Here is a 57,671-nt window from a genome sequence, read left to right as displayed (position 1 = left end):
CTTCTTGCAGGCCGTGGCCGGGGTGACGAGGTTGGGCTTGATGTCCTCGTCGACGTAACGCGAGGCCTTGACGTGGATGCGGTACTCGGCGTTCGGCTTCCAGGCCTCGGTGAAGGTGATGGTGGTGCCTTCGCGCGAGCCCTTCACCTCCTGCTCGCCGATCTTCTTCACGTCGGCGCCGTTGTTCTCGAGGTACACGGTGACCGTCGCCGGGATGCCGGCGGGGTCCACGTCGGTGACGGTGATGACGCCCTTGTCGCCGTCGCACTTCGCCTCGGCGGAGAACTCGCTGATGTTGCAGGCGAGCGCGTTGCCCGCGGTGCCGAGCGCGAGCGCGGCCGAGGCGGAGACGACACCGAGGACGCGCACGGCACGTGCGCGGCGGGATACGGACAGAACTGCCACGTTTGTCCTTTACGGGATTGCTCAAGCGGGGGGTGGAGGCGGTGTTGACCGAACATCAGCACCACCGGGAGGCTCACAGGTCTATAAGCGCTGCATAAGTAGTGTCAACGCAGATGCTGCGTGCAAGCACTTGCTTTGCCTTCTTATTAACCGCCGAGACGTTTCAACGCCTCCGGCGCCTGATCGATCCGCTCCACGAGCGCGATGCGCGCCTCCATCGAACGCCCCTGGGCCAGGGACCGCAGCAGCGGCCACGCGGGCAGCTTCTCCGTCCAGTGCGCGCGATTCACGAGCACCATCGGCGTCGGTTCGCCGCGCGATTCATAGTAGTTGGGCGTCGCGTTGTCGAAGATCTCCTGTACGGTCCCGGCGGCGCCCGGCAGGAACACCACACCCGCGTTGGACCGGGCCAGCAGGCCGTCCTCGCGGGTGGCGTTGGCGAAGTACTTGGCGATGTGCGAGGCGAAGGCGTTCGGCGGTTCGTGGCCGTAGAACCAGGTCGGGATGCCCACCGAGCGGCCACCGCGCGGCCAGCGGGCGCGTATCTCGAAGGCGGCCGAGGCCCACTGGGTGATCGACGGAGTGAAACGCGGTGCCTTGCCGAGGAGTTCGAGCGACTCGGTGAGCATCTCGTCGCCGAACGGGGCCGCGTACGCGCCGAGGTTCGCCGCCTCCATCGCGCCCGGGCCGCCGCCGGTGGCGATGGTGAAGCCGGCGCGGGCCAGTTCCCGGCCGAGCCGTGCGGCGCCCGCGTACTCCTCGGTGCCGCGGGCCATCGCGTGCCCGCCCATCACACCCACCACCCGGGCGCCGGACAGGAGTTCGTCGAGCGCGTCCGAGACGGAGTCGTCGTGGACCGCGCGCAGCATGGACGCGTGGATGTCGCGGTCCGCCTTCGTGCGCTGGAACCAGGCGTAGGCGAGGGCGTCGGGCGTGGCCTCGTAGCCGTCGGCCAGGGACGCGAAGAGTTCGTCCGGGGAGTAGACCGAGCCCCGGTACGGATCGAAGGGCAGACCGGGCACCGGAGGGAAGACCAGGGCGCCGTCGGCGCGGATCTTCGCCGCCGCCTCCTCGCGCATCGCGCAGCCGAGGAAGACGGCGCCCGCGGTGTCGGTGCCGAGCAGTTCGCGCGTACGGTCCGTCAGGTCGACGGCCTGGACCCGGTATCCGGCGAGTGTGCCGCGGGCCGAGACGGTCGCGTCGAACTCCTCGAGGGTCTCTATCTCACGGTCGTCGTGGTGGGCCGCATGGGCGGGCATCGTCTGCACGCGCCCATGCTGGCACAGCGCGCCTCAGCCCTGGACGGCCGCGGGGTCCATCCACACGACCTCGAAGGTGTGGCCGTCCACGTCGTCGAAGGCACGGCCGTACATGAAGCCGTGGTCCTGGGTCTCGCCCGAGACGGAACCCCCCGCGGCGACCGCCTTCTCGACCAGTTCGTCGACCTTCTCGCGGCTCTCGGCGCTCAGCGCGAGCAGCACCTCACTGGTCGTCGTCGAGTCCGCGACCCGCTTCTTCGTGAACTGGAGGTACTTGTCCTCGGTGTGCACCATCACCACGATGGTGTCGCTGATCACGACCGAGGCGGTCGTGTCGTCACTGAACTGCTCGTTGATCGCGAAGCCCAGCTGCGTGAAGAACTTCTTCGAGGCGTCCAGGTCGCGGGTGCACAGGTTCACGAAGATCATCTGCTGGTACATGCGTGGTCTCTCCCATCACGTCCGTGTCGTTACGGGGGGATAGACGGGGCCCCGGCCCGGAACTCATCGGCACCCACGAACTTTTTTCGTACGAGTTTCCGGAGCCTGCCGGGCTCAGCGCGCCAGGGGCAGGGCCGCCAGCTCCGCGACCGTCAGCGTGAGCGGGCCGAACAGGGCGAGCAGCGCGCCCGCGCGGAGGACGGCGGCGCTGCGCAGCATCGTGGCCGGGGCGCCGAGGCGCAGCAGCGCGGCGGTGGTGCCGGCGCGGGCCTGCCGGGCCTCCACGGCGGCCGTGAGCAGCGTCGCCACGGTGCAGCCGGCCACGAGGAGCACGCCGAGGGTGGTCAGCGGGCCGAGCGAGAGTCCGTCCGGCGCGTGCAGCAGCGCCATGGCCCACGCGGCGGAGGCGACCGCGCAGACGACGCCCAGGGGACGTCCGATGCGCAGGGCCTCGGCCATGAGGATGCGGCCGGCCAGCAGCCGCAGGGCGCCGGGGCGGGCCGACTGGAGCAGCCGCCCGCACAGGTGGGTCAGGCCCGGACCGGCCAGGGCCAGACCGACCGCGGCCAGCGCCCAGCCCGCCATCACGCCGGGGGAGGCGCCGGAGAAGGTGAGGTCGGGCGGTGTGGCGGCGGTGCGGCTGGTGTAGCTCTCCACGGCCAGCCCGGCGGCCAGCACGGTGATGCCCCAGGGGAGACCGGAGGGGGCGGCGGTGCTGTCCGGCAGGGCCGGCCCGGGGGCCGCGGGGGCGTCGGCGGTGTCGGGTGCCTCGGCGTCCGGGCCGGGATGCCTGTCCAGGGCTCCGGCGGGGCTGATGGCGCCGGCCGCGTCGGGCGCCGCCGCGCGCGGGTTGAGCCGCTGGGCGGGATCGTCCGGCAGGCCCCTCACGCCCGCCGCCTGTGGGGTGCCGGGCGCAGTGACGTCCACGGCCGCGTCCCCGGTGCCCGGGTGCGCCGCGGGGGGCCGAGCGGCATCCACGACCGCGCTCACCGTCCCGGCCGCACCCGTGGCCGCAGCCGGAGCCGACCCGCTCGTGCGGGCCGCCGGCGGAGCGCTCTTGACTGCTCCGGCGGGAGCGCCGAGCGCCGGGCGGGCGAACTGCCGGCCGAACCGGCCGTACGCCCCGAAGGTCTCGCGGGTGCTGGTGCGCCGGTAGGCGCCGAAGCGGCCGTACGTCCGGGCCGCCCCGGACCCGGCCGGCACCGCCTCGCGGGGCCGCAGGGTCAGGGCCACCGCCACGGACGCCCCCACGGGCAGCAGCGCCAGCAGGGTCAGGGCCCCCGGCAGCGGCAGGGGTTGGTCCGCCGCGAGCCACTCGGCGGCGGCGCCGTCGAAGGGCATGCCCGTCAGGTCGCCCCGCAGGTGCAGGAAGACGAGCAGGGCCAGCATCGAACCGAGCGTGCAGGACAGGGCCGTCGTCGTCGCCGAGACCGCCATCATGCGCACCGGCCCGAGGCCGATCGCCGAGAGCCCCGGGCGGGGCCTGGTGCCGGGGTCGGTACGGGCCACCGCGACCGCGAAGTACACCGTGGCGGCCAGGGGCGCGGCGCACCAGGCCAGCCGCAGCAGGGCGGAGCCGGGGGAGCCGGGGTGGCCCAGCGCGTAGCCGAGGGCGCACAGCAGGAGGAAACCCGTGCCCGCCGAGGCCGCGGCGACCAGGAGACGGCGCAGCTGGACGGCCGGGTGGGCGCCGCGGGTCAGACGGAGAGCGAGCACGCTGCCCGGCCTTCCGGCTCGGCGTTCTCGCTGACCGGGGGCAGGTGCACCGTCTGCACGCGCCGCCCGTCGAGGAGGGACACCGTGCGGTCGGCGAGGGCCGCGGTCTCCGCGTCGTGGGTGGCCAGCACGACGGTGATGCGGTGGGAGCGGGCCGCGGTGGTGAGGGTGCGCAGCACATGGGCCCGGTCGGCCCGGTGCAGGGGCGCGGTGGGCTCGTCGGCGAAGAGGACCGACGGCGCGGGGGCCAGGGCGCGGGCGATGCAGACCCGCTGCCGCTCGGCCTGCACCAGCTGGTGCGGGCGTTTGCGGGCGCTGTCGCCGATGTCGAGGCGCTCCAGCCACTCCAGGGCGGCGGTCTTGGCACGGCGCCGGCTGGTGCCGCGCAGCATCAGCGGCAGGGCGGTGTTCTCCCAGGCGTTGAGCTCCGGTACCAGGGAGGGGGCCGGGTCGATCCAGCCGAAGCGGTCGCGGCGCAGCCGTTCGCGGGTGAGGGGGCCCATGGTGTGGACGGGCATGCTGTTGAACCAGACCTCGCCGCGCCGCACGGGCACCAGGCCGGACAGGCACCGCAGCAGGGTCGTCTTGCCGCTGCCGCGCGGGCCGCTGATGGCGAGGATCTCGCCCTCCCGCACGCCGAGCGAGACACCGCAGAGCGCGGGCGAGCCGTCGTCGTGCTGGAAGTGCAGGGCGCGTGCCCAGAGCACGTCGTTGTCCGGCGGGGCCTCCATGCGCGTACACCTCGGTTCAGATCCGTAGTTCCCGTGTCCATCCCCCGTGCGGGGGAACGAAGGCAGGGCCGATCGGTCACTGGGCACGCTAGGCAGAAGGCGGCTCGGCACCGGACAGCACGCGGCCCCGGGCCGCCGTTTCTCACTCGAACGGGCGGTACCGGGGCCGGTGTTGATCATCCATGCAGACGATCGGAGCGCCGGGCGTCAGAGCTTCGTCCACGCCTCCGTGAGGGTGGCGCGCAGGATCTGCTCGATCTCGTCGAACGTCGACTGGTCGGAGATCAGCGGCGGGGCGAGCTGGACGACCGGGTCTCCGCGGTCGTCGGCGCGGCAGTACAGGCCGTTGTCGTACAGCGCCTTGGAGAGGAAGCCGTACAGGACGCGCTCGGTCTCCTCGTCGTTGAAGGACTCCTTGGTGTGCTTGTCCTTCACCAGCTCGATGCCGTAGAAGAAGCCGTTGCCGCGGACGTCGCCGACGATCGGCAGGTCGTGGAGCTTCTCCAGGGTGGCGCGGAAGTTGCCCTCGTTGTCCAGGACGTGCTGGTTGAGGTTCTCGCGCTCGAACAGGTCGAGGTTGGCCAGGCCCACGGCCGCGGAGACCGGGTGGCCGCCGAAGGTGTAGCCGTGCAGGAAGGTGTTGTCGCCCTTGTAGAACGGCTCGGCCAGGCGGTCGGAGATGATGCAGGCGCCGATCGGGGAGTAGCCCGAGGTCATGCCCTTGGCGCAGGTGATCATGTCCGGCACGTAGTCGAACTTGTCGCAGGCGAAGTAGGTGCCCAGGCGGCCGAAGGCGCAGATGACCTCGTCGGAGACGAGCAGCACGTCGTACCGGTCGCAGATCTCGCGGACCCGCTGGAAGTAGCCGGGCGGGGGCGGGAAGCAGCCGCCCGCGTTCTGCACCGGCTCCAGGAAGACCGCGGCGACGGTGTCCGGGCCCTCGAAGAGGATCTGCTGCTCGATCTGGTCGGCGGCCCAGCGGCCGTAGGCCTCGGGGTCGTCGCCGTGGATCGGGGCGCGGTAGATGTTGGTGTTCGGGACCTTGTGGGCGCCCGGGACCAGAGGCTCGAAGGGGGCCTTCAGGGCCGGCAGGCCGGTGATGGACAGGGCGCCCTGCGGGGTGCCGTGGTAGGCGACCGCGCGGGAGATCACCTTGTGCTTGGTGGGCTTGCCGACCAGCTTGAAGTACTGCTTGGCGAGCTTCCAGGCGGTCTCGACGGCCTCACCGCCGCCGGTGGTGAAGAAGACCTTGTTCAGGTCGCCCGGGGCGTGGTGCGCGAGGCGCTCGGCCAGCTCGACGGCCTTGGGGTGGGCGTAGGACCACACGGGGAAGAACGCGAGCTCCTGCGCCTGCTTGAAGGCGGTCTCGGCGAGCTCCACGCGGCCGTGCCCGGCCTGCACCACGAACAGCCCGGCGAGGCCGTCCAGGTAGCGCTTGCCCTGGTCGTCGTAGATGTACGTGCCCTCGCCCCGGACGATCGTGGGGACGGGGGCCTTCTCGTACGACGACATGCGCGTGAAGTGCATCCACAGGTGGTCGTACGCGGTCTGGGAGAGGTCCTTGCTCACGGCTATCGGGTCCTCACGATTATCGGGTTCCCCACATGTAGGTCTGCTTCTTGAGCTTGAGGTAGACGAAGCTCTCGGTGGAGCGCACTCCGGGCACGGCCCGGATGCGCTTGTTGATGACCTCCAGCAGGTGGTCGTCGTCCTCGCAGACGATCTCCACCATCAGGTCGAAGGACCCCGCGGTCATCACCACGTACTCGCACTCGGACATGGCCGACAGCGCGTCCGCGACCGCCTCCACGTCGCCCTCGACGTTGACGCCGACCATCGCCTGTCTGCGGAAGCCCACGGTGAGCGGGTCCGTGACGGCGACGATCTGCATCACGCCCTGGTCGAGCAGCTTCTGGACGCGCTGGCGCACGGCCGCCTCCGACAGGCCCACGGCCTTGCCGATGGCGGCGTACGGCCGGCGGCCGTCCTCCTGGAGCTGCTCGATGATGGCGAGGGAGACGGCGTCCAGCTGGGGCGAGCTGCCGTTCCTGGACTCGCGGGAGGGCTCGCGGTGCTCCCGCGACCCCTTCTGGTCTGCGCTTCGACTGGCCACGGGGTCACTGTGCACGAGGTATCGACACTTCCGCAAGCCTGGATCGATGAAATCCGTTGTTTCAGTCCCTCAGTACTGCGGATTCCGCATGAGTGGAGGGAGCGGGGGTGTTGAAAACGTGGATCCGCCGACTAGGGTGGTGTCTCAAGTAATGGACATCCGAACTGGAGGGCCGGCAGTGAGCACCGAGCTGCGTCGTCTGCGCAACTACATCGGCGGTGAGTTCCGGGACGCCGCCGACGGACGGACCACCGAGGTGGTCAATCCCGCGACGGGCGAGGCGTACGCGACCGCTCCGCTGTCCGGGCAGGCGGACGTGGACGCCGCCATGGCGGCGGCCGCCGAGGCCTTTCCCGGCTGGCGTGACACCACGCCCGCCGAGCGCCAGAAGGCCCTGCTGAAGATCGCGGACGCCTTCGAGGAGCGCGCCGAGGAACTGATCGCGGCCGAGGTGGAGAACACGGGCAAGCCGGTCGGGCTGACCCGCTCCGAGGAGATCCCGCCGATGGTGGACCAGATCCGCTTCTTCGCGGGTGCGGCGCGGATGCTCGAGGGCCGCTCGGCCGGTGAGTACATGGAGGGCCTGACCTCCATCGTGCGCCGTGAGCCGGTCGGCGTCTGCGCGCAGGTCGCGCCGTGGAACTACCCGATGATGATGGCCGTGTGGAAGTTCGCCCCGGCGATCGCCGCGGGCAACACGGTCGTGCTCAAGCCGTCCGACACCACCCCGGCCTCCACGGTCCTGATCGCGGAGATCCTCGGCGGGATCCTGCCGAAGGGCGTCTTCAACGTCATCTGCGGCGACCGCGAGACCGGCCGCATGATGGTCGAGCACGAGACCCCGGCGATGGCCTCCATCACCGGTTCGGTGCGCGCCGGCATGCAGGTCGCCGAGTCCGCCGCCAAGGACGTCAAGCGCGTCCACCTGGAGCTGGGCGGCAAGGCGCCGGTCGTGGTCTTCGAGGACACCGACATCGCCAAGGCCGTCGAGGACATCTCGGTCGCGGGGTACTTCAACGCCGGCCAGGACTGCACCGCCGCCACGCGCGTCCTCGTCCACGAGTCCATCCACGACGAGTTCGTCTCCGCGCTGGCCAAGACCGCGTCCGAGACGAAGACCGGGCAGCCGGACGACGAGGACGTGCTGTTCGGCCCGCTCAACAACCCCAACCAGCTCAAGCAGGTCGAGGGCTTCATCGACCGGCTGCCCGCGCACGCGCGCGTGGAGGCCGGCGGCAAGCGCGTCGGCGACAAGGGCTATTTCTACGCCCCGACCGTCGTCTCGGGCCTGAAGCAGGACGACGAGATCATCCAGAACGAGGTCTTCGGTCCCGTCATCACCGTGCAGTCCTTCTCCGACGAGGAGCAGGCGGTCCAGTGGGCCAACGGCGTGGAGTACGCGCTCGCCTCCTCGGTGTGGACCAAGGACCACGGCCGGGCGATGCGCATGTCGAAGAAGCTGGACTTCGGCTGCGTGTGGATCAACACCCACATCCCGCTGGTCGCCGAGATGCCGCACGGCGGCTTCAAGAAGTCCGGCTACGGCAAGGACCTCTCGGGCTACGGCTTCGACGACTACACGCGGATCAAGCACGTGATGACGTCGCTGGACGCGTAGGCACACGGTTCGGTCGGAACGGCCCCGGGCACACGGCGCCCGGGGCCGTTCCGCTGCCCGCGACCCCGTTTTTGAACATGTTCAAGACAGGCGTAGAGTGCGTCCATGAACGACAGAGCCGCCCTGGTGAAGGGCATCCGCGCCTGGTTGCTGTTCTTCGTCGTGTGCCTGGTGCTGAGCGGCGCCACGGCCTTCCCCCTGGTACACGAACTGCGCTGGACCGAAGACCTGTTGCACGCGCTGTCCGTCGGCGAGTACCTGCCCGGGCTGACGGAGTGGATCGAGCGCGTCCGGGCGGGCCTGGACCGGGCCGACGCCGAATACCCCTTCCTGCTCTACGGCACGGACTGGCTCGCCTTCGCGCACCTGGTGATCGCGGTCGCCTTCTACGGGCCCTACCGCGACCCGGTCCGCAACATCTGGGTCGTCGAGTTCGGGATGATCGCCTGCGCGGGCATCGTCCCGCTCGCCCTGATCTGCGGACCGCTGCGCGGGATCCCCGTGTGGTGGTCGGTGATCGACATGGCCTTCGGCGTGTTCGGGGTCATCCCGCTGTACGTCGTACGCCGGCGCATCAAGCGGCTGGAGGAGCTGACCGCGCCGGTGGCCGTCCCGGTGCCCGCCAATTGAGAAAAACCGTTATCCCGCGCCCCTTCACGCCGTCTCCCCGTATGTGATCCCGCGCATAGCCAAGACCCCCGTGCCGCCTGAGAGGGTGCGAGCCGAGAAGTACCGATCCCAGCCGGCGAGGGGCCCCATGGACCGTCAGCACTGGCCCGCCCTCGTCACGGCGGCGCAGGCCGGTGACCGGCGGGCGCTGGACGAGCTGGTCGAGGGCTGGCTGCCGCTGGTCTACAACATCGTGGGCCGGGCCCTGAACGGGCACGCCGACGTCGACGACGTCGTCCAGGAGACCATGCTGCGCGCGGTCGGCAACCTCGGCTCGCTGCGCGACCCGGACAGCTTCCGGTCCTGGCTGGTGGCGATCGCCATGCGGCAGATCCGCGACCGGGCCCGGCGCAAGACCCCGGACCGGCTGGAGGAGGCGGTGGCCGCCGACTTCGCCGAAGTGACCGTGCTGCGGCTCCAGTTGGAGGGACAGCGCCGCGAGGTCGCCGAGGCGGTGCGCTGGCTCGACGGCGAGGACCGGCAGCTGCTGTCGCTGTGGTGGCTGGAGGTCGCGGGCGAACTGACCCGGCGTGAACTGGCCGCCGCCGTGGGCATCACGCGCCGGCACGCCGCCGTGCGCGTCCAGCGGATGAAGGAGCGCCTGGAGACCTCGCGCGGCATCGTCCGCGCCCTGGACGGCGCCTGCCCCGAGCTGCGGAACCTCACCGGCCGCTGGGACGGCCGGCCCGACTCGGTGTGGCGCAAACGCCTGGCCCGGCACATCCGCGGCTGCGGCTACTGCGGCGCCGCCCGCGAAACCGTCGTCCCGGCCGAACGCCTCCTGGCCGGGATCGCCCTCGTCCCGCTGCCCGTCGGCTTCACCCTGTCGCTCGCCCTCGGCGGCAAGACCGCGGTGGCCGCCACCTCGGCCGGCTGGTCCGCCAAGCTGCTCGGCGCGCTCACCAAGCCGGCCGTCGTGGTGACCGCGGGCGCGACGATCGCGGCGGGCGGCGCCTACGTCGTCAGCCGGCCGCCGGACGCCCCGCCGCCCCGGGCCGCGATCACCGCCACGCCCACGGTCACGGCCACCTCCGCATCGCCGGGACCCTCCGCGCGGCCCTCCCCGGCCCCCACGTCGTCGGCGGCGGCGAAGAGTGCCGACCTGTACGGCAGCGTCGTCGACGCCGTCGACCGCGCCCCGGACCCGGACGCCCGGCCCGCCGCCCTGCCGCGCCGACCCGAGTCCGGCATCACCAGCACCGGCGGCCCGAAGGCGGTCATGCAGCACCGCGGCGACCGTGTCACGCTCACCGGCCGGGGTTACGTCCTGGTCCGCTGGCAGATCTCACCCGGGTCGCGGCCCGGCGCGCTGGTCATGCCGTCCTGGACCGGTCTGAAGGGCAGGCTGTTCCACGTGGCGTCCGGCGGCTCGCGGCGGATGGACGACCCGCTGCCCGGCGCCCCGAACGGCTACGCCACCGGCATGGGCGGCCCGGACATCGGCTACGCCGTCCTCCCGCCCGGCACCCAGCAGATGTGGCAGAACGAGTACTTCTACGTCGACGGCACCGTCACCCTCACCCAGAACGAACGGGGCTGCGACTACGGCCTGACCGTCTTCCCGTCGACCTGGGAGGCCGTGGACAAGGACGTCAACGAGGGGCCCGGCCAGGGCGCCCTGCGCTACGGCCTCGTCCGCGACACCGGCACGGACAGCGCGCCGGTGCCGCAGTACGTCACACGTGCGACCCCGGCCGATCCGGCGACGGTGCCGCAGCGCTCGCGCGTGTAGCGCACAGCAGGTCGACGCGGTTCGTCGTGATCGAGTCCACGCCCGCCCGCAGCAGCCGTCGCATGGAGCGGCGGGTGTCGGGGGTCCAGACGGAGAGCAGGTAACCGTCGCGGTGCACGCGCTCGGCGAGCGGGCGGTCCACCAGCGGGAAGCGGTAGTTGAGCCAGCGTGGGCGGATCGCCTCCAGCAGGACGGGCCGCGGCGGGGCCAGCGTCGTCCAGGTCAGGGCGATCTCGGCGGCCGGGTCCGCGGCGCGCACGGCGAGCATGGCGTCGGCGCCCGCGCAGTAGTAGACGCGGTCCGCGGCCCCGGCCTCCGTCACGACGCCCATGATCCGGCGCACGGCCGACACGTCGGGCGAGCCGGGCAGGTCGATCATCAGCCGGTGCCCGCCGGTCGCGGCCAGCGCCTCGGCCAGGGTGGGCACCCCGCCGCCGGTCAGGCCGCGCACCTCCTCACAGGACAGCGCGGCCACCGGCCGCCGGTGCTCCCAGAGCCGTTCGAGGGTGGCGTCGTGCAGCAGCACCGGGACGCCGTCCCGGGTGAGCCGTACGTCGATCTCCACCGCGTCGGCACCCCGGCGCAGCGCGGAACGCAGCGAGGCGACGGTGTTCTCGCGGACGCGGTAGGGGTCGCCCCGGTGGGCCACGGCGACCGGGGCGGGCGTCACCGGGAGAGCCACTGCGTGGTGTACGAGTCGATCTCGTCGGCGATCCGGGCCTTGCCGGCCGCGTCCAGGAAGGACGCCTCGACGGCGTTCTTGGCCAGTTCGGCCAGGCCCCGCTCGTCGAGGTCCAGCAGCCGGGCGGCGACCGCGTACTCGTTGTCGAGGTCGGTGCCGAACATCGGCGGGTCGTCGGAGTTGACGGTGACCAGGATCCCGGCCTGCACGAACTCCTTGATCGGGTGCTCGTCGAGGGTGCGGACGGCGCGGGTGGCGATGTTCGAGGTGGGGCAGACCTCCAGCGGGATCCGGTGCTCGGCGAGGTGCGCGAGCAGCTTCGGGTCCTGCGCGGAGCTGGTGCCGTGGCCGATGCGCTCGGCCCGCAGGTGGGTCAGCGCGTCCCACACCGTCCCGGGGCCGGTGGTCTCGCCGGCGTGCGGCACGGAGTGCAGGCCGGCCGCGATCGCCCGGTCGAAGTACGGCTTGAACTGCGGCCGTTCCACGCCGATCTCGGGCCCTCCGAGACCGAAGGAGACCAGGCCCTCCGGGCGCAGCCGGTCGTCGGTGGCGAGCCGGGTCGTCTCTTCGGCGGCTTCGAGTCCCGCCTCGCCGGGGATGTCGAAGCACCAGCGCAGCACGGTCCCGAAGTCGGCCTCGGCCGCCTTGCGGGCGTCCTCGATCGCGTCCATGAAGGCACGCTCGTCGATGCCGCGCCGGGTGGAGGAGAAGGGGGTGACGGTCAGCTCGGCGTACCGCACCTGCTGCCGGGCCATGTCCCGGGCCACCTCGTACGTCAGCAGCCGGACGTCCTCCGGGGTGCGGATCAGGTCGACGACCGACAGATAGACGTCGATGAAGTGCGCGAAGTCGGTGAACGTGAAGTAGTCGGCCAGCGCCTCGGGGTCGGTCGGCACCTTCGAGTCGGGGTGCCGCGCGGCCAGTTCGGAGACGATCCGGGGGGAGGCGGAGCCCACGTGGTGCACATGCAGTTCGGCCTTGGGCAGTCCGGCGATGAACGCCGTGAGGTCGCGCGGGGCGTGGGGGTCGACGAGATGCTGGGTCAAGGTTCCTCCCCGGAACGGCGCCCCGGCCGGCACAGGGCGGGCGGGCGCGGGTGATCGGCTGATCGATGACTCGGAAGCATCGTATGCGGTGGGACGCCGCTTCCCGCGGGCGCGGGGCTGCGGCGGTCCCGGGCGGGCGGGGGAGGAGCCGTGCTCCCGCGGGGCCCTGCGCCGGGGGCGGGCCGCTCAGGGGGCGACCGGCCCTCTGGACCCCCGCCACCGAGTACGCGACCGCCCTCCCACCCGCCCTGTGGCCAGGACCGGGCGGCCCCGTAGCATGGCGGGACGATCGACCCAGGGGGGATGCACGATGACGGACGCGACGCAGCCAGACGGCGGTCATGACCCGTGGGCGCCGCCGGAGAGCACGCCCTCGCTCGACAAGAACCCGGCGCCGCAGCCACCGTCCGTGCACGACCAGGCCACGGTCACGTCCATGCCGGGGTTCACGCCGCCCACCGGTACGCCGCAGTACGACCCCGCCGGCACCGGAGCCGTCCCGCCCCCGCCCATGGCGCCCACCGGGCCGGGAGCGCCCGGCGGCTACGGCTACCCCGCCTACCCCCAGTCCGGCTACGGCTGGCCCGGTATGCCCATGGCGCCCCAGAACGGCCTGGGCATCGCCGCGATGGTGCTCGGCATCGTCTCCTGTGCCCTCTTCTGCCTCTACGGCGTGGTCTCCCTGGTCACCGGCATCCTCGCCGTGATCTTCGGCATCAAGGGCCGCAAGCGCGCCGAGGCCGGAGTGGCCACCAACCACGGTCAGGCCCAGGCCGGTCTGATCATGGGCATCATCGGGATCATCCTCGGCATCACCGTGATCGTCCTGATCGCCGTCGGCATCACGGCGGCGATCAACAGCGACAGCCGCGACGACGACCCGTACTACGGCACCCTCGGCCCGGTGGCCACCGCCGTGTCCCCCCGCTGAACCAGGGCCTCGCAGGGCCGACTTGGCCACTACGATGCCCTGGTCTGACAACGGAGGGGAGAGCGTCCATGTCCAACACCAACCCGCCCCCGGGTGGTTTCGGCCCGCCGGCCCAGCCGCCGCAGCAGCCGGCCCCCGGATACGGCTATCCGCAGCAGCCCGGCCCGGGCTACGGCTACCCCCAGGGCGGCCCCGGCTACCCCGCCGCGCCGCCCGTGGGCTACCCGCAGGCGCCCGGCTACGGGATGCCCGCGCAGCCGAGCAACGGCATGGGCACCACGGGACTGGTGCTGGGCATCATCGGCGTGGTGTGCAGCGTGACGTTCATCATGTGGTTCTTCGGCGTGATCCTGGGCATTCTCGCGATCATCTTCGGCGCCATCGGCCGCGGCAGGGCCACCCGTGGTGAGGCCACCAACAAGGGCGCGGCGACCGCGGGCCTGGTCTGCGGCATCATCGCCACGGTGATCCTTCCGCTGCTGGGCTTCCTGCTGTTCGCCAGCATCATGGGCGGGCTCGGCGCGGCTTCCTGAGCGGAGCTCCCGGAGCCGCTCGGCGCGGCTTCCCGAAGGAGCTCCCGGAGCGCAGGAGGGGCCGGTCCACGGGACCGGCCCCTCGCTCATGCTCCGGTCGCCCGCAGCCGCTCCCGCGCCTCCATCAGCGCGAACCCCAGCAGATTCGGCCCCCGCCACCGCTGCGGATCGGACGCCGCCTCGTCGTCCGCGGCCAGTCCGATGCCCCACACCCGGTCCACGGGGCTGGCTTCGACCAGCACCCGCTCGCCCGTGCCCAGCAGATACCCCAGCAGCTCGGGATGCGCGCCGAACTTGTGGACGCTGCCCTCCACCACGATCCGGAACCGCTCCCGCTGCCAGAGGGTCTCGTCGAACCCGCGCACCAGCCGTCCGGCCTTCTTGGCCTCGGCGGGATGCCGGGCGGACAGCACGGCCCGCTCGGCCGCCGCGTCCTCGAAGAGCCGGGCCTTGCCGGCCATCATCCAGTGCTCGGCCGTCGCGTAGGCCACGCCGTCGACCGTGAAGGGGGCCGGCCACCACTGGCTCAGACAGCTCGCCCCGATCCGCCCGTCCGGCCGCGGCCGGTGCCCCCAGAAATGCAGATACCTGATCCTCGCCCCCGCGCGGACCGCCCTGATCAGGGCCTCCCGCGAGCCCACCGCCCCCGTGATCTCATCCATGCACGCGAGTCTGGCACCCACCACGGACACAGCGTCCTGCCTTTTCGCGGCGCACTCGACATCTGGTCGACAGATTCCGTCGCGTAACCAAAAATCAACAACGGAATCACTTGTTGGAGTGGCATAGCTCTGTCAGGATCGGCACTCAAATCGAGCCTGAGCCACGCCGGCCCCATCAGGGGACACGGAGGAGAGCGACATGCACAACCCGGGCATTGCCACCCCGGACCGATTTCCGGCCGAGGAGCGCTTCGCAATGGGCGCGCAGTACATCGCGGGGCGCCTGAGCAGGGGCACCTCCGGCCGCACGCACGCGGTCGTCGACCCGGCGTCGGGCGAGGAGGTCCTCACCTACGAGCTGGCGGGCCCGGCCGACGTCGACCGGGCCGTCGCCGCGGCCAGGGCCGCCTTCCCGGGCTGGGCGGGAGCCACCCCCGGCGAGCGGTCCGACGCCCTGCACCGGTTCGCCGCGGTCCTGGCCGACCGGGCCGAGGACTTCGCCCGCGCCGAGTCGCTCCAGTGCGGCAAGCCGCTGAAACTCACCCGCGAGTTCGACGTTCCCGGCACGATCGACAACACGTCCTTCTTCGCCGGGGCCGCACGGCACCTCCAGGGGCAGTCCGCCGGCGAGTACTCCGGGGACCACACCTCCTACGTCCGGCGTGAGCCCATCGGCGTCGTCGGGTCGATCGCCCCCTGGAACTACCCCCTCCAGATGGCCGCCTGGAAGATCCTCCCGGCGATCGCCGCGGGCAACACCATCGTCCTGAAGCCGGCCGAGCTCACCCCGCTGACCTCGCTGCTCTTCGCGCAGGCGGCCACGGACGCCGGGATCCCCGACGGAGTGATCAACATCGTCACCGGCACCGGACGGGAGGCCGGAGAGCACCTCGTCGGCCACCCGGACGTGGCCATGACCTCCTTCACGGGCTCCACCGCCGTCGGCAAGCGCGTCGCCGAGGTCGCCACCGCCACCGTCAAGCGCCTGCACCTGGAGCTCGGCGGCAAGGCGCCCTTCGTCGTCTTCGACGACGCCGACCTGGAGGCCGCCGCCCACGGCGCGGTCGCGGGCTCCCTCATCAACACCGGGCAGGACTGCACGGCCGCCACGCGCGCGTATGTGCAGCGACCGCTGTACGAGGCCTTCGTGGAGCGGACGGCGGCGCTGATGGAGACCGTCCGGCTCGGCGACCCGTTCGCCGCCGGGACCGACCTGGGACCGCTGATCTCGCACGTCCAGCGCGACCGGGTCGCCGGCTTCGTCGACCGGGCGCGCGGCTACGCGCGCGTGGTGACCGGCGGCGAGGCACCCGGGGGCGAGCTCGCCGAGGGCGCCTACTACCGGCCCACCCTGATCGCCGACGCCGCCCAGGACAGCGAGGTCGTCCAGTCGGAGATCTTCGGGCCCGTCCTGGTCGTGCTGCCGTTCGACACCGACGACGAAGGCCTCGCGCTCGCCAACGACACCCCGTACGGTCTTGCCGCCTCCGCCTGGAGCCGGGACGTGTACCGGGCCAACCGGGCGACACGTGAGATCAAGGCCGGCTGCGTCTGGATCAACGACCACATCCCGATCATCAGCGAGATGCCGCACGGCGGCTACAAGTCCTCCGGCTACGGAAAGGACATGTCCGCGTACTCGTTCGAGGAGTACACCCAGATCAAGCACGTCATGTTCGACAACACGGCGGTGGCCGCCAAGGACTGGCACCGCACCGTGTTCGGGGATCGATAGCCGTATGCAGGCCGCCTGACCAACGGCCGTCCACCCTCCGAAAGGGCACCACGCGCATGGAGCAGTACGAGCCCGACCGCCTGTCCGCGGCCCAAGTGGCCGCGATGCGGCGCAGTTTCAGGAACGGCAGGGCCGCCCTCACCCGGCGGTCCCTGCTGCGCGCCTCCGCGGGCGGGGCGCTCGCGGCCGGCGGACTCGGGACGCTGAGCGCCTGCGGCATCCCGGCGGCCGGCCAGTCGCAGGGCGGCGTCTCGGCCGAGGACCACTCGGCCAAGGAGAAGACGGTGAACTTCTCCAACTGGACCGAGTACATGGACGTCGACGACAGCGGCAAACGCCACCCGACCCTGGACCGGTTCGCCGAGCGCACCGGCATCAAGGTCAAGTACACCGAGGACATCAACGACAACAACGAGTTCTTCGGCAAGATCAAGCCGCAGCTCGCCGCCGGCCAGGACACCGGCCGCGACCTGATCGTCCTCACCGACTGGCTGGCCGCCCGCCTCATCCGCCTCGGCTGGGTGCAAAAGCTCGACCCGTCCAACCTGCCGCACGCCTACGCCAACCTGTCGGCCCAGTTCCGCAGCCCCGACTGGGACCCGGGCCGCGCCTACTCCTACGTCTGGCAGGGCATCTCCACCGTCATCGCGTACAACAAGAAGGCCCTCGACGGCGTCGAGGTGACGTCGATCTCCGACCTGCTCGACAACCCCAGGCTCAAGGGGCGCGTCGGCTTCCTGTCGGAGATGCGCGACAGCATCGGCATGACCCTGCTCGACATGGGCAAGGACCCCGCGGACTTCACCGCCGACGACTACGACGCGGCCATCGCCCGTCTCCAGAAGGCCGTCGACAAGGGCCAGATCCGCCGCTTCACCGGCAACGACTACACCTCGGACCTGACCAGCGGAGACTTCGCGGCCTGTGTCGCCTGGGCCGGGGACGTCGTCCAGCTCAAGGCGGACAGCCCCGACATCGACTTCCTCATCCCGGACAGCGGCTATGTGACCTCCACGGACAACCTGCTGATCCCCAACAAGGCCCGCCACAAGACCAACGCCGAGCGGCTCATCGACTTCTACTACGAGCCGAAGGCGGCCGCCGAACTCGCCGCGTACATCAACTACGTGTGTCCCGTCGACGGAGTGAAGGCCGAACTCGCGAAGATCGACGAGGACGCGGCGAACAACCCGCTGATCATTCCCGACAAGGCCATGGCCGCCAAGTCCCATGCCTTCCGCTCCCTGAGCTCGAAGGAAGAGACCGAGTTCGAAGCGAAGTTCGCGAAGCTGACGGGGGCGTGACCATCATGACGAACAAGACCGGCCCCACCGGCGACGTCCGCCTCACCGGCATCGCCAAGACCTACGGCTCCTTCACCGCCGTGCACCCGCTCGACCTGACCGTCCCGCAGGGCTCCTTCTTCGCCCTGCTCGGCGCGTCCGGCTGCGGCAAGACCACCACCCTGCGCATGATCGCCGGCCTGGAGGAACCCTCCGCCGGAACCGTCTTCCTGGGCGACCAGGACGTGACCGCGCTGCCGCCGTACAAGCGGCCGGTGAACACGGTCTTCCAGTCGTACGCCCTCTTCCCGCACCTCGACATCTTCGAGAACGTCGCCTTCGGCCTGCGCCGGCGCGGCCTGAAGTCGGTGAAGAAGCAGGTCGAGGACATGCTCGACCTCGTACAGCTCGGCGAGCAGGCCCGCAAGAAGCCGCACCAGCTCTCCGGCGGCCAGCAGCAGCGCGTCGCGGTCGCCCGCGCGCTGATCAACCACCCGCAGGTGCTGCTCCTCGACGAACCGCTCGGCGCCCTCGACCTCAAGCTGCGCCGCCAGATGCAGCTGGAGCTCAAGCGCATCCAGACCGAGGTCGGCATCACCTTCATCCACGTCACGCACGACCAGGAGGAGGCCATGACCATGGCCGACACGGTCGCCGTGATGAACGGCGGCCGCGTCGAGCAACTCGGCTCCCCGGCCGACCTGTACGAGAACCCGCGCACCACGTTCGTCGCCAACTTCCTCGGCACCTCCAACTTCATCGAGGCCGAGGTCGACGCGAAGAACGGCGAGGAGATCGTGCTGAAGGCGGGCGGCGGCAAGCTCGTCCTGCCCGGGGCACGCTGCTCCGCGCCCACGGCCACCGGCGGCAAGGTGCTGGTCGGCGTCCGCCCGGAGAAGATCTCCCTCACCCACGCCGACGACGCCGGTGAGATCCCCGAGGGCCGCAACCGCATCACGGGCCGCATCGCCGACTCCAGCTTCATCGGCGTCTCCACGCAGTACGTCGTCGACAGCCCCGTCTGCTCCGACTTCGAGGTCTACGCCCAGAACATCGACCGCGACCCCCGCCTGCTGCCCGGCGCCGAGGTCGTCCTGCACTGGAACCCGGCCCACACCTTCGGCCTGGACGCCGCCCAGGACGCCGACGCCGGAGTGGAAGAGGCGGTCTGATGAGCACACTCACCGAGGCGCCACCGCCCCTGGCCCCCCGGCCGCCCGAGCCGAAGCCCCCGAAGCGCAGAGGCCGCCTCACGCCGTACTGGCTGCTGCTGCCCGGCATCCTCTGGCTGGTCGTCTTCTTCGCGCTGCCGATGATCTACCAGGCCTCCACGTCCGTGCAGACGGGCTCCCTGGAGCAGGGCTACAAGGTCACCTGGCACTTCGCCACGTACTGGGACGCCCTGTCCGCGTACTGGCCGCAGTTCGTCCGCTCGGTGCTCTACGCGGGCACGGCGACGATCCTGTGCCTGCTGCTCGGCTACCCGCTGGCGTATCTCATCGCCTTCCGGGCCGGCCGCTGGCGGAACCTGATCATGGTCCTGGTGATCGCGCCGTTCTTCACCAGCTTCCTGATCCGCACCCTCGCCTGGAAGACGATCCTCGCCGACGGCGGCCCGGTCGTCGGCGCGCTCAACACGCTGCACGTCCTGGACGTCACCACCTGGCTGGGCATGACCGCCGGCGACCGTGTCCTGGCCACGCCGCTGGCGGTGGTGTGCGGTCTGACGTACAACTTCCTGCCGTTCATGATCCTGCCGCTCTACACCTCCCTGGAGCGCATCGACGGACGGCTCCACGAGGCGGCGGGGGACCTGTACGCCCGGCCCTCGACGACGTTCCGCAAGGTCACCTTCCCGCTGTCCATGCCCGGAGTCGTCTCGGGCACGCTGCTGACCTTCATTCCGGCGGCCGGTGACTACGTGAACGCCGATCTGCTCGGCTCCACCGACACCCGCATGGTCGGAAACGTCATCCAGACGCAGTTCCTGAGAGTGCTCGACTATCCGACGGCCGCGGCGCTCTCCTTCATCCTCATGGCGGCCATCTTGCTCATGGTCACCCTCTACATCCGCAGGTCCGGGACGGAGGATCTGGTCTAAATGCCCTTCGTCAACTGGCTCAAGAGAAATCTCGTCGTGCTGGCGGGACTGCTGACCCTCGGCTATCTGCTCCTGCCGAACATCGTCGTGACGGTGTTCTCCTTCAACAAACCGAAGGGGCGCTTCAACTACGCATGGCAGGAGTTCTCCCTCGACGCCTGGAAGGACCCCTGCGGAGTCTCCGGGCTGTGCGGGTCCCTGTCCCTCAGCCTCCAGATCGCGGTGTGGGCGACACTCGGCGCCACCCTCCTCGGCACCCTGATCGCCTTCGCCCTGGTCCGCTACCGGTTCCGCGCCCGGGGCGCCGTGAACTCGCTGATCTTCCTGCCGATGGCGATGCCCGAGGTCGTCATGGCCGCCTCGCTGCTCACCCTGTTCCTCAACATGGGCGCGCAGCTGGGCTTCTGGACGATCCTCATCGCGCACATCATGTTCTGCCTGAGTTTCGTGGTCACGGCCGTGAAAGCCCGGGTGATGTCGATGGACCCGAAACTGGAGGAGGCGGCGCGGGACCTGTACGCGGGCCCGTTCCAGACCTTCGTCCGGGTCACCCTGCCGATCGCGGCACCGGGCATCGCGGCGGGCGCGCTGCTCGCCTTCGCGCTGTCCTTCGACGATTTCATCATCACCAATTTCAACGCCGGTTCGACCGTCACCTTCCCCATGTTCGTGTGGGGCTCGGCCCAGCGCGGAACGCCCGTACAGATCAATGTGATCGGCACGACGATGTTCATCGTCGCCGTACTGTTCGTCCTCATTTCCATGGCCGTCGGAAATCGGCGCAACAGGCACACGGCATAACCGTAGGGAGTTGAAATCATGGCCCCTGGTGCCATGAATCAGTGGACTCGTTCGCTCTCCGACGCCCAGCCGGTCCCGTACTGGCTGGACGACCCCGGCCGGCCCCGCCCCGAACCCGCCCTCACCACCTCCGAGACCTGCGACCTGCTGGTCGTCGGCGGCGGCTACAGCGGGTTGTGGACGGCGCTGATCGCCAAGGAGCGCGACCCGCGGCGGGACGTGGTGCTGGTGGAGGGCCGCGAGGTGGGCTGGGCCGCCTCCGGCCGCAACGGCGGATTCTGCGCCGCCTCCCTCACCCACGGCCTGCCCAACGGCCTGGCCCGCTGGCCCCACGAGATCCACACCCTCCAGGAGATGGGCGCCCGCAACCTCGACGAGATCGAGGCGGCGGTCGCCCGTTACGGCCTCGACTGCGACTTCGAACGCACCGGCGAGATCGACGTCGCCACCGAGCCGTACCAGGCGCGGGAACTGCGCGCGTGGCACGAGGAGACCGTCCGCCGGGGCCTGGCCGGCGACGTCGAGTACCTGGACGCCGACGCCGTACGGGAGCAGGTGAACTCGCCCACCTTCCGGGCGGGCCTGTGGGACCGCAGGGGCGTCGCCATGCTGAACCCGGCCAGGCTCGCCTGGGGCCTGAAGCGGGCGTGCGTGGAACTGGGCGTCCGCGTCTACGAGCACACCCCCGCCCTGACCCTGAAGCCGTACGGCCCCGGCATGGCCGTACGCACCCCCTACGGCCGGGTCCGCGCCCGCCGGGTCGCCCTCGGCACCAACGTCTTCCCGAACCTGGTCAGACGCGTCCGCTCCTACACCGTCCCGGTGTACGACTACGCCCTGATGACCGAGCCGCTCACGGCCGGGCAGCTCGACTCCATCGGCTGGAAGAACCGTCAGGGCCTCGGCGACAGCGCCAACCAGTTCCACTACTTCCGGCTGTCCGCCGACAGCCGGATCCTGTGGGGCGGCTACGACGCGGTCTACCCCTACGGCGGCCGCGTCCGCGCCGAGTACGACGACCGCCCGGAGACCTACGCCAAGCTCGCCGGGCACTTCTTCACCTGCTTCCCGCAGCTGGAGGGCGTCCGCTTCTCCCACGCCTGGGGCGGCGCGATCGACACCTGCTCCCGCTTCTCGGCGTTCTTCGGCACCGCCCACCAGGGCAAGGTGGCCTACGCCGCCGGGTACACCGGCCTCGGTGTCGGAGCCACCCGGTTCGGGGCCGACGTGATGCTGGACCTGCTGGCGGGGGAGCGCACGCGACGCACGGAACTGGACATGGTCCGCAAGAAGCCCCTGCCCTTCCCGCCCGAGCCGTTCGCCTGGACCGGCATCGCCCTGACCAAGTGGTCACTGGCCCGCGCGGACACCCAGGGCGGCCGGCGCAACCTGTGGCTGCGCACGATGGACCGGTTGGGGCTGGGATTCGACAGCTGACCGACCGGGTGTGATCCGGTTCACTCCAACGAGGTGCCGGAACCCGCGTAATGACCGGGGGGACACCCCCTTCTCCCTCGTGATGGCCTCCGGACGCCCCGCGCGTCCGTGAGGTTCGCGAGAGAGAAGGGGGTCTTTGACGATGACCGGTGCGAAGACGGCGGTCGAGTGGCTCGCATCCGTCGCGCCCGATCCCGAGGCCTGCCGCTGGGAGTGGGAGCGCAACCCGCTGGGTGTGGCGCTGCTGCCCGCCGGCAGCGCCTGGGACGTGCTCATCCTGCCCGGCGAACTCGGCTACGCCACGCTCGACGTGCTCACCCGTGTGCTCGACCGGCCGGGCCCGGTGCTCGTCGACTTCGGCGACGCCCGGATGGGGTTCTTCGTGCCGCCGGGCACCGCGGCCCGCTGGCTCGGCACCGGCATCCGCACGGCGGGCGCCGGCACCTGGATCGTCGTGCCGTACCCGGGCCGTTCCTCACCCGGCGGGGTCCGCTGGCTGGTCCCGCCGGACGGCTCGGGCATGCTCACGGACCCGGCCCTGCTGGAACTGGCCATGCACGAGGCGGCGGCGGGCCTGGCCACGCGCGCCGACGGTCAGGGCCCTGGTGCCTGAGACCGGCCGGACGCCCCGGCCGCCCGGAGGAAGAGCCACAGCGACGACAGCAGCACCGCGCACAGACACCAACTGCCCACCACGTCCAGCGGCCAGTGGTAGCCGCGGCGGACCAGGCCGTAGCTGGTGCCGAGGACCAGGGCGACGCAGAGGACGATCAACGCGCGGCGGGCCGGGCGCGAGCGCAGCCGGGGAAGCAGGAGCAGCGTCGCGCAGCCGTAGGCGATGGCGGCCGTGGCGGTGTGCCCCGAGGGGTAGTAACCGGTGCCGGGCGGTTCGGCCGGGGTGCCCGGACGTGCCATGAGCACCTTCAGCGGAACGACCAGCGCCGGGACCAGGGCCATGAGCACGGCGGCGGCGGCGACGGGCAGCCACCAGCGGTCCGTGCCGTCCCGCCGGCCTCGGACGGCGAGGTACCCGAGCGCGACGGCGAGGACCGGGACCGCGACCTGGACGTTGCCCAGGTCGGCGAGGAGCTCGGAGCCGCGGTCCGGATTCACCAGCAGGCGGCTGAGGCGTTCGTCGAGCCCGACGAGCGGCCCGCCGACGGCGACCTGCCAGGTGATCGCGGCGAACAGCAGGGCCGCGAGGGCGAGCAGGACGGTGACCGTGTCCGGGAGTGCGGTGCGTTCCCGGTTCGCGGAGATCGGCATGGGCCACAGCTTGGCACGAGCACGCATGCCCACTCGCCGCCGGAGAACCGAGGGGGAAAGGGAGGTCGGCCGCCCCGGAACAGGGGGGGTGGTTCCGGGGCGGCCGTCCGGACCGGAACGTCGCGCGCCCCGGGGGGTTTGGGGCGGGCGACCGTCCGATCGGTGAGGAGATCCAGAGCTCAGGCTCCGGTTGTGTGCGCGAGGGCACGACCAGGTCGAAGCTGGGGAGGCCCCGGCCTGATGTCACCCACAGTCCCCTGTGGGCGGGGTGTATCTCTCATCTGGGTAGAACCTACGACAGGGGCAGGGCGCAGGACAGGCCGTAGGGCGCCCTGTCATCCACCTCGCACACCTTCTTCACACGCTCTGCCGCTCACCGCCCCGGTGACGGAACCGGGGCGGCTCACCTGCCCGGACGGCGGCTCAGATGCGCGTGCCGCGGGGTCAGATGCGGGTGAACGCCTGCTCGATGATGTCGAGGCCCTCGTTGAGCAGGTCCTCGCCGATCACCAGCGGGGGCAGGAAGCGCAGCACGTTGCCGTAGGTGCCACAGGTCAGGACCAGCAGGCCCTCGGCGTGGCAGGCCTTGGCGAGCGCGGCCGTCGCCTCCGGGTTCGGCTCCTTGGTGGCACGGTCCTTGACCAGCTCGATGGCGATCATCGCGCCCCGGCCACGCACGTCGCCGATGATGTCGAACTTCTCGCCCATGGCGCCGAGGCGGGCCTTCATGACCGCCTCGATGTTCTTCGCCCTGGCGTTGAGGTCGAGTTCCTTCATCGTCTCGATGGAGCCGAGCGCGCCGGCGCAGGCGACCGGGTTGCCGCCGTAGGTGCCGCCCAGGCCGCCGGCGTGCGCGGCGTCCATGATCTCGGCGCGCCCGGTGACGGCCGCGAGCGGCAGACCGCCGGCGATGCCCTTCGCCGTCGTGATGAGGTCCGGGACGATGCCCTCGTCCTCGCACGCGAACCACTGGCCCGTGCGGCAGAAGCCCGACTGGATCTCGTCGGCGACGAAGACGATGCCGTTGTCCTCGGTGAACTTGCGGATCGCCGGCAGGAAGCCCTTCGCCGGCTCGATGAAGCCGCCCTCGCCGAGCACCGGCTCGATGATGACCGCGGCCACGTTCTCCGCGCCGACCTGCTTGCTGATCTGGTCGATGGCCTGGGCGGCGGCCTCGGGCCCCGCGTTCTCGGGCCCGGTCGGCCAGCGGTAGCCGTACGCCACCGGCACCCGGTACACCTCGGGCGCGAACGGGCCGAAGCCGTGCTTGTACGGCATGTTCTTCGCGGTCAGCGCCATGGTGAGGTTGGTGCGGCCGTGGTAGCCGTGGTCGAAGACGACGACGGCCTGGCGCTTGGTGTACGCGCGGGCGATCTTGACGGCGTTCTCGACGGCCTCGGCGCCCGAGTTGAACAGGGCGCTCTTCTTGGCGTGGTCACCCGGGGTCAGCTCGGCGAGCGCCTCGGCGACCTCGACGTAGCCCTCGTACGGCGTGACCATGAAACAGGTGTGGGTGAAGTCGGCCAGCTGCGCCGACGCCCGCCGTACGACGGCCTCGGCGGAGGCGCCCACGGACGTCACGGCGATGCCCGACCCGAAGTCGATCAGCCGGTTGCCGTCGACGTCCTCGATGATCCCGCCGCCCGCCCGCGCCGTGAACACGGGCAGCACGGACCCCACGCCCTGCGCGACCGCGGCGGTACGGCGGGCCTGCAGCTCCTGCGACTTCGGACCGGGGATGGCGGTGACGACGCGGCGCTCCTGCGGAAGTGCGGTCATGCGGGGCTCCTGGGGTGGTGCGGATGGTCTCTTGCGGACGCTCGGCTTCTTTTCTCGCAGGCTAGGGCGGGGCACGGGGGGTGGGCATGCTCCATGTGGGCGTTGTCGGTGGGACGGCTTGTCCGGGGTGGACATGGCGGTCTCGTGGACCGGTGCCCACGACCCGGCCGTGTAAGCGGTGAACTCCCCAGGCAAGGGCGTTAGATTGGCTCGCTGATGGTGGACGGAGCGGCTGGTCAGGGGGCAGGGGCGATGGACAGCGACGGGACGCAGGACGCGCGGGGCACGCATGCGAGTCCCGTGCCGCGCCCGGCGGGACCGCCGGAGGTGCCCGCGATGCCTCCCCGGCCGCCCCGGGCGCCGATGACACCGCCGCCGGACGGGTCGGCCTTCCTCGCCTGGCTGCGCGCCCCGCGGCCCGACGCCGCGCCGGGCGTGTGGCGGTTCGGGCACCGGCCGCGGCCCGCGGAGGAACCCGAGGAGATCCCCACCCGGCAACTGCTCAGCGGGGCACTGATCGCCTTCCTCGTGGGATGGCTGGTCTGGTCACTGCTCCAGAACGGCTACATCGGCACCTGGTGGTGGGTGCCGTTCGACCTGATCGTCCCCGACGCCTGGCGGGGCGGCGACAGCGACCTCGGGGAGACCGGGACGTTCATCGTCTACCAGGGGTACGAGCTGCTCGTCGCCTTGGCGATCATGGTCGGGGCGGCCCGGCTCGGCCGCTGGGGCGAGGTGTGGCGCCGCTTCGTCACCCCCCGCTTCCGCCGGCCGCAGGCCCAGGAGACCCGCACGGCACCCGAGGACGACCCCGCCCAGTGGAACGAGCTGCGCGCGGCCGGGGCCGTCGACGCCGCCGAGCGGCTCGCCGCCGAGGCACGCTCGGGGATGATGCGGGACGTCGACCACGCGCGGATCCTGCGTGCCTGGCAGGGCGTGCGCACCGGACGGCACAGCCTCGCCACCTTCAGCGGCGCCGTGCTCAAGGACGGCGCCGCCGCCTGCCTGCACCCCTCGGGCGAGCGCGACCTGCCCGCCCGGCTCGCCCGGCACGACCTCGTCACCGGGCAGGTGCGGCTCGGGACCACCGTGGACGACGCCCGCAACCCCTACACCTACCGCGGCACCGGTCTCGCCCTCGGTCCCGACCTGCTCGGCACCTCGCTCGTGGCCGTCGGCCCCGCCGGATCCGGCAAGACCGGGACCGTCGTCCGTCCGCTCGCCGAGTCGCTGTGCCTGCACGCCCTCGCCGGACGGGCCGCCGTGGTCGTGGTCGGGGCGGCCGGGGCGGGGCTCGGGCCGGCCGAGGCCTACGACGTGGTCGTGCGGATCGGGAACCAGGACTCCGAGTACGACCTCGATCTGTACGGCGGCACCACCGACCCGGACGAGGCCGCGGCCGTGCTCGCCGAGGCGCTCGTCGGGGACCTCGCCGACCCGCATCCCGGCAGCGACAGCCGCCGCTCGACCACCGTCCTCGCCCAGCTGCTCGGGCCGTTCCGGGCCGTGCACGGGCGTTTCCCGTCCGTACCCGAGCTGCGGCAGCTGCTCGACGGGGCGCCGGGGCCGTTCGCCGCCCTGCGGCAGGGCCTCCAGCAGGCCGGGCAGGAGTCGCTGCTGCGCGAGCTCGACGCCCGGGAGCGGCAGATGGGGCAGCCCGGGGACGTCGGCGGGGTGCTGGGCGATCGCGTGGCGCTGCTCGACCGGCCCGCCTTCGCCGGGTTCTTCGACACCTCCGGGCAGTCTCGGCCCTTCACCCTCAAGGCCCTCGACCACCCGGTGCGCGTGCGGATCGACCTGCCCCAGCGCGGCCACGCCGACGCCTCCAGGATGCTGGCCCGGCTCGTGCTCGCGCAGTTCACGGCGAGCGTCGCCGTACGCGAGGACCGCTCGCTGTTCGCCTGCCTGCTGCTGGACGACGCCACCGGTGTGGTGACGCCCGAGGCCGTGCGCGGCATCCAGCGGCTGCGGTCCGGCAACGCCGGGGTCGTGCTCACCCTGCGGACCCTGGACGACGTGGCCCGGCCGCTGCGCGGACCCCTGCTCGGCGCCACCGGCTGCCGGATGGCCCTGTCGGGGCTCACGCCCTGGGACGGACAGGACTTCGCCGAGGTGTGGGGCAAGGAGTGGACCGAGGCCCGGGACGTCACCGACCGGCAGATCATCGCCGAGACCCCGGCGGGCAAGGCCGTGCACATGCTGCGCCGGGTGATCACCGGCAAGGCGCCGACCGCCCGGGCGGTGACCGTGCGGCAGGTCGAGCGGGAGCGCTGGTCCGCCTCCGAGCTGGCGCACGCCGTGCCGGCGGGGCACGCGGTGCTGTCGCTGACCGACGTCAAGGGCGAGCACGCGCCTCCGCTGCTGGTCGATCTGCGGGGCTGACCCCGCAGCGCCGGTGCGGGTACGCGGGGACCGTACAGTGAGGCAGAATCGTCACAGGTCGTTCATACGAGGCGGCCAAAACACCACACCGGTCACACCGCCCTGACGCAGAAGGCCTCATGCCCCCGACGCTCGCCTCGCTCGTCCACCACTCCGCGCTGAAACTGACCGTGCGGGCGGGCCAGGACCGCCTGGACGTGCCGGTCCGCTGGGCGCACCCCAGCGAGCTCGCCGACCCCGTCCCGTACATGGAGGGCGGGGAACTGCTGCTGATCACCGCCCTCAAGCTGGACGCCGAGGACCCGGAGGCCATGCGCCGTTACGTGCGGCGGCTGGCCGGGGCCGGGGTGGTGGGGCTGGGCTTCGCCGTCGGCGTCCACTACGAGGAGGTCCCCGGGGCGCTCGTAGCCGCGGCCGAGGAGGAGGGCCTGCCCCTGCTGGAGGTGCCGCGCCGCACACCGTTCCTCGCCATCAGCAAGGCCGTGTCCGCCGCGATCGCCGCCGACCAGTACCGGGCCGTCACCGCCGGGTTCGCCGCCCAGCGCGAGCTGACCCGGCAGGCCCAGACCGGCGGGCCGGAGGGACTGCTGGCCGCGCTGGCCTCACAGGTCGACGGATGGGCCGCGCTGTACGACGCCTCGGGCGCGGTCGTCGCCACGGCACCGGAGTGGGCGGGGCGGCGTGCCGCGCGGCTCACCGGCGACGTGCAGAAGCTGCGGGACCGCCCCGCGCCCGCCTCGTCGGTGGTCGGCGGGCCGGAGAACGAGGACCGGGTCGAGCTGCACACCATCGGCACCGGCCGGCGCCCCCGGGCCGCCCTCGCCGTCGGCACGGCCGGCGCCCCGGGTACCGCCGAGCGCTACGCCGTCCACTCGGCGATCGCGCTGCTGACCCTGACCACCGAACGCTCGCGGTCGCTCCAGGCGGCCGAGCAGCGCGTCGGCGCGGCGGTGCTGCGCATGCTGCTGGCCGGGGAGCCCGACCACGCCCGCGCGGTCGCCGGAGACCTGTACGGCGAGCTGCTGGACGCACCGTTCCGGATGATGGTCGCCGAGCGGGTGCCGGTGTCGGCGTCGGCCGCGCTGGCCCGTGCCGAGGCCCGGACGGGCGCCCCGGCCGCGGACCGGCCCTCGGCGGCCGCGCTCGCCGCCGCCGACACCGGCGGCGACCCCCTCGCGGCGCTCGCGGACGTGGTGGAGTCCGCCGCGGCCCGGGCCGGTGAGGCCGTGCTGGTGGTGCCGGAGGGAGAGCGGCTGGTGGTGCTGGCGGCGGACCGCGGCGCCGCGGCGGCGGCCTGCGGGGAGTACGCGGCCGCCCTGGAGACCGCCCGGGCCGGCCTGCGCGAGAAGGTGCCGGGCGGCGAGGAGGACGAACTGGTCGTGGGTCTTTCGGCACCGGCCGGTCCCATCGCCGCGTCCGCCGCGTACAAGCAGGCCGAACAGGCGCTGTCGGTGGCGCGGCGGCGCGGGCGCGTCCTCGTGGAGCACGAGCGGATGGCGGCCGGATCGGTGCTGCCGCTGCTGGCCGACGACGCCGTACGGGCCTTCGCCGACGGCATGCTGCGACCGCTGTACGAGCACGACGCCACCGGCCGCGGCGACCTCGTGGCCTCCCTGCGCGCCTGGCTGTCCAAGCACGGCCAGTGGGACGCGGCGGCGGCCGATCTCGGCGTCCACCGGCACACCCTGCGCTACCGCATGCGCCGCGTGGAGGAGATCCTCGGCCGGTCCCTGGACGACCCGGACGTCCGGATGGAGCTGTGGCTGGCCCTGAAGGCGGCCACCACCGAGTAGCCAAACCGTAGCAACCGCGTCCCCCAGTGCTACGGCTCGGACAAACGCCCTTCGGCCACCTCGCGCCTACCGTTGGTCCCGCAGCACAGGATCACCCCCAACGCCGAAGGGCCGGAACCCCTATGACCTCCACCCACGCCTTCTGGCTCGCCGGCCGCCAGGCCACCGGCGAGGACACCTTCGACGTCACGTCCCCCTGGGACGGGCGGCTCGTCGGCACGGTGAGCGTGCCGACGGACGCGCAGGTCGAGGAGGCCGTGGCCGCCGCGCACGCCGTCCTGGACGAGTTCGCCGCCACCCCCGCGCACGTCCGGGCCGCCGCCCTCGACCACGTCAGCAAGCGCCTGGCCGAGCGCACCGAGGAGATCGCGCGGCTGATCTCGGCCGAGAACGGCAAGCCCATGAAGTGGGCGCGCGGCGAGGTCGGCCGTGCCGTGTCGGTGTTCCGGTTCGCGGCCGAGGAGGCCCGGCGGTTCAACGGCGGCGAGGCCCAGCGCCTCGACACCGACCTCGGCGGCCAGGGCCGGCTCGCCCTCACGCGCCGCTTCCCCAAGGGCGTCGTGCTGGGTATCGCGCCCTTCAACTTCCCGCTGAACCTCTGCGCCCACAAGGTCGCCCCGGCCATCGCCGCCGGCGCCCCGATCATCCTCAAGCCGGCCCCGGCGACCCCGCTGTCCGGCCTGATCATCGGTGACCTGCTGGCCGAGACCGAGCTGCCCGCGGGCTCCTGGAGCATCCTGCCGGTCGCCAACGACAAGATGCCCGCCCTCGTGCGGGACGAGCGCCTGCCCGTCATCTCCTTCACGGGCTCCGAGAAGGTCGGCTACGCGATCATGGACTCGGTGCCGCGCAAGCACTGCACCCTGGAGCTGGGCGGCACCGGCGCGGCCGTCGTCCTCGCCGACTGGGCGAGCGACGAGGACCTGGACCGGGCGGCGAACCGCATCGCCACCTTCTCCAACTACCAGGGCGGCCAGTCCTGCATCTCGGTCCAGCGCGTCATCGCCGACGCCTCGGTGTACGACCGGCTGCTGCCGCGCATCGTCGCCGCCGTCGAGGCCCAGGTCACCGGCGACCCGAGCGACGACACCACCGATGTCGGCCCGCTGGTCAGCGAGGACGCCGCCAAGCGCGTGGAGACGTGGGTCCGGGAGGCCGTGGACGCCGGGGCGAAGCTGCTCACCGGCGGCAAGCGCGACGGCGCCTCCTACGCGCCGACCGTCCTGGCCGAGGTCCCGGCCGACGTCACGATCTCCTGCGAGGAGGTCTTCGGACCGGTCCTCACGGTGCAGAAGGCGGACGGCGAGGCCGAGGCCTTCGCCGCGGTCAACGACTCCAAGTACGGCCTCCAGGCGGGCGTGTTCACCCACGACCTCCAGACCGCCTTCCGCGCCCACCGGGCCCTGGAGGTCGGCGGTGTGGTCATCGGGGACGTGCCGTCCTACCGCGCCGACCAGATGCCGTACGGCGGGGTCAAGCAGTCCGGCGTGGGCCGCGAGGGCGTGCGCTTCGCCATGGAGGACTACACCTACGAGCGGGTGCTGGTGCTGACCGGCATCGAGCTCTGAACCGTCTCCGCCCCACCCTCTGGCTCATGGAAACCATTTTCATATAAGCTCGGCGAAGGGGCCCGGCACCGATGCCTTCCGGTGCCGGGCCCCTTCTTGTGCCGGCCTGCTCCGGACCCTCAACCGGAGAAGCCGACGTGCGCGAGCCGCAGCGGGCCGCGCAGTTCGAGGCGCACGTCGTGGACGCCCGAGGCGACGACGGACGTGCCGAGGCGGACGTAGTCGTACGGGCCCGAGGTCGGCGCGGCGGGCGACAGCGTCGCGAGGACCGGGCCGCCGTCGAGGGACACCCCGACCGTGCCCTCACCGGCCACCTCGACCGTCACCTCGCGGACGCCCTCCCCGAAGTCGCAGGCCCGGTAGAGCAGTTCACCGGAACCGGCACCCACCGGCGTCACGGCGTCGCCCGAGACCTTCGTCCGGTCCACGATCTCGATACCGCTGTGCTCGTCGAATGAGGCCGCCGGAAGACCGTCCGTGACGACCGCGCGCGGCAGGGCGGGCTCGCCGTCGAGTGTGACGGTCGTCCGCAGCCGGACGTCCTCGCTGGACGCCCCGGCCAGCAGCTCGTACGCGCCCGGCTCCACCCGCCACCGGCCCTGCGCCACGTCCCAGAACCCGAAGGCGGTCAGCGGGACCTCGAAGCTCAGCTCGGCCGTCGCCCCCGGGGCGAGCGTGACGCGGCGATGCTCCAGCAGCTCCCGGCGCGGACGCGGCACGGACGCGTCGACGGCCCGGGTGTAGAGCTGGGCCACCTCGTCGGCCGTGACGTCACCGGTGTTCGTGACGCGGAAGGAGACCCGCACGGCCGTGCCCTCGACCCGGGCCGCCAGGTCGCCGTAGGCGAACGACGTGTACGACAGGCCGTGCCCGAACGGGAACAGGGGCGTGCCCTCGAAGTAGAGGTACGTCTGGCGGGCGCCGATCACGTCGTAGTCGAGGAGTCCCGGCAGGTCGGCGTCGTCGGTGTACCAGGTCTGCGGCAGGCGCCCGGCGGGGGAGACGTCACCGGCCAGGACGCGTGCCAGCGCGGTGCCGCCCGCCTGGCCGCCGTGCGCGGTCCACAGCACCGCGGGCAGCTCGGCCGGGTCGACGGCGTACGGGTAGGCGGAGACCAGCGCCAGCACGGTGGCCGGGTTCGCCGCGCGGGCCGCCCGCAGGAGCCGCTCCTGGTGGCCCGGCAGCCGCAGGGTCGTGCGGTCCTCGGTCTCCCGGCCGTTGATGGACGGGTCGTTGCCCGCGACCACCACGACCACGTCGGCCGCCGCGGCGGCCCGTGCCACCGCCTCCTCGCCGCGCTCGGCGACGACCAGCTCGAAGACCTCGGGATCCTCGTCGGCAACCTTCACGCCGTCGGCGGAGACAGACACGTGCCGGCCCGTCCCCAGGTGCTTCAGGAGGTGCCCGTTCCCGTGCGGTTCAAGGCGGAACGTCTCCTGCACGAACCAGCCGCCCGGCTGGTCGGCGGAGGCGCGCAGGAAGCCGTCGTCGGCGACCGAGAGGTAGCGGCCGTCGGGGGCGCGCAGGGTCAGGACGTCCTCGCCCCAGTCGACGAGCGCCAGTTCGGTGCCGTCGGCGTCGGTCGTGAGCGCCGGCAGGTCGGTGCGGCCTCTGAGCAGTGCCGGGTCGAGCGCGCCCTCGGCCCCGCGCACCTCGTCGGCGGCCCCCTCGGCCGCCGGCACGTGCAGGAAGGCGCCCGTGGAGGTCTTGAACCGGACCCGGTCCACGCCCTCCGTGAACTCCACCCGATCCGCGCCGAACCGTTCGTAGAGGCCCTCCAGCGGGGTCGAGCGGTGGATGAGCGTGCCGCTGTACCAGTCGAGCTTGCACTCGTCGGCGAGCAGCCCGACCACCGCCACGCGGGTGTCCGGGGCGAGGGGCAGCACCCCGTCGTTCTTGAGCAGGACGACCGCCTGCTCCGCGGCCTCCTGGGCGAGGGCGCGGTGCGCCGGGGTGTCGAACGCGCCGGTCGCGTCGTGCGGGTCGTCACCCGGGTCGAACTCACCGAGCCGGAAACGGACGGAGAGCTGACGGCGGACGGCCGTGTCGACATCGGCCTCGCTCAGCAGGCCGCGCTCCAGGGCCCCGCGCAGCCGGCCGATGATCTGCGAGGAGTCCGTGCCGTGGTCGGTGAAGCTGTCGACACCGGCCACGAGGGCCGCGGCGGTGGCTTCCTCGTGTGTGTCGAAGTAGTGCTCGGAGTCGACCAGATTGCTCGGCGCACCCGCGTCCGAGCAGACCAGCAGGTCCTCGTCGGTCCAGGTCCGCAGGTGCTCGGACAGGTACGGGGAGACGTGGTTGGGGCGGCCGTTGACCAGGTTGTACGCCGGCATCACCCCGGCCACCGCGCCCGCCCGCACGGTGTCGCGGAAGGCCCGCAGGTCGTACTCGTGCAGCACACGCGGGCGCACCGAACTCGACGTCGTGTCGCGGTCCGTCTCGTTGTTGTGGGCCAGCCAGTGCTTCAGCACGGGCGCGGTGCGCCAGTGGGTGGGGTGGTCGCCGCGCAGCCCGCGGGTGTAGGCCGTGGCGATCGCGGAGGTGAGCTTCGGGTCCTCGGAGTAGCCCTCCTCGTTGCGGCCCCACAGGGGGTGGCGCAGCAGATTGACCGTCGGGGCCCAGACGTTGAGGCCGACCCGGTCGTCCTTGGCGCGCATCGCCCGGATCTCCTTGGACACCGCGTCGCCGACGCGCCGCACCAGCTCCGGGTTCCAGGTGGCGCCGAGGCCGACCGCCTGGGGGAACACCGTCGCCGGGCCCATCCACGCCACGCCGTGCAGCGCCTCCTGGCCGGTGCGGAACGCGGCCACGCCGAGCCGCTCCACGGCGGGCGTGAACTGGTGCAGGAACGACAGCTTCTCGTCGAGAGTGAGCCGTCCCAGCAGATCGTCGACGCGCTTCGCGAGCGGCAGCCGCGGGTCGCGGAACGGTTCGGTGGAGGGTGTGTGTGCGGTCACGTGGGGATCCCCTTGCGATGGATCGTGGAGGCGCTTTCGAAGCGCTTCGATGCTGGGTCGCCGACGGGTCGGGTGTCAAGGGATCAGTGCCGTCAGTTCAAGCGGGGCACAAGGAAAGGTCCCTGTCCCGGAGGGCGCAGGAAGTTTGGGAACGACCCTTGTGCGCCCTGGGGTGTTCACTTAACCTCACAGCAACATCGAAGCGCTTCGACTACGAAAACGCCTGGTCGGTCGAAAGGTCGCTTCAGCTCAGCCAGTTCCACTCGAGACACCGCAGCCGACGGCCTCCGCCGGGTGTCCTGGTGCGCCATGAAGGGTTGACGCAATGACGCCGAATGCCGCCTCCGCCTCCTCCGGACCGAGCCGGAGAAGTTTCCTCGCCTCCACGGCGGTCGCCACCGCAGCCGTGGCCGGGGGGATGCCGTTGCTGGCCGCCTGCGGCGGGTCCGACGGCGGGTCGAAGGACGGCACCACGTCGGGCAAGGACGCCAAGAAGATCCTGCCGGCGTACGTGGCCAGCAACGTGGTGACGCCGGACATCCCGTCCAAGAACGGTTCTGCGCTCGGCTTCACCGGCAAGCTCGACCTCGCCGGCCTCAAGACCTCGGTGTCGAAGAAGCTCGGCAAGGGCGGCAAGGTCACCATCATGGCGCCGTTCTGGGGCTCGCCGCCGAAGCAGGGCAACGCCTACTACAAGGCGATGAACGACCTGATCGGCGTCGACGTCGCCTGGCAGAACCAGGACGGCAACACCTACGACCAGAAGCTCGGCGCGGTTCTCGCCTCCAGCGACGTCCCGGACGTCGTGGTGGTTCCCGGCTGGAACATGGGCGGGAAGATACCCAGCGCCATCATCAGCAAGTTCGCCGACCTCGGCCCCTACCTCTCCGGTGACAAGGTCAAGGAGTACCCGAACCTCGCGGCGATCCCGACGGACGCCTGGCGGCGCTCCATCTTCGGCGGCAAGCTGCGCGGCCTGCCGATGCCGGCGCCGTCCGCTCCCTCCATGGTGCCCCTGTACCGGCAGGACATCTTCGAGAAGGAGGGTTACGAAGTCCCCAAGTCCTGCGACGAGTTCATGGACCTGGCCAAGGAGATCACCAACGCCAGGGCCAAGCGGTGGGCCTGCCTGGACATGAAGTGGACCGCGTTCCAGGCCTTCGGCGTGCTCTCCGGCGCGGAGAAGCCGCTCGGCTGGAACCTCGTCGACGGCAAGCTCGTCAACCGCATCGAGACCGACGAGTTCCTCGAAGCGCTGGAGTGGTCCCGCAAGCTCTTCGCCGCCGGAGTGGTCCACCCCGACTCCAAGCTGGGCAAGAACGCCCCCGACCCGGGCCCCAAGTTCGCGGCGGGCGAGTTCCTGATCTACCCCAACAACATCTCCCAGTGGTGGGGCCGCACCGCCGAACAGGCCACCCAGAACCCGGACTTCAAGATCTGGGGCATGGACGTCTGGGGACACGACGGCGGCGATCCCACCCTGTGGGCCGAACAGCCCGCCGGCATCTTCGCCTTCGTCAACAAGAAGGCCTCCGAGTCGGTCATCCGCGACGTGCTGGCCGTCGCCAACGTCACCGCGGCGCCGTACGGCACCAAGGAGTACATGATGACCAACTACGGCGTCGAAGGCACCCACTACACCGTCAAGGACGGTGTCCCCCTCAAAACCGACAAGGGCAACATCGAGGTGATGAACGCCTACGTCATGGTCGCGAGCCCGGCCGCGACCCTCGCGCACCCCGACTTCCCCGAGGTCGCCAAGGGCCAGGTCGAGTGGCAGCAGCGCATGGGCGCCTTCGCCAAGAAGTCCTCCTTCTGGGGCATGCAGATCACCGAGCCCGCTCGGTACACCAACCTCTCCAACGACTTCGAGCAGCTCGAGGACGACATCGTCCGCGGCCGCAAGAAGATCAGCGACATGCAGCAGGCTGTCGCCGACTGGAAGAGCAAGGGCGGCGACAAGCTGCGCGACTGGTACCAGAAGATTCTCGACGAGAACGGCAGCGCGGCCAACTGATCCGGGTTCGAGGCGAGGAGAAGGCCGTGTCCCACAGCACGGTGCCTCGGAGCAGGGCCGAGGCCAAGAGGAAGACCACGCCGGACGAGACCCCGCCGGCGCAGGACGGTCCCGGCGGATCCCCGGGGACGCGTCCATCGGGGAAGCTGAGCCTCAAGGTCCGTCTCAGACGCGACCGGGTGCTGCTCCTGATGACGCTGCCGGCCGTACTGCTGGTGCTGGTGTTCAACTACATACCGATCCTCGGCAACGTCGTCGCGTTCCAGGAGTACGACCCGTACATCAGTGACAACGGCGTCATCTCCATGCTGAACAGTCCCTTCGTGGGCCTGGAGAACTTCCAGCGGATCTTCGAGGACTCGGCCTTCTGGAACGCCGTCGAGAACACCCTGGTGCTGTTCTTCCTCCAGATCGTGCTGTTCTTCCCGATCCCGATCCTGCTCGCGCTGCTCATCAACAGCGTGATCAGGCCCCGGGTGCGGGCGGTCGCGCAGGCCGTGCTCTACCTGCCGCACTTCTTCTCCTGGGTGCTGGTCATCGCCGTCTTCCAGCAGCTCTTCGGCGGCGCCGGAATCCTCTCCCAGCTGCTGCGGCAGAACGGGTACGACGGTCTCGACATCATGACCAACCCGGGTACCTTCCCGCTGCTGATCACCGCGGAGAGCATCTGGAAGGACGTCGGCTGGGGCATCATCGTCTTCCTCGCCGCGCTCGCCTCGGTCAGTCCCGATCTCTACGAGGCCGCCGCCATGGACGGCGCGAGCCGCTGGCGCCGGATGTGGCACGTGACCCTCCCCGCGCTGCGCCCGGTGATCGCTCTGCTGCTGGTGCTGCGCGTCGGTGACGCCCTCACCGTCGGTTTCGAACAGATCCTGCTCCAGCGCGACGCCGTCGGGCCCGGGGCAGGGGAGGTGCTCGACACCTTCGTGTGGTGGAACGGCGTGCGCAACCAGGACTTCAGCTACGCGGCCGCGGCCGGTCTGATCAAGGGTGTCGTGAGCCTCGGACTGGTCCTCGTCGCGAACAAGGTGGCCCATCTCATGGGCGAGCAGGGGGTGTACAAGAAGTGACCGCCGTCGTCGACAAACCCGTGAGCAAGCCGAGCCGGTGGCAGGCCCCGCCCCGGCCTGCCTGGGAGGAGCAGCCGTCCAGGGCCGGCCTCGCGGGCAAGGGCCTCGCACTGTCCCTGGCCTGTCTCGCGATCCTCTTCCCGCTGTGGATCGTCGTCGTGACGAGCCTGTCGTCGCGGAAGACCATCGACGAGGCCGGCGGGCTGGTGATGGTGCCCAAGGGGATCACCTTCATCGCGTACAAGGAACTGCTGAGCGGCGGCCAGGTCACCCGGGCCACGATCATCAGCCTTCTCGTCACCCTGATCGGCACGCTGTTCTCGATGACCGTGTCCGTCCTGTGCGCGTACGGGCTGTCCCGGACGGGGTCACTGGGGCACCGCTGGATCCTGATGACGCTGCTGGCGACGATGTTCTTCAGCGCCGGCCTCATCCCGACGTACCTGCTGGTGCAGACCCTCGGCCTGACGGACACCTATCTGGCACTCATCCTGCCCAGTGCGGTGAGCGTGTTCAACATCCTCGTGCTGCGCGGGTTCTTCATGGGGATATCCCAGGAACTCGTCGACAGCGCACGCATCGACGGCGCCGGTGACTTCAGGATCCTGTGGCAGATCGTCGTGCCGCTGTCCCGGGCCGTGATCGCGGTCATCACGCTCTTCTACGCCGTCGGCTACTGGAGCGCCTGGTTCAACGCGTCGCTGTACCTGAACGACCAGGACATGATGCCGCTGCAGAACGTCATGATCCAGCTGGTGCAGAAGCAGGAGGCGCCGGTGGGGCTGGGGCAGGCCATCAAGACGGGGCAGCTGTCGGGGCTGGCGGTGCAGATGGCCGTGATGGTGATGGCGCTGCTGCCCGTCGCCGTGCTGTCCCCCTTCGTCCAGAAGCACTTCAAGAAGGGCATGCTCACCGGGGCCGTCAAGGGCTGATCGACGCCCACCCGGTGGGGTGTTCCGGTTGTTCGGCGACTGCGGGCGGCTTGTGGCTGCTCGCTCGGTTCCCCGCGCCCCGTTCGGGGCGCTTCCCCCCTCCTTCCAGAACGACGAGGTGTGTGTCATGCATGCGTCCAGTCTCAGCAGACGTGCCGTTCTCGCCGGGACCGCTGCCGCCGCCGCGGCCGTCTCCCTGCCGCTCACCCAGGACCGGGCCCACGCCGCGGCCGCCGCCGGGAAGGGCGGATACCGCTGGCGCAACGTGGTCCAGGGCGGCACCGGGTTCATCACCGGCGTGCTGTTCCACCCCTCCGTGCGCGGGCTCGCCTACCTGCGGACCGACATCGGCGGCGCCTACCGCTGGGACGACCGTGCCGAACGCTGGATTCCGCTGACCGACCACCTCGGCTGGGACGACTGGAACCTGCTCGGCGTAGAGGCGATGGCCGTCGACCCGGCGCATCCGAACCGCGTGTACCTCGCCCTCGGCGCGTACACCCAGCCCTGGGCCGGCAACGGGGCCGTGCTGCGCTCCGAGGACCGCGGCGCCAACTGGAAGCGCACCGACCTCACCGTCAAGCTCGGGGCCAACGAAGACGGGCGGGGTGCGGGGGAGCGGCTGCTCGTCGATCCGCGGGACAGCGACACGCTCTGGCTGGGAACCCGGCACGACGGGCTGCTCAAGTCGACCGACCGGGGCGCCACCTGGAAGGCCGTGAGCTTCCCGGCCACGCCCAGTGCCACCGGCCAGGGCATCACCTTCCTGGTCGCCGCGGGCCGCAGCGTCTATGCCGGCTGGGGCGACTCCGACGGCACCTCCGCGAACCTCTACAGAACCACCGACGGCACCACCTGGAAGGCCGTCCCGGGGCAGCCCGCCGGCACCGCCGCCAAGGTGCCGATCCGCGCCGCGTACGACCGCCACACGCGCGAGCTGTACGTGACGTACGCCAACGCCCCCGGTCCCAACGGGCAGTCCGACGGCAGCGTGCACAAGCTGCGCACCGGCAGCGGGAAGTGGAGTGAGGTCACCCCGGTGAAGCCGGGCGGCACGACGGCCGACGGCTCCGCCGACTCCTTCGGCTACGGCGGTGTCGCCGTCGACGCCCGCCGCCCCGGCACGGTGGTCGTCTCCACGAACAACCGCTGGGCCGACATCGACACCCTCTTCCGTTCCACGAACGGCGGCCGCACCTGGACGTCCCTGAAGGACGAGGCCGTCCTGGACGTCTCCGAGACGCCGTACCTCAAGTGGGGCGGGGACAAGGCGAAGTTCGGCTGGTGGATCCAGGCCGTCGGACTCGACCCGTACGACTCCCGGCACATCGTCCACGGCACCGGCGCCACCCTCTACGGCACCCGCGACCTCAAGCGCTGGGCCCCGCAGATCCGCGGCGTGGAGGAGGCGTCCATACGCCAGCTGGTCTCGCCCCCGACCGGTGAGGCGCACCTGCTCAGCGGATCCGGGGACATCGGTGTGATGTACCACGAGCGGCTCACGGCGTCGCCGTCGCGCGGTATGGCGTCGAACCCGGTGTTCGGCACCTCCACCGGCCTGTCGCTGGCCGCGGCCAAGCCGTCGTACGTGGTCCGGGCGGGCTGGGGCGACCACGGCAACGGCGCCTTCTCGAACGACGGCGGCAAGACCTGGACGCCCTTCAAGACCCAGCCGGACGTCGCCAGGTCCGCGCCGGGGCCGATCGCCACCAACGCCGACGGCCGCGTGCTGCTGTGGTCCTTCGGCACGGCCAACCCGGGCTACCGCTCGGCGGACAACGGCGCCACGTGGTCCGAGGTCGCCTCCTTCCCGAAGGGCGCCGCCCCGGTCGCGGACCCCGCCGACCCGGACCGCTTCTACGCCTTCGACACCACGACCGGCACTCTGCACGCCAGCACCGACGGTGGCCTGACCTTCACCGCGCGGGCCACCGGCCTGAGCTCGGGCGACACCGAGTTCCAGCTGGTGGCGGCGCCCGGCCGCTCCGGCGACCTGTGGCTGAGCCTGAAGGGGAACGGGCTGTACCGCTCGACCGACGGCGGTGCGACCTTCACCGAGGTCGCCGGTTGCCGGGCCTCGTACGCCCTCGGCTTCGGCAAGGCCGCCCGGGGCGCCTCCTACCCGGCGCTCTACATGGTCGGCTCCACGCATACCATCACCGCCATGTACCGCTCCGACGACGAGGCCAAGACCTGGACCCGGATCAACGACGACCGTCACCAGTGGGGCTGGACCGGCGCCACCATCACCGGTGACCCGCGCGTGTACGGCCGCGTCTACATCGCCACCAACGGGCGCGGCGTGCAGTACGGGGAGCCCGTCTGATGCCCGCGGGGACGCCGCCCGCCCTGAGCGACGCCACCCGGGGCCGGCTCCTCTTCGGCGGCGACTACAACCCGGAGCAGTGGCCGGAGGAGACCTGGCACGAGGACGTCCGGCTGATGAAGGCCGCCGGCGTCAACTCGGTCACCCTCGGCGTCTTCTCCTGGTCGACCCTCGAACCGGAACCCGGGGCGCGGGAATTCGGCTGGCTGGACACGCTGATGGACCTGATGCACGACAACGGCATCGGCGTCGTCCTCGCCACCCCGACCTCCTCGCCCCCGCCCTGGATGGGCCGGCTGCACCCCGACACCCTGCCCGTGACCGAGGACGGCCGCACCGAGTGGTGGGGCGGACGGCAGCACTTCTCGCACTCCAGCGCCACCTACCGGCGCTACGCCGCCGCCATCACCGAGGACCTGGCCGCCCGCTACGGCGGCCACCCGGCCCTCACCATGTGGCACATCAACAACGAGTACTGCACCGTCGACCACGGCGACGAGGCGGCCGCCGCCTTCCGCCGCTGGCTGCGCGAGAAGTACGGCACGCTCGACGCCCTCAACGAGGCCTGGGGCACCGCCTTCTGGAGCCAGGGCTACGACTGCTGGGACGGCGTCCTGCCGCCCCGCCTGCCGCACTACATGCGCAACCCCACCCAGGTCCTGGACTTCCGGCGCTTCACCTCCGACATGCTCCTGGAGTGCTGCACCGCCGAGCGGGACATCGTCCGGCGGCACACCCCGCACATCCCGGTCACCAGCAACTTCATGCCGCTGTGGTTCGGGCAGGACGCGTGGCGCTGGGCGCAGGAGGAGGACGTCGTCTCCGTCGACCTCTACCCCGACCCGCGCGACCCGCTCGGTGCCCAGAACGGCGCCCTGGTCCAGGACATGACCCGCTCCCAGGCACGCGGTCCCTGGATGCTGATGGAACAGGCCGCCGGGCCGGTCAACTGGCGCGGTGTGAACCACCCCAAGCCGCGCGGCCTCAACCGGCTCTGGTCCCTCCAGGCCGTGGCCCGGGGCGCCGACGCCGTCTGCTACTTCCAGTGGCGGCAGTCCCGGCAGGGCGCGGAGAAGTTCCACTCCGGCATGGTCAGCCACGCCGGGGAGGAGGGCCGCACGTACCAGGAGGTCAAGCGGCTCGGCGCCGACCTGGAGCGGATCGCCCCCGAGGTGAGCGGCCGGCACCTCACCGCCGACGTCGCCGTCCTGCACGACTGGCACTCCTGGTGGGCCGGCGCCCACGACGGCCGTCTGTCCAGCCGGGTGGAGTACCCGGACGTGCTGCGCGCCTGGCACCGGGCCCTGTGGCAGGCGCACCTCACCACCGACTTCGCCCACCCCGAGCACGACCTGACGCCGTACGCGATGGTCGTCGTGCCCCAGCTGTACGCGCTCACCGACGCGGCCGTCGACAACCTCCTGGCGTACGCCCGCGGCGGCGGCACCCTGGTCTGCGGCTTCCTGACCGGTGTCGCGGACGAGGACGACCGGGTCCGTCCCGGCGGCATGGACGCCCGGCTGCGCGAGCTGTTCGGCATCCGCACCCTGCACGAGTGGTGGCCGCTGGACGAGGGGGAGACCGTCGCGTGCGAGGGCTTCGAGGGAACCCTGTGGTCCGAGGAGATCGAGCCCGCCGATCCCGACCACACGGCCTGCTACAAGGGCGGGGAACTGGACGGCATGCCCGCGGTGCTGCGCAAGGGCCGCGCCTGGTACGTCTCCACCCTCCCCGAGCCCGGGGCGCTGCGCGACCTGCTGGCGTCGGTCGCCGGGGGCGCGGGGGTCAGGCCGGTGCTCGACGGTCTGCCGGACCAGGTGGAGGCGGTACGCCGGGGGGAGCTGCTGTTCGTGCTCAACCACGGCCTGGAGCCGGTGACCGTCGAGGTGCCCGGCACCCACCACGACCTGCTGACCGGGACGGACGTCACCGACCGGGTCACGCTCGGCCGCTACGAGGTGGCGGTGCTCCGGCCATGACCGCCTCCACCCCCGTCCACGGCACCTGGGAACCGCACCCGGCCGACCGCTGGGAGGACGGCTTCCTCAGCGGCAACGGCCGGCACGGCGCCCTGGTCCACGGCGGTCCGCACGCCGAGCGGGTCGTCGTCACGCACCACACCCTGCTGCGGCCCAACGGCAGGGACTCCCGCCCCCCGCAGCTCGCCGACGAGCTGCCCGCCCTCCAGGACCGCCTCCTGGCGGGCGACACGACCGCCGCCGAGGACTTCACGGACGGCCGCCCCCTGCACTGGGTGCAGCCCTTCCACCCGGCCTTCCAGGTGCGACTGGGCGGGCCGCCGGGCGACTCGCGCGACTACCGCAGGGACGTCGACTACCCCACCGGCGTCGTGCGGGCCGGCTGCGCCGGCCGGACCAGCCGCGTGTTCGTCTCCCGCGCCGACGACGTGATCGTCCAGCAGGTCACCGGGCCCGGACTCACCCTCGACATCGACCTCGACCCCCGGCTGCCCGGCGCCCCGACGGGACTGGGCATCGGCCACGGAGCCGTCCTCACCCCCGAAGGCGCCCTGCTGAGCCTGCGCGTCCGCTACCCGGACAGCGACCAGGCCTGCACCGGCGTCAGCCACATCACCGTCACCGGCGGCACGACCACCCTGGTGCCGCCGGGCGTGCGCATCGAGGGCGCCTGGTCCGTGCTCATCCTGACGCGGGTGCACCGGCACACCGGCGAACTCGACGTGGTCGCCGAGGGCCGTGCCCTGCGCGACCTGCCCGGTGCGTACGACGAGCTCCTCGACCGTCACACCGCCCTGCACCGCACCGCCTACGAACGCGTCACCCTCGACCTCGCCGCCGACCCCGCCGAACGGGCCCTGCCCGGCTCGGAGCTGCTGAAGCGGCCCCGCAGCGCGGCCCTGCTGGAGCGTCTCTTCGCCGCCGGGCGCTACCACCTGCTCTCCGCGAGCGGCCTCCTCCCGCCCCGCCTGACCGGCCTGTGGACCGGCGACTGGAACACCGCCTGGTCGGGCGCCTTCACCAACGACGCCAACCTCAACCTCCAGACCGCCTCGGCCGCTGCCGCCGCCCTCCCCGAGGTCACCGACGCCCACGCGAACCTCGTCCACCGCCAGCTCCCCGACTGGCGCGACAACGCCCGCGCGGTCTTCGGCACCCGGGGGGTCGTCGCCCCCGCGCACACCGACGGGGAGTCCGGGCACTCCTACCACTTCAGCCGCGAGTACCCGCTGCACCTGTGGACCGCCGGTGCCGACTGGCTGCTCAAGCCGCTGGTCGACCACGACGAGACCCACGGCACCCGGGACCCGCGCACGGCCGCGGCCCTCGCCGAAGTCGCGCTCTTCTACGAGGACTTCCTCACCAGGACGGACGACAACGGCCACCTCGTGGTCGTCCCCTCCTACTCACCCGAGAACCGGCCCGCCAATGCCGGATGGGGCACGATCAACGCCGCCATGGACCTCTCCGCGGCCCGCCACGCCCTGCGCACGGCCGCCGCCTACCACCCGGGCCCCGACGCCGACCGCTGGAACGCCCTGGCCGACCGGCTCCCGCCGCACCGGACCAACGAGGACGGGGCCCTGGCCGAATGGGCCTGGCCCGGCCTGAGGGACTCCTACGACCACCGTCACCTCAGCCACCTCTACGGCGTCTGGCCGCTCGAGGAGATCACCCCCTACGACACTCCGGAACTCGCCGCCGCGGCCCACCGCGCCCTCGAACTGCGCGGCGCCGAGAACGACTCCGCGCACGGCCATCTGCACCACGCCCTCGTCGCGGCCCGGCTCCGGGACGCGGAGCGCGTCGCCCACGCCCTCGGCCAGGTCCTGGAGGGCGACTTCTTCCACGACTCCCTGATGAGCGCGCACTACCCGCACCGCGACGTCTACAACGCCGACGCCGCGCACACCCTGCCCGCCGTGCTGATCGAGATGCTCGTCCAGTCGACCCCCGACCGGCTGGTCCTGCTGCCCGCGCTGCCGGCCGCCTGCCCCGAGGGCGCCCTGCGCGGGGTGCGCACCCGCTTCGGGGCCGCACTCGACCTCACCTGGACGCGGGACGGCGCCACCGCCGTCATCCGGCCCGGCCGTACCCACCGCGTCGAACTGCGGACTTCCTCCGGCGCGCGATCCCTCCACCTGGTCGCCGGAGAAGACCACGTCGTCACCCTGAGGACGTGGTAGCTCCCCCCATCCCCCCACCCATGGAAGGGACACCATGGCATCACGCACCCTGAGCAGGGCCACCAAGGCTCTGCTGGCTCCCGCCCTGGCGCTCGGCGCCACCGTCGGCCTCGCCTCCGCCCCCGCCTCCGCCGCCGTCTGGAACTCCTGCGACCAGTGGGCCCGGACCAGCCTGAACGGCTACACGCTCTACAACAACATCTGGGGCGGCGGCGCCGGCAGCCAGTGCATCTGGGCCAACTCCGGTACCAACTGGGGCGTCTGGGCCAACCACCCCAACACCGGCGGCATCAAGTCCTACCCGAACCAGACGAAGGCGATCAACAAGTCGATCACCTCGCTGGGCTCGCTCTCCAGTAGCTACAACGTCAGCGTCCCGTCGTCCGGCGCGTACAACACCTCGTACGACATCTGGGACACCGACCACGACTACGAGATCATGCTCTGGGTCAACAAGACCGGACCCGTCGGCCCCATAGGCACCTCGCAGGGCAGCGTCAGCCTCGGCGGCCACTCCTGGAACGTCTTCAAGGGCACCAACGGCGCCAACGAGGTGTTCTCGTTCATCCGCACCTCCAACTCCAGCTCCGGCACCGTGAACATCCTGCCGATCCTGAAGTGGATCAAGGACACCAAGAGGTGGATGGGCAACGAGACGATCGGTGACGTGCAGTTCGGCTACGAGGTCACCTCGTCGTCCGGCGGGCTGAACTTCACCACCAACAACCTGACGGTCAGCAGCAGCTGATCCGTCGCGGGGCCGGGGCCGGCCGTGCCGTCAGGCGCGGTCGACCCCGGCCCGCAGCGCGTTGTAGTCCGCGAAGGCCGACTCGACCTCGTCGCGGGTCAGACCGTAGCGGGACAGGTCGTAGGTGTGCTTGCGGGTGCCCCTGGGCCGGGCGACGGCCGCCGGGAGACGGGCCGCGTCCGCCTTGGTCCACCGGTCCCTGACGGCGGCGTAGAGCTTTGGGGCGCCGGTCGCGGGCTCGGAGCCGAGCCAGGAGTACGGAGCGTCCACCAGCTGCCCCGCGGGGATCGCCGCCCGGGCCGCGAGCCCGCGTGTCGTGGCACGGCTCAGCAGGCCCAGCCAGGTGGTGCCGATGCCGTGCGGGTCGACGGGCCGGGTGCTGACGGCCATGCCGTGCTCGATCAGGGAGCAGAAGGACGCCACCACGGTGACCGGATCGCGATGGCACCACACGATCGTGGCGTCGGGGAAGACCTTCAGCAACGCGTCCAGGTTCTCCAGGTGCATCGGGGACTTCAGCATCCAGCGCCGCCGCGGACGGCCGTACTGGAGCACCTGGTAGACCTGCTTGAGGTACCGGTAGTCGGCGGTGAAGTCCCGCGCCCGGTGCCACCGCTCGTACTCGGGGATGCGGGCCTGGGAGAACGGCATCAGCGCGTGCGGCAGCGCGAACGTGCACTCCTCGGGGCCCTCGGCGGCCATCGCGTGGATGTCGCGGAAGCGCGGTGCGAACAGGTCCGTGCCCCGCACCATCCGGCGCCCGGCCGCGATCGCCCTGCGCCGGTGCCGGGGCGGCAACTCCAGGTCGGGCGCGAGCAGTTCCCACAGCAGGGGGGAGCGGTGCCCGTCGGAGACCGACAGCACCGAGTGCGTGACGGTGGTCGCGGTGCGAGGCAGCCCCACCACGAACACCGGCCTCTCGATCGGCTCCTCCTCGATCTCCGGGTGCTCGGCGATCAGCCGCAGCACCCGCGCCCGGTTGGCGAGGTGGCGCCGGACGTGCCCCTGAGCGGCCTGCCAGCCGACCGGGGTGAGATGCTCGGCCTTCGCCCACCAGCCCAGCAGCGCCCGGAAGTCGTCGACGAACTCCCGGTCGCCCGGAGCCTCCCCGGCTTCCACCACGATGCGGTCGAAGATCCGGCCGGGGTCCCGGCGGGAGCCGAAGGAGGGCCGCAGCGCCAGGCCGGCGAGGGTGAGGGCGAGCGGAGTCGAGGGCACGCGGGAAACCTACCTCCTGCAACTGTGCGGCGCTGGAGGGAAGTTGGCCGAACGGGCGCGAGGGGATGGCCGGAAGACCTCCATCGGTCCGGCCACCCCCTTCGACGCGGCTACTCCGCTACAGGCAGCCGCGCCCCGTCCCGCAGGAACAGCGGGATCCGGTCCAGTGGGGCGTCGACCGTCACGGCCCGGCCGCCCTCGTAGGTCTCACCCGTCCACGCGTCCGTCCACTCGGCCCCGGCCGGCAGGTACGCCGTCCGTGCCGTGGCACCGGCCGTCAGCACCGGGGCCACCAGCAGATCCGGTCCGAACAGGTAGGAGTCGTCGACCGACCAGGCCGCCGGGTCGCGCGGGAACTCCAGGAAGAGCGGCCGCATCACCGGCAGGCCCTCCTCGTGGGCCGCCCGCATGACGTCCAGCACATACGGCTTGAGCCGCTCGCGCAGCCGCAGGTACCGCTCCAGGATCGCCCCGGCCTCCTCGCCGTACGACCACACCTCGTTCGGGCCGCCGGTCATCTCCGGGCCCAGCGGCATGCCCGGGTCGCGGAAGCCGTGCAGGCGCATCAGCGGGGACAGCGCGCCGAACTGGAACCAGCGGACCATCACCTCCCGGTACGCCGGGTCGTCCGGGTCGCCGCCGTGGAAGCCGCCGATGTCGGTGTTCCACCACGGGATTCCCGACAGAGCCGTGTTGAGCCCGGCCGCGATCTGCCGGCGCAGGGTCGGGAAATCCGTGCCGATGTCACCCGACCACAGGGCGGCGCCGTAGCGCTGACTGCCCGCCCACGCCGAGCGGTTGAGGCTGACGATCTCCTCCTCGCCGGTGGCGGCAAGGCCCTCGTAGAACGTACGGGCGTTCTCCGCCGGGTAGATGTTGCCGACCTCCAGGCCCGGGCCCGCCCAGTAGCGCAGGTTCTCCTGGAAGCCGGGCTTCAGCTCCGGCTCGCAGGCGTCCAGCCAGAACGCCGTGATGCCGTACGGGTCGAGGTAGTTCTCCTTCACCTTCGACCACACGAACTCCCGGGCCTCAGGGTTGGTGGCGTCGTAGAAGGCCACCTGGACCGTGGAGGCGACCTCCTTGTCGGGCCAGTCGGCGTGCGCCATCGGGCCGTACTGGGTGCCGATGAACCAGCCGCGCTGCTCCAGGACCGGGTGGTTCTCGCTCAGCGGCGACACCGACGGCCACACGCTCACCACCAGCTTGATGCCGAGTTCCTCCAGCTCGCGCACCATCGCCGCCGGGTCCGGCCACTCGGCGGGGTCGAACTTCCAGTCGCCGAGGTGCGTCCAGTGGAAGAAGTCGCAGACGATCGCCGAGATGGGCAAACCCCGCCGCTTGTACTCCCGGGCCACCGCCAGCAGTTCGTCCTGGGTGCGGTAGCGCAGCTTGCACTGCCAGAAGCCCGCCGCCCACTCCGGCAGCATCGGGCTGCGGCCGGTCACCGCGCTGTAGCGGCGCTGGGCACCGGCCGGGTCGCCGGCCGTGATCCAGTAGTCGATCTGCCGTGCCGAGTCGGCGACCCACCGGGTGCCGTTGTGCGCCAGCTCCACGCGGCCGATCGCCGGGTTGTTCCACAGCAGGGTGTAGCCGCGGCTGGAGGTCAGCACCGGGATGCCGACCTCGGCGTTGCGCTGGACCAGGTCCAGCACCAGTCCCTTCTGGTCCAGGCGCCCGTGCTGGTGCTGGCCGAGGCCGTAGAGCTTCTCGTCGTCGTAGGCGGCGAAGCGCTGCTCCAGGCGGTGGTGGCCGTTGCCGACGGCCGTGTAGAGGCGGGAGCCGGGCCACCAGAAGTGCGCGCGGTCCTCGGCGAGGATCTCGCCGCCGTCCTCGGTGCGCAGGAAGCGGATCAGGCCCTCGGCGTTCACCTCGACGGTGAGCGCCCCGACGGTCAGCAGGCCCCGGCCGTCCTCGGTCTTCACCGTGGCCGCCGTCGCGGGGGCCTCGTCGAGCAGGGCCCCCGGCAGGCCGTCGAGGACCGGGCCGCCGAGCCGGGCACGCACCCGGACCGCGTCCGGACCCCACGGCTCGATCCGGACGGTCTCCTGGCGGCCGCTCCACTCCAGGGCGCCGTCCCGCTCGCGGAAGGTGCCGACGGTGGGGGAGGACTGCGCCAGGCTCACCTGGGGCTGGTTTTCGGCAGGCTGATTCACGTGGCGTGCTCCTGTGACCTGGAGGAGTGCAGACAGAGGTGTGCAGACAGAGGTGTGCAGGCATGGCGGTGCCCCGGGAGGGGGCGGTGTTCGCGACGGCGGGGGCGGAGGGCGGGTCTACGACCGGCTCGGCGCCGGCCCCGTGCTCCCCCGGACCGTCAGCTCGGGCGCGATCAGCACGACCTCGTCGCTGCCACGCCCCTGGAGTTTGGCGACCAGGTGGTCCACGGCGTGCCGGCCCATCTCCTGCGCGGGGATGGCGACCGACGTGAGCCGCACGGAGGCCTGCGTCGCGACCTGGTCGGGGCAGATCGCGACCACGGACACGTCCTCGGGCACGGCCCGGCCCTGCTGCCGCAGCAGCGCGAGCAGCGGCTCCACCGCCGACTCGTTCTGCACGATGAGGCCCGAGGTGTCCGGGCGCTCGTCGAGGATCCGGGCGAGCGTCACGGCCATCGCGTCGTAGCCGCCCTCGCACGGCCGGTGCAGCAGCCGCACCCCGAGCTCCCGCGACCGGGACCTGAGCCCGTCGAGCGTGCGTTCGGCGAAGCCGGTGTGCCGCTCGTAGACGGCCGGGGCCTCCCCGATGACAGCGATGTCCTGGTGCCCCTGTTTGGCGAGGTGCTCCACGCACAGCGCGCCGGTCGCCCTGAAGTCAAGATCGACGCAGGTCAGGCCGGAGGTGTCGGCGGGCAGTCCGATCAGCACGGACGGCTGGTCGGTGGCGCGCAGCAACGGCAGTCGCTCGTCGTCCAGTTCGACGTCCATCAGAATCATTCCGTCGGCGAGCCCGCTGCCCGCCACGCGGCGCACCGCGTCGGGGCCCTCCTCGCCGGTGAGCAGCAGCACGTCGTACCCGTGGGCGCGGGCGGAGGTCGCCACCGCGATGGCGATCTCCATCATCACGGGCACGTACATGTCCGTGCGCAGCGGGACCATCAGCGCGATGATGTTCGACTTGCTGCTCGCCAGGGCGCGCGCCCCGGCGTTCGGGTGGTACCCGAGTTCGCGGATGCTCTGCTCGACCCGCTCCCGGGTGTTCGCGGAGATGGACCGCTTGCCGCTGAGGACATAGCTCACCGTGCTCGCCGAGACTCCGGCGTGCTGGGCGACCTCGGCGAGGGTGACCATCCAGCTCTCCAAGCTTGTGTGAAGCGCTTCGACAGTGCGCGTTGCTGATACAGGTGGGGGAGGGTGGTTCGACAGTAGCTCCAGCAGGAGTAGGTGTCCATAGGTTGTCGAAGCGCTTCGATGGCGATTTCGCGGAGCGCTCTCAAGACCGGAGCCGCCGCCGGGGCGGCACCTCGATGCAACACCGTCATCAGGCGCGCGACAAGTGCCGGGGACGCTCCGCCTCCTTCGGCTGAACGGACGCGCGAGGACTGGTGGGAGCGTCCGGATTCGGGTACCAACGATCCAGTAGCACTGGTCGGTAACGAAACGGTCCTCAAACTCCCTAGTTGCGGCGAGGTGCCCCTCATGTCCGCTTCCACCACTCCCTCTTCCCGTCCCGCCGTCACCGAGCGGGAGGCCCGCGAGGTGGCGGAGGCCGCCCGGGAACAGCACTGGCGCAAGCCCAGCTTCGCCAAGGAGCTGTTCCTCGGCCGCTTCCGGCTCGACCTCATCCACCCCCACCCCCTCCCGGACGACGAGGCGGCCCAGCGCGGTGAGGAGTTCCTCGCCAAGCTCCGCGACTTCGTCGAGACGAAGGTCGACGGGGCCCTGATCGAGCGCGAGGCCAGGATCCCCGACGAGGTGATCGACGGGCTGAAGGAGCTCGGCGCCTTCGGCATGAAGATCGACACCAAGTACGGCGGACTCGGCCTGGGCCAGGTGTACTACAACAAGGCGCTCGCCCTGGTCGGCTCCGCCAGTCCCGCGATCGGCGTGCTGCTCTCCGCGCACCAGTCGATCGGCGTGCCCCAGCCCCTGAAACTGTTCGGCACCCAGGAGCAGCGCGAGCGCTTCCTGCCGCGCTGCGCCCGCACGGACATCAGCGCCTTCCTGCTCACCGAGCCCGACGTCGGCTCCGACCCGGCCCGCCTGGCCACGACGGCCGTGCCCGACGGCGACGAGTACGTCCTCGACGGCGTGAAGCTGTGGACCACCAACGGCGTGGTCGCCGACCTGCTGGTGGTCATGGCCCGGGTCCCGAAGTCCGAGGGCCACCGGGGCGGCATCACCGCCTTCGTCGTGGAGACGAACGCACCGGGCGTCACCGTCGAGAACCGCAACGCCTTCATGGGCCTGCGCGGCATCGAGAACGGCGTCACCCGCTTCCACCAGGTCCGCGTCCCCGCCGCCAACCGCGTCGGCGAGGAGGGCCAGGGCCTGAAGATCGCCCTGACCACCCTCAACACCGGGCGGCTCTCCCTGCCCGCCTCCTGCGTCGCGGCCGGCAAGTGGTGCCTGAAGATCGCCCGGGAGTGGTCGGCGGCCCGCGAGCAGTGGGGCAAGCCCGTCGCGCACCACGAGGCGGTCGGCTCCAAGATCTCCTTCATCGCGGCCACCACCTTCGCCCTGGAGGCCGTGACGGACCTGGCCTCGCAGATGGCCGACGAGGACCGCAACGACATCCGCATCGAAGGCGCCCTCGCCAAGCTGTACGCCTCCGAGATGGCCTGGACGATGGCCGACGAGCTCGTCCAGATCCGCGGCGGCCGCGGCTTCGAGACGGCCGACTCCCTCCGGGCCCGCGGCGAACGCGGCGTCCCGGCCGAGCAGCTGCTGCGCGACCTGCGCATCAACCGCATCTTCGAGGGCTCCACCGAGATCATGCACCTGCTGATCGCGCGCGAGGCCGTCGACGCCCACCTCTCCGTCGCCGGCGACCTGATCGACCCGGAGAAGTCCCTCGGTGACAAGGCCAGGGCAGGCGCGAACGCGGGCGTGTTCTACGCCAAGTGGCTCCCGAAGCTGGTCGCCGGGCCCGGCCAGCTCCCCGCCTCCTACGGCGAGTTCAAACACGAGGTGGACCTCTCCGTCCATCTGCGCTACGTCGAGCGCACCGCCCGCAAACTCGCCCGCTCCACCTTCTACGCCATGTCCCGCTGGCAGGGCCGCATGGAGTCCAAGCAGGGCTTCCTCGGCCGGATCGTCGACATCGGCGCCGAGCTGTTCGCCATGAGCGCCTCCTGCGTCCGCGCCGAGCTGCTGCGCGGCCGGGGCGAGAACGGCCGCGAGGCCTACCAGCTCGCCGACGTCTTCTGCCGTCAGGCCCGCATCCGGATCGAGGAGCTCTTCACCCGCCTGTGGACCAACACCGACGACCTGGACCGCAAGGTCGTCAAGGGCGTCCTGTCCGGCACGTACGAGTGGCTGGAGCAGGGCATCGTCGACCCGTCGGGCGACGGCCCCTGGATCGCGGACGCGACACCGGGAGAGAGCCGGAAGGAGAACGTCCACCGGCCGATCCGTTAGGCCCGGCCCTCCTGGGGGCGTGCGCAGGTGTGGCGCGCGCCCCTGGGAAGGGGATGCGCTGTCCTCACACACCCGCCTTACGGCAACAATGGAGCAATGAGCGACAGTCCAGCCCCCCTCGCCGACCCGCACCTCGTCCACGACCCCGTAGCGGGAGACGGTCCCAAGGACGTGGTGATCCTCGGCTCCACCGGGTCCATCGGCACCCAGGCCATCGACCTCGTGCTGCGCAACCCCGACCGGTTCCGCGTCACCGGCCTCTCGGCCAACGGCGGCCGGGTCGCCCTCCTCGCCGAGCAGGCGCACCGGCTGCGGGTGCGGACGGTCGCCGTGGCCCGCGAGGACGTCGTACCGGCCCTGCGCGAGGCGCTCACCGCGCAGTACGGCCCCGGCGAGCCGCTCCCCGAGCTCCTCGCCGGCCCCGACGCGGCCACCCGGCTGGCCGCCTCCGACTGCCACACCGTCCTGAACGGCATCACGGGCTCCATCGGACTCGCCCCGACCCTGGCCGCCCTGGAGGCGGGCCGCACCCTCGCGCTCGCCAACAAGGAGTCGCTCATCGTGGGCGGCCCGCTGGTCAAGGCCCTCGCCAAGCCCGGGCAGATCATCCCGGTCGACTCCGAGCACGCCGCCCTCTTCCAGGCCCTGGCCGCCGGCACCCGGGCCGACGTCCGCAAACTCGTCGTCACCGCCTCCGGCGGCCCCTTCCGCGGCCGTACCAAGGCCGAGCTGGCGCACGTCACCGTCGAGGACGCCCTCGCCCACCCCACCTGGGCGATGGGCCCGGTCATCACGATCAACTCCGCGACCCTCGTCAACAAGGGTCTGGAGGTCATCGAGGCGCACCTCCTCTACGACATTCCCTTCGACCGCATTGAGGTGGTCGTGCATCCCCAGTCGTATGTCCACTCGATGGTTGAGTTCACGGATGGATCGACACTGGCCCAGGCGACCCCGCCCGACATGCGCGGGCCCATCGCCATCGGCCTCGGCTGGCCCGAGCGCGTCCCCTACGCGGCCCCCGCCTTCGACTGGAGCAAGGCCTCGACCTGGGAGTTCTTCCCGCTCGACAACGAGGCCTTCCCCTCGGTGAACCTCGCCCGGCACGTCGGCGAGCTCGCGGGCACCGCCCCGGCGGTGTTCAATGCGGCCAACGAGGAGTGCGTGGAGGCGTTCCGCCGCGGCGCACTGCCCTTCAGCGGGATCATGGACACCGTCACCCGGGTCGTCGAGGAGCACGGCACGCCGGGCACGGGAACCTCGCTCACCGTGTCGGACGTCCTCGAAGCGGAGACCTGGGCGCGGGCCCGGGCCCGGGAACTGGCGGCACAGACGGCGGAGGCCCGTGCATGACGACCCTGATGTTCATCCTCGGCATAGTCCTCTTCGCGGTCGGCCTGCTGTTCTCGATCGCGTGGCACGAGCTGGGACACCTGTCCACCGCCAAGCTCTTCGGCATCCGCGTGCCGCAGTACATGGTCGGCTTCGGCCCCACGCTCTTCTCGCGCAACAAGGGCGAGACGGAGTACGGCATCAAGGCCATCCCGTTCGGCGGCTACATCCGCATGATCGGCATGTTCCCGCCCGGCCCCGACGGCCGCATGGAGGCCCGCTCCACCTCCCCGTGGCGCGGCATGATCGAGGACGCCCGCACCGCCGCCTACGAGGAGCTCAAGCCGGGCGACGAGCACCGCATGTTCTACACGCGCGCCCCCTGGAAGCGCGTGATCGTGATGTTCGCGGGCCCCTTCATGAACCTGGTCCTGGCGGTGGCGCTGTTCCTCACCGTCCTGATGGGCTTCGGCATCACCCAGCAGACCACCACGGTCAGCTCGGTCTCCCAGTGCGTCATCGCGCAGAACGAGAACCGCGACAAGTGCCAGAAGGGCGACCCGGCCGCCCCGGCCGCCGCCGCCGGACTCAAGGCCGGCGACAAGATCGTCTCCTTCGACGGCGTGAAGACCGACGACTGGAACGAACTCTCCGACCTCATCCGCGCCGCCCCCGGCAAGGAGGTGCCGATCGTCGTCGACCGCAAGGGCCAGGACGTCACCCTGCACGCGAAGATCGCCACCAACCAGGTCGCCAAGAAGGACTCCGGCGGCCAGATCGTCGAGGGTCAGTACGTCTCCGCCGGCTTCCTCGGCTTCAGCGCCGCCACGGGCGTGGTCAAGCAGGACTTCGGCGAGTCCGTCACCTGGATGGGAGACCGGATCGGCGAGGCCGTCGACTCCCTCGCCGCGCTCCCCGGCAAGATCCCGGCCCTGTGGAACGCGGCCTTCGACGGCGCCCCGCGCGAGGCCGACTCCCCGATGGGCGTGGTGGGCGCGGCCCGGGTCGGCGGTGAGATCTTCACCCTCGACATCCCGCCCACCCAGCAGCTGGCCATGGCCCTGATGCTGGTCGCCGGCTTCAACCTCTCCCTGTTCCTGTTCAACATGCTCCCGCTGCTGCCGCTCGACGGCGGCCACATCGCGGGCGCGCTGTGGGAGTCGCTGCGCCGCAACACGGCGAAGGTGCTGCGCCGGCCGGACCCGGGCCCCTTCGACGTGGCGAAGCTCATGCCGGTCGCCTACGTCGTCGCCGGGATCTTCATCTGCTTCACGATCCTGGTTCTGATCGCGGACGTGGTCAACCCGGTGAAAATCTCCTAGGTCGTGTCCGCAAAGTCCCTCCGTCCGCCCGGAGGGCGGGCCCCGCGGCGTCTGGTGCGTGCTCTCGGCGTGCCGGGTGGAGTCCCTCGTACTGGACGTACTTGGGGCTGCGCCCGGTGCGGCGAGAGTGCGTGCCAGGCGTCGCGGGGCAGGAGGGACTTTGCGGACACGGCCTAGCCATACGGTGTTCAGGGCGGCCCGGCAGGATTTTCCCCGGGCCGCCTCCCATCGGGTGGCACGGTGGGTGGGATGTGCCCGCGCCGAGGCATGTGCCGTAATCTCGAAGCTCGGAGCCCGCTGCTCACGGGACCGGACCTTGATCCACGACTTGGGGTTGCACAGCAGATGACTGCGATTTCTCTCGGCATGCCGTCCGTTCCGACCAAGCTCGCCGAGCGCCGCAAGAGCCGGCAGATCCAGGTCGGGTCCGTGGCCGTCGGCGGAGACGCCCCCGTCTCGGTGCAGTCGATGACCACGACACGCACCTCGGACATCGGCGCCACGCTCCAGCAGATCGCCGAACTGACCGCCTCCGGCTGCCAGATCGTGCGCGTGGCCTGCCCGACCCAGGACGACGCCGACGCGCTGGCGACCATCGCCCGCAAGTCGCAGATCCCGGTGATCGCCGACATCCACTTCCAGCCGAAGTACGTCTTCGCGGCCATCGAGGCGGGCTGCGCGGCGGTCCGCGTCAACCCGGGCAACATCAAGCAGTTCGACGACAAGGTCAAGGAGATCGCCAAGGCGGCCCGCGACCACGGCACCCCGATCCGCATCGGCGTCAACGCCGGCTCCCTCGACCGGCGCCTGCTGCAGAAGTACGGCAAGGCCACCCCCGAGGCCCTGGTCGAGTCGGCCCTGTGGGAGGCGTCCCTCTTCGAGGAGCACGACTTCCGCGACATCAAGATCTCCGTCAAGCACAACGACCCGGTCATCATGATCGAGGCCTACAAGCAGCTCGCCGCCCAGTGCGACTACCCGCTGCACCTCGGCGTCACCGAGGCGGGCCCGGCCTTCCAGGGAACCATCAAGTCCGCCGTGGCCTTCGGCGCCCTCCTTTCTCAGGGCATCGGCGACACGATCCGGGTGTCGCTGAGCGCGCCGCCCGCCGAGGAGGTCAAGGTCGGCCTCCAGATCCTGGAGTCCCTCAACCTCAAGGAGCGCGGCCTGGAGATCGTCTCCTGCCCCTCCTGCGGCCGCGCCCAGGTCGACGTCTACAAGCTGGCCGAAGAGGTCACCGCCGGCCTCACCGGCATGGACGTCCCGCTCCGCGTCGCCGTCATGGGCTGCGTGGTGAACGGACCCGGCGAGGCCCGCGAGGCCGACCTCGGCGTCGCCTCGGGCAACGGCAAGGGCCAGATCTTCGTCAAGGGTGAGGTCATCAAGACCGTCCCCGAGTCCAAGATCGTGGAGACCCTCATCGAGGAGGCCATGAAGCTGGCCGAGCAGATGGAGAAGGACGGCGTGGCCTCGGGCGAACCGTCGGTGGCGGTCGCGGGCTGATCACTTGACGACGAGGGTGACCGCGCCCCGCTCTTCTGGGGGCGCGGGGAACTGCGCGAACGGCCACGACGCACCCGCGGACGCCGTCATACCGTCACTCCCGAGCTCCGGGGCGTCCCGCTCAGGCAGCGCAGCTATAGTGCGGAGACCAGCCACCCCAGTTCGTGAGGCCCGCACGTGTTGACCCAGACCACCTCACGGGTCCTCGAACCGAGCGACCTGGACGCCGCCCTCGCCGTCCTCGACCGCGAGCCGGTCGCGAACGCCTTCGTCACGTCCCGCGTGCAGATCGCCGGACTCGACCCGTGGCGGCTCGGCGGCGAGATGTGGGGCTGGTACGAGGACGGCACGCTGACGTCCCTCTGCTACGCCGGCGCCAACCTGGTCCCCATCTGCGCCGGTCCGCGCGCCGTCCGCGCCTTCGCCGACCGCGCCCGCCGGGCCGGGCGCCGCTGCTCCTCCATCGTCGGCCCCTCCGGCGCCACCTCCGACCTGTGGCGGCTGCTGGAACCCCACTGGGGACCGGCCCGCGAGGTCCGCCGCCACCAGCCGCTCATGGTCACCGACCGGCTCCCGGCCGACCTCACCCCGGACCCCTACGTCCGCCGCGTCCGCAAGGACGAGATGGAAACGATCATGCCGGCCTGCGTCGCCATGTTCACCGAGGAGGTCGGCGTCTCCCCGCTGGCCGGCGACGGCGGCCTGCTCTACCAGGCCCGTGTCGCCGAACTCGTCGGCTCCGGACGCGCCTTCGCCCGCTTCGACTCCGACGGCAAGGTCGTCTTCAAGGCCGAGATCGGCGCCGCCACCGACCGCGCCTGCCAGATCCAGGGCGTGTGGGTGGCCCCCGAGTACCGGGGCACCGGCCTGGCCGCCCCCGGCATGGCGGCCGTACTGCGCTACGCCCTGGCCGACGTCGCCCCCGTCGTCAGCCTCTACGTCAACGACTTCAACACCGCGGCCCGGCGCGCGTACACGAGGGTCGGCTTCCGGGAGGTCGGCGCCTTCATGAGCGTCCTGTTCTGAATCACCCCCCTGTAGGCTCCCCGCCATGGACCTGGTGATCGGCCCCCTCGACCTCTCCGCCCACGTCGACGAGGCGCTGGCCGTCCAAGCCGTGGCCTTCGGTCTCGGCCCCGACGAAGTCGCCGTCCGCCGCCAGATCGTCCTCCGCCACATGACCTACCCCGGCGCCCGCGCCCTCGGCGCCACGGCCGGCGGCGACCTGGTCGGATTCGTCTACGGCATGCCCAACGACCGCACCCACTGGTGGTCCACCGTCGTCGAGCCCTACCTGCGCGACCGGCACAACGACCACTGGCTCGACGACTCCTTCGTGATCACCGAACTGCACGTCCACCCCGCGTACCAGAACCGCGGAGTCGGACGCTCCCTGATCACCACCATCACCGACGGCGCCGCCGAACCCCGCTCGATCCTCTCCGCGATCGACACCGACAGCCCCGCCCGCGCCCTCTACCGCTCCCTCGGCTACCAGGACCTGGCCCGCCAGGTCCTCTTCCCCAGCGCGCCGAAGCCGTACGCCGTGATGGGCGCCCCCCTGCCGCTGCGCCGCCGTTAACCGATTTCCACCGCCGCGCACCCCCCGGCTAACCTCCTGCCATCACCTTCCCCCGCTCCCGGGCCCGCCCGGGCGGGGGGATCCCCAGCAGCAGGAGCAGAGGAACCATGGCGAACGTACCGGTCCAGCGCATGTCCCAGTTGTTGGCGAAGACGTTGCGCGACGACCCGGCCGACGCCGAGGTCCTCAGCCACAAGCTCCTCGTCCGCGCCGGCTACGTGCGCCGCACCGCCGCCGGCATCT

General features: G+C 71.6%; 45 protein-coding genes (2 of these 45 cut by a window edge). 29 read left to right on the top strand and 16 right to left on the bottom strand.

Features of this window, described 5'->3' with window-relative positions; translation table 11 throughout:
• The 7 genes from AB0I06_RS09175 to AB0I06_RS09145 all read right to left on the bottom strand — a co-directional run.
• Positions 1–396 carry the 5' portion of an LAETG motif-containing sortase-dependent surface protein gene (locus AB0I06_RS09175; protein ID WP_363118331.1) on the bottom strand. It extends 285 nt beyond the left edge of the window, so the window shows 396 of its 681 coding nt (coding positions 1–396); the start codon lies at positions 394–396; its stop codon lies off the left edge, out of view.
• Between the two features lie 155 nt (positions 397–551).
• Positions 552–1,673 carry an LOG family protein gene (locus AB0I06_RS09170; protein WP_363118128.1) on the bottom strand — a complete coding sequence of 374 codons (1,122 nt, stop codon included), beginning with the start codon at positions 1,671–1,673 and terminating at the stop codon, positions 552–554.
• A gap of 24 nt (positions 1,674–1,697) precedes the next feature.
• On the bottom strand, positions 1,698–2,105 hold the full coding sequence (locus AB0I06_RS09165; protein WP_363118127.1) for a VOC family protein: 408 nt from the start codon (positions 2,103–2,105) through the stop codon (positions 1,698–1,700).
• Positions 2,106–2,219: 114 nt separating this feature from the next.
• Positions 2,220–3,821, bottom strand: coding sequence for a hypothetical protein (locus tag AB0I06_RS09160; RefSeq protein ID WP_363118126.1), 1,602 nt, complete (start codon positions 3,819–3,821; stop codon positions 2,220–2,222).
• Entirely contained in the window at positions 3,803–4,552 is a 750-nt protein-coding gene (locus tag AB0I06_RS09155; protein ID WP_363118125.1) for an ATP-binding cassette domain-containing protein, read from the bottom strand. The genes AB0I06_RS09160 and AB0I06_RS09155 overlap by 19 nt, the downstream gene beginning before the upstream one ends.
• 207 nt (positions 4,553–4,759) lie before the next feature.
• Positions 4,760–6,079 carry an aspartate aminotransferase family protein gene (locus AB0I06_RS09150; RefSeq protein WP_363118330.1) on the bottom strand — a complete coding sequence of 440 codons (1,320 nt, stop codon included), beginning with the start codon at positions 6,077–6,079 and terminating at the stop codon, positions 4,760–4,762.
• Between the two features lie 61 nt (positions 6,080–6,140).
• Positions 6,141–6,680, bottom strand: a complete 540-nt coding sequence (locus AB0I06_RS09145; protein ID WP_363118124.1) for an Lrp/AsnC family transcriptional regulator — start codon at positions 6,678–6,680, stop codon at positions 6,141–6,143.
• Positions 6,681–6,843: 163 nt separating this feature from the next.
• Here AB0I06_RS09145 and AB0I06_RS09140 point away from each other — a divergent pair, with 163 nt between their 5' ends.
• The 3 genes from AB0I06_RS09140 to AB0I06_RS09130 all read left to right on the top strand — a co-directional run bounded on the left by AB0I06_RS09140 (position 6,844) and on the right by AB0I06_RS09130 (position 10,684).
• The gene (locus AB0I06_RS09140) at positions 6,844–8,283 is read left to right on the top strand and encodes a gamma-aminobutyraldehyde dehydrogenase (protein WP_363118123.1); all 1,440 of its coding nucleotides are present in this window, start codon (positions 6,844–6,846) and stop codon (positions 8,281–8,283) included.
• Between the two features lie 105 nt (positions 8,284–8,388).
• Complete coding sequence (locus AB0I06_RS09135; protein WP_363118122.1) at positions 8,389–8,913, top strand: hypothetical protein; 525 nt, start codon at positions 8,389–8,391, stop codon at positions 8,911–8,913.
• Positions 8,914–9,040: 127 nt separating this feature from the next.
• Positions 9,041–10,684 (top strand): sigma-70 family RNA polymerase sigma factor, encoded by a 1,644-nt coding sequence (locus AB0I06_RS09130; protein ID WP_363118121.1) that lies wholly within the window; start codon positions 9,041–9,043, stop codon positions 10,682–10,684.
• Here the strand turns inward: AB0I06_RS09130 and AB0I06_RS09125 are convergent.
• Together AB0I06_RS09125 and AB0I06_RS09120 are read right to left on the bottom strand one after the other, a co-directional pair.
• On the bottom strand, positions 10,629–11,366 hold the full coding sequence (locus tag AB0I06_RS09125; protein WP_363118120.1) for a glycerophosphodiester phosphodiesterase: 738 nt from the start codon (positions 11,364–11,366) through the stop codon (positions 10,629–10,631). The two genes, AB0I06_RS09130 and AB0I06_RS09125, sit on opposite strands and share 56 nt — an antisense overlap.
• Positions 11,351–12,412 (bottom strand): adenosine deaminase, encoded by a 1,062-nt coding sequence (locus AB0I06_RS09120; protein ID WP_363118119.1) that lies wholly within the window; start codon positions 12,410–12,412, stop codon positions 11,351–11,353. The genes AB0I06_RS09125 and AB0I06_RS09120 overlap by 16 nt, the downstream gene beginning before the upstream one ends.
• 310 nt (positions 12,413–12,722) lie before the next feature.
• Here AB0I06_RS09120 and AB0I06_RS09115 point away from each other — a divergent pair, with 310 nt between their 5' ends.
• Together AB0I06_RS09115 and AB0I06_RS09110 are read left to right on the top strand one after the other, a co-directional pair.
• Positions 12,723–13,343, top strand: coding sequence for a DUF4190 domain-containing protein (locus tag AB0I06_RS09115; RefSeq protein WP_363118118.1), 621 nt, complete (start codon positions 12,723–12,725; stop codon positions 13,341–13,343).
• Positions 13,344–13,411: 68 nt separating this feature from the next.
• Complete coding sequence (locus AB0I06_RS09110) at positions 13,412–13,876, top strand: DUF4190 domain-containing protein (protein WP_031105737.1); 465 nt, start codon at positions 13,412–13,414, stop codon at positions 13,874–13,876.
• A gap of 86 nt (positions 13,877–13,962) precedes the next feature.
• Here AB0I06_RS09110 and AB0I06_RS09105 read toward each other — a convergent pair whose 3' ends face one another.
• Positions 13,963–14,538 carry an NADAR family protein gene (locus AB0I06_RS09105; protein WP_363118116.1) on the bottom strand — a complete coding sequence of 192 codons (576 nt, stop codon included), beginning with the start codon at positions 14,536–14,538 and terminating at the stop codon, positions 13,963–13,965.
• Positions 14,539–14,737: 199 nt separating this feature from the next.
• On the opposite strand from AB0I06_RS09105, the gene AB0I06_RS09100 reads away from it, so the two are divergent.
• From AB0I06_RS09100 to AB0I06_RS09070, 7 genes are all read left to right on the top strand, one after another.
• On the top strand, positions 14,738–16,273 hold the full coding sequence (locus AB0I06_RS09100; RefSeq protein ID WP_363118115.1) for a gamma-aminobutyraldehyde dehydrogenase: 1,536 nt from the start codon (positions 14,738–14,740) through the stop codon (positions 16,271–16,273).
• 56 nt (positions 16,274–16,329) lie between these two features.
• Positions 16,330–17,577, top strand: coding sequence for a spermidine/putrescine ABC transporter substrate-binding protein (locus tag AB0I06_RS09095; protein ID WP_363118114.1), 1,248 nt, complete (start codon positions 16,330–16,332; stop codon positions 17,575–17,577).
• A 5-nt stretch (positions 17,578–17,582) separates the two neighbouring features.
• Complete coding sequence (locus tag AB0I06_RS09090; protein WP_363118329.1) at positions 17,583–18,728, top strand: ABC transporter ATP-binding protein; 1,146 nt, start codon at positions 17,583–17,585, stop codon at positions 18,726–18,728.
• Positions 18,728–19,657 (top strand): ABC transporter permease, encoded by a 930-nt coding sequence (locus AB0I06_RS09085; RefSeq protein ID WP_363118113.1) that lies wholly within the window; start codon positions 18,728–18,730, stop codon positions 19,655–19,657. Before AB0I06_RS09090 ends, AB0I06_RS09085 begins: the two co-directional genes overlap by 1 nt.
• On the top strand, positions 19,658–20,458 hold the full coding sequence (locus tag AB0I06_RS09080; protein WP_363118112.1) for an ABC transporter permease: 801 nt from the start codon (positions 19,658–19,660) through the stop codon (positions 20,456–20,458). It begins immediately after the preceding gene.
• A gap of 18 nt (positions 20,459–20,476) precedes the next feature.
• Entirely contained in the window at positions 20,477–21,895 is a 1,419-nt protein-coding gene (locus tag AB0I06_RS09075) for an FAD-dependent oxidoreductase (RefSeq protein ID WP_363118110.1), read from the top strand.
• 142 nt (positions 21,896–22,037) lie between these two features.
• The gene (locus AB0I06_RS09070) at positions 22,038–22,508 is read left to right on the top strand and encodes a hypothetical protein (protein ID WP_363118109.1); all 471 of its coding nucleotides are present in this window, start codon (positions 22,038–22,040) and stop codon (positions 22,506–22,508) included.
• On the opposite strand, the gene AB0I06_RS09065 is transcribed toward AB0I06_RS09070, so the two are convergent.
• Both AB0I06_RS09065 and gabT read right to left on the bottom strand, forming a co-directional pair.
• Positions 22,490–23,161, bottom strand: coding sequence for a phosphatase PAP2 family protein (locus AB0I06_RS09065; RefSeq protein WP_363118108.1), 672 nt, complete (start codon positions 23,159–23,161; stop codon positions 22,490–22,492). The two genes, AB0I06_RS09070 and AB0I06_RS09065, sit on opposite strands and share 19 nt — an antisense overlap.
• Before the next feature lie 444 nt (positions 23,162–23,605).
• Complete coding sequence (gabT, locus tag AB0I06_RS09060) at positions 23,606–24,940, bottom strand: 4-aminobutyrate--2-oxoglutarate transaminase (RefSeq protein ID WP_363118107.1); 1,335 nt, start codon at positions 24,938–24,940, stop codon at positions 23,606–23,608.
• Positions 24,941–25,192: 252 nt separating this feature from the next.
• Between gabT and AB0I06_RS09055 the strand changes: the two genes are divergently transcribed.
• From AB0I06_RS09055 to AB0I06_RS09045, 3 genes are all read left to right on the top strand, one after another.
• The gene (locus AB0I06_RS09055) at positions 25,193–27,322 is read left to right on the top strand and encodes an ATP-binding protein (RefSeq protein WP_363118106.1); all 2,130 of its coding nucleotides are present in this window, start codon (positions 25,193–25,195) and stop codon (positions 27,320–27,322) included.
• A gap of 119 nt (positions 27,323–27,441) precedes the next feature.
• On the top strand, positions 27,442–29,115 hold the full coding sequence (locus AB0I06_RS09050) for a PucR family transcriptional regulator (RefSeq protein WP_363118105.1): 1,674 nt from the start codon (positions 27,442–27,444) through the stop codon (positions 29,113–29,115).
• A 122-nt stretch (positions 29,116–29,237) separates the two neighbouring features.
• Complete coding sequence (locus AB0I06_RS09045; RefSeq protein WP_363118104.1) at positions 29,238–30,683, top strand: aldehyde dehydrogenase family protein; 1,446 nt, start codon at positions 29,238–29,240, stop codon at positions 30,681–30,683.
• A gap of 119 nt (positions 30,684–30,802) precedes the next feature.
• Here the strand turns inward: AB0I06_RS09045 and AB0I06_RS09040 are convergent, their stop codons facing one another.
• Entirely contained in the window at positions 30,803–33,640 is a 2,838-nt protein-coding gene (locus AB0I06_RS09040) for a glycoside hydrolase family 3 C-terminal domain-containing protein (RefSeq protein WP_363118103.1), read from the bottom strand.
• A 325-nt stretch (positions 33,641–33,965) separates the two neighbouring features.
• On the opposite strand from AB0I06_RS09040, the gene AB0I06_RS09035 reads away from it, so the two are divergent.
• The 7 genes from AB0I06_RS09035 (at position 33,966) to AB0I06_RS09005 (ending at position 44,898) form a co-directional block, all read left to right on the top strand.
• A complete protein-coding gene (locus AB0I06_RS09035; protein WP_363118102.1) occupies positions 33,966–35,657 on the top strand; it encodes an extracellular solute-binding protein in 1,692 nt (563 codons plus the stop codon).
• 26 nt (positions 35,658–35,683) lie between these two features.
• Positions 35,684–36,727 (top strand): ABC transporter permease subunit, encoded by a 1,044-nt coding sequence (locus AB0I06_RS09030; protein ID WP_363118101.1) that lies wholly within the window; start codon positions 35,684–35,686, stop codon positions 36,725–36,727.
• Positions 36,724–37,659, top strand: a complete 936-nt coding sequence (locus AB0I06_RS09025; RefSeq protein ID WP_363118100.1) for a carbohydrate ABC transporter permease — start codon at positions 36,724–36,726, stop codon at positions 37,657–37,659. The genes AB0I06_RS09030 and AB0I06_RS09025 overlap by 4 nt, the downstream gene beginning before the upstream one ends.
• Before the next feature lie 127 nt (positions 37,660–37,786).
• Positions 37,787–39,985 carry a 1,4-beta-glucanase gene (locus tag AB0I06_RS09020; protein WP_363118099.1) on the top strand — a complete coding sequence of 733 codons (2,199 nt, stop codon included), beginning with the start codon at positions 37,787–37,789 and terminating at the stop codon, positions 39,983–39,985.
• Complete coding sequence (locus AB0I06_RS09015) at positions 39,985–41,964, top strand: beta-galactosidase (RefSeq protein ID WP_363118098.1); 1,980 nt, start codon at positions 39,985–39,987, stop codon at positions 41,962–41,964. Before AB0I06_RS09020 ends, AB0I06_RS09015 begins: the two co-directional genes overlap by 1 nt.
• Positions 41,961–44,150, top strand: a complete 2,190-nt coding sequence (locus AB0I06_RS09010; protein WP_363118097.1) for a glycoside hydrolase N-terminal domain-containing protein — start codon at positions 41,961–41,963, stop codon at positions 44,148–44,150. Before AB0I06_RS09015 ends, AB0I06_RS09010 begins: the two co-directional genes overlap by 4 nt.
• Before the next feature lie 34 nt (positions 44,151–44,184).
• Complete coding sequence (locus AB0I06_RS09005; protein WP_363118096.1) at positions 44,185–44,898, top strand: hypothetical protein; 714 nt, start codon at positions 44,185–44,187, stop codon at positions 44,896–44,898.
• A 30-nt stretch (positions 44,899–44,928) separates the two neighbouring features.
• On the opposite strand, the gene AB0I06_RS09000 is transcribed toward AB0I06_RS09005, so the two are convergent.
• The 3 genes from AB0I06_RS09000 to AB0I06_RS08990 all read right to left on the bottom strand — a co-directional run bounded on the left by AB0I06_RS09000 (position 44,929) and on the right by AB0I06_RS08990 (position 49,400).
• The gene (locus tag AB0I06_RS09000; protein ID WP_363118095.1) at positions 44,929–46,116 is read right to left on the bottom strand and encodes a sulfotransferase; all 1,188 of its coding nucleotides are present in this window, start codon (positions 46,114–46,116) and stop codon (positions 44,929–44,931) included.
• A gap of 110 nt (positions 46,117–46,226) precedes the next feature.
• Entirely contained in the window at positions 46,227–48,269 is a 2,043-nt protein-coding gene (locus AB0I06_RS08995; RefSeq protein ID WP_363118094.1) for a glycoside hydrolase family 31 protein, read from the bottom strand.
• Between the two features lie 117 nt (positions 48,270–48,386).
• Positions 48,387–49,400, bottom strand: a complete 1,014-nt coding sequence (locus AB0I06_RS08990) for a LacI family DNA-binding transcriptional regulator (protein ID WP_363118093.1) — start codon at positions 49,398–49,400, stop codon at positions 48,387–48,389.
• A 348-nt stretch (positions 49,401–49,748) separates the two neighbouring features.
• Here AB0I06_RS08990 and AB0I06_RS08985 point away from each other — a divergent pair, with 348 nt between their 5' ends.
• The 7 genes from AB0I06_RS08985 to AB0I06_RS08955 all read left to right on the top strand — a co-directional run.
• Complete coding sequence (locus tag AB0I06_RS08985) at positions 49,749–51,689, top strand: acyl-CoA dehydrogenase family protein (RefSeq protein ID WP_363118092.1); 1,941 nt, start codon at positions 49,749–49,751, stop codon at positions 51,687–51,689.
• A 96-nt stretch (positions 51,690–51,785) separates the two neighbouring features.
• Positions 51,786–53,042: a 1-deoxy-D-xylulose-5-phosphate reductoisomerase gene (gene dxr / locus AB0I06_RS08980; protein WP_363118091.1), complete on the top strand. Its 1,257-nt coding sequence runs from the start codon at positions 51,786–51,788 to the stop codon at positions 53,040–53,042.
• A gap of 8 nt (positions 53,043–53,050) precedes the next feature.
• Positions 53,051–54,343: a site-2 protease family protein gene (locus AB0I06_RS08975; RefSeq protein WP_363118328.1), complete on the top strand. Its 1,293-nt coding sequence runs from the start codon at positions 53,051–53,053 to the stop codon at positions 54,341–54,343.
• Positions 54,344–54,688: 345 nt separating this feature from the next.
• The gene (ispG, locus tag AB0I06_RS08970; RefSeq protein WP_363118090.1) at positions 54,689–55,846 is read left to right on the top strand and encodes a flavodoxin-dependent (E)-4-hydroxy-3-methylbut-2-enyl-diphosphate synthase; all 1,158 of its coding nucleotides are present in this window, start codon (positions 54,689–54,691) and stop codon (positions 55,844–55,846) included.
• 177 nt (positions 55,847–56,023) lie between these two features.
• Entirely contained in the window at positions 56,024–56,872 is an 849-nt protein-coding gene (locus AB0I06_RS08965) for a GNAT family N-acetyltransferase (protein WP_363118089.1), read from the top strand.
• Positions 56,873–56,897: 25 nt separating this feature from the next.
• Entirely contained in the window at positions 56,898–57,428 is a 531-nt protein-coding gene (locus tag AB0I06_RS08960; protein ID WP_363118088.1) for a GNAT family N-acetyltransferase, read from the top strand.
• A gap of 107 nt (positions 57,429–57,535) precedes the next feature.
• Positions 57,536–57,671, top strand: partial view of a proline--tRNA ligase gene (locus AB0I06_RS08955; RefSeq protein ID WP_363118087.1) — the 5' end (the start) only. Its footprint extends 1,565 nt past the window's final position; 136 of the gene's 1,701 nt are visible here — the first part of the coding sequence; the start codon lies at positions 57,536–57,538; its stop codon lies beyond the right edge, outside the window.

It is taken from the genome of Streptomyces sp. NPDC050674 (genome assembly GCF_040654575.1).
Lineage (GTDB): Bacteria > Actinomycetota > Actinomycetes > Streptomycetales > Streptomycetaceae > Streptomyces.
Note: the sequence above shows the minus strand (reverse complement) of the source record. Positions and strands in the feature narration are given on the sequence as shown.

What these genes read in the sequence shown, in the direction of transcription:
- AB0I06_RS09130 (WP_363118121.1), top strand. Translation starts at nt 9,041, where the DNA reads ATGGACCGTCAGCACTGGCCCGCCCTCGTCACGGCGGCGCAGGCCGGT.
- AB0I06_RS09135 (WP_363118122.1), top strand. Translation starts at nt 8,389, where the DNA reads ATGAACGACAGAGCCGCCCTGGTGAAGGGCATCCGCGCCTGGTTGCTG.
- AB0I06_RS09005 (WP_363118096.1), top strand. Translation starts at nt 44,185, where the DNA reads ATGGCATCACGCACCCTGAGCAGGGCCACCAAGGCTCTGCTGGCTCCC.
- dxr (WP_363118091.1), top strand. Translation starts at nt 51,786, where the DNA reads ATGAGCGACAGTCCAGCCCCCCTCGCCGACCCGCACCTCGTCCACGAC.
- ispG (WP_363118090.1), top strand. Translation starts at nt 54,689, where the DNA reads ATGACTGCGATTTCTCTCGGCATGCCGTCCGTTCCGACCAAGCTCGCC.
- AB0I06_RS09055 (WP_363118106.1), top strand. Translation starts at nt 25,193, where the DNA reads ATGGACAGCGACGGGACGCAGGACGCGCGGGGCACGCATGCGAGTCCC.
- AB0I06_RS09095 (WP_363118114.1), top strand. Translation starts at nt 16,330, where the DNA reads ATGGAGCAGTACGAGCCCGACCGCCTGTCCGCGGCCCAAGTGGCCGCG.
- AB0I06_RS08985 (WP_363118092.1), top strand. Translation starts at nt 49,749, where the DNA reads ATGTCCGCTTCCACCACTCCCTCTTCCCGTCCCGCCGTCACCGAGCGG.
- AB0I06_RS09070 (WP_363118109.1), top strand. Translation starts at nt 22,038, where the DNA reads ATGACCGGTGCGAAGACGGCGGTCGAGTGGCTCGCATCCGTCGCGCCC.
- AB0I06_RS09065 (WP_363118108.1), bottom strand. Translation starts at nt 23,161, where the DNA reads ATGCCGATCTCCGCGAACCGGGAACGCACCGCACTCCCGGACACGGTC.
- AB0I06_RS08960 (WP_363118088.1), top strand. Translation starts at nt 56,898, where the DNA reads ATGGACCTGGTGATCGGCCCCCTCGACCTCTCCGCCCACGTCGACGAG.
- AB0I06_RS09165 (WP_363118127.1), bottom strand. Translation starts at nt 2,105, where the DNA reads ATGTACCAGCAGATGATCTTCGTGAACCTGTGCACCCGCGACCTGGAC.
- AB0I06_RS09050 (WP_363118105.1), top strand. Translation starts at nt 27,442, where the DNA reads ATGCCCCCGACGCTCGCCTCGCTCGTCCACCACTCCGCGCTGAAACTG.
- AB0I06_RS09090 (WP_363118329.1), top strand. Translation starts at nt 17,583, where the DNA reads ATGACGAACAAGACCGGCCCCACCGGCGACGTCCGCCTCACCGGCATC.
- AB0I06_RS09085 (WP_363118113.1), top strand. Translation starts at nt 18,728, where the DNA reads ATGAGCACACTCACCGAGGCGCCACCGCCCCTGGCCCCCCGGCCGCCC.
- AB0I06_RS08975 (WP_363118328.1), top strand. Translation starts at nt 53,051, where the DNA reads ATGTTCATCCTCGGCATAGTCCTCTTCGCGGTCGGCCTGCTGTTCTCG.
- AB0I06_RS09010 (WP_363118097.1), top strand. Translation starts at nt 41,961, where the DNA reads ATGACCGCCTCCACCCCCGTCCACGGCACCTGGGAACCGCACCCGGCC.
- AB0I06_RS09115 (WP_363118118.1), top strand. Translation starts at nt 12,723, where the DNA reads ATGACGGACGCGACGCAGCCAGACGGCGGTCATGACCCGTGGGCGCCG.
- AB0I06_RS09105 (WP_363118116.1), bottom strand. Translation starts at nt 14,538, where the DNA reads ATGGATGAGATCACGGGGGCGGTGGGCTCGCGGGAGGCCCTGATCAGG.
- AB0I06_RS09035 (WP_363118102.1), top strand. Translation starts at nt 33,966, where the DNA reads ATGACGCCGAATGCCGCCTCCGCCTCCTCCGGACCGAGCCGGAGAAGT.
- gabT (WP_363118107.1), bottom strand. Translation starts at nt 24,940, where the DNA reads ATGACCGCACTTCCGCAGGAGCGCCGCGTCGTCACCGCCATCCCCGGT.
- AB0I06_RS09015 (WP_363118098.1), top strand. Translation starts at nt 39,985, where the DNA reads ATGCCCGCGGGGACGCCGCCCGCCCTGAGCGACGCCACCCGGGGCCGG.
- AB0I06_RS09155 (WP_363118125.1), bottom strand. Translation starts at nt 4,552, where the DNA reads ATGGAGGCCCCGCCGGACAACGACGTGCTCTGGGCACGCGCCCTGCAC.
- AB0I06_RS09150 (WP_363118330.1), bottom strand. Translation starts at nt 6,079, where the DNA reads ATGCACTTCACGCGCATGTCGTCGTACGAGAAGGCCCCCGTCCCCACG.
- AB0I06_RS09110 (WP_031105737.1), top strand. Translation starts at nt 13,412, where the DNA reads ATGTCCAACACCAACCCGCCCCCGGGTGGTTTCGGCCCGCCGGCCCAG.
- AB0I06_RS08990 (WP_363118093.1), bottom strand. Translation starts at nt 49,400, where the DNA reads ATGGTCACCCTCGCCGAGGTCGCCCAGCACGCCGGAGTCTCGGCGAGC.
- AB0I06_RS09100 (WP_363118115.1), top strand. Translation starts at nt 14,738, where the DNA reads ATGCACAACCCGGGCATTGCCACCCCGGACCGATTTCCGGCCGAGGAG.
- AB0I06_RS09045 (WP_363118104.1), top strand. Translation starts at nt 29,238, where the DNA reads ATGACCTCCACCCACGCCTTCTGGCTCGCCGGCCGCCAGGCCACCGGC.
- AB0I06_RS09080 (WP_363118112.1), top strand. Translation starts at nt 19,658, where the DNA reads ATGCCCTTCGTCAACTGGCTCAAGAGAAATCTCGTCGTGCTGGCGGGA.
- AB0I06_RS09020 (WP_363118099.1), top strand. Translation starts at nt 37,787, where the DNA reads ATGCATGCGTCCAGTCTCAGCAGACGTGCCGTTCTCGCCGGGACCGCT.
- AB0I06_RS09075 (WP_363118110.1), top strand. Translation starts at nt 20,477, where the DNA reads ATGGCCCCTGGTGCCATGAATCAGTGGACTCGTTCGCTCTCCGACGCC.